31 protein-coding genes are annotated in these 44,492 nt (G+C 44.6%); 20 read left to right on the top strand and 11 right to left on the bottom strand.

The window, feature by feature from the left end; all coding sequences use genetic code 11:
- Nucleotides 1-148: 148 nt before the first annotated feature.
- The 7 genes from E5331_RS17995 to E5331_RS17965 all read right to left on the bottom strand — a co-directional run bounded on the left by E5331_RS17995 (nucleotide 149) and on the right by E5331_RS17965 (nucleotide 18,404).
- The gene (locus E5331_RS17995) at nucleotides 149-2,053 is read right to left on the bottom strand and encodes an arabinan endo-1,5-alpha-L-arabinosidase (protein ID WP_420813853.1); all 1,905 of its coding nucleotides are present in this window, start codon (nucleotides 2,051-2,053) and stop codon (nucleotides 149-151) included.
- 46 nt (nucleotides 2,054-2,099) lie between these two features.
- Entirely contained in the window at nucleotides 2,100-3,869 is a 1,770-nt protein-coding gene (locus E5331_RS17990) for a RagB/SusD family nutrient uptake outer membrane protein (protein ID WP_123484461.1), read from the bottom strand.
- Between the two features lie 18 nt (nucleotides 3,870-3,887).
- On the bottom strand, nucleotides 3,888-7,121 hold the full coding sequence (locus tag E5331_RS17985) for a SusC/RagA family TonB-linked outer membrane protein (RefSeq protein ID WP_123484460.1): 3,234 nt from the start codon (nucleotides 7,119-7,121) through the stop codon (nucleotides 3,888-3,890).
- A 37-nt stretch (nucleotides 7,122-7,158) separates the two neighbouring features.
- Nucleotides 7,159-8,928, bottom strand: coding sequence for a RagB/SusD family nutrient uptake outer membrane protein (locus tag E5331_RS17980; RefSeq protein ID WP_135986114.1), 1,770 nt, complete (start codon nucleotides 8,926-8,928; stop codon nucleotides 7,159-7,161).
- 15 nt (nucleotides 8,929-8,943) lie between these two features.
- Entirely contained in the window at nucleotides 8,944-11,997 is a 3,054-nt protein-coding gene (locus E5331_RS17975; RefSeq protein WP_168355292.1) for a SusC/RagA family TonB-linked outer membrane protein, read from the bottom strand.
- A gap of 101 nt (nucleotides 11,998-12,098) precedes the next feature.
- The gene (locus E5331_RS17970; protein ID WP_135986113.1) at nucleotides 12,099-13,934 is read right to left on the bottom strand and encodes a hypothetical protein; all 1,836 of its coding nucleotides are present in this window, start codon (nucleotides 13,932-13,934) and stop codon (nucleotides 12,099-12,101) included.
- Nucleotides 13,935-14,162: 228 nt separating this feature from the next.
- Complete coding sequence (locus E5331_RS17965) at nucleotides 14,163-18,404, bottom strand: two-component regulator propeller domain-containing protein (RefSeq protein WP_168355291.1); 4,242 nt, start codon at nucleotides 18,402-18,404, stop codon at nucleotides 14,163-14,165.
- Between the two features lie 435 nt (nucleotides 18,405-18,839).
- Here E5331_RS17965 and E5331_RS17960 point away from each other — a divergent pair, with 435 nt between their 5' ends.
- Complete coding sequence (locus tag E5331_RS17960) at nucleotides 18,840-20,279, top strand: arabinan endo-1,5-alpha-L-arabinosidase (protein ID WP_275441292.1); 1,440 nt, start codon at nucleotides 18,840-18,842, stop codon at nucleotides 20,277-20,279.
- 74 nt (nucleotides 20,280-20,353) lie between these two features.
- On the opposite strand, the gene gluQRS is transcribed toward E5331_RS17960, so the two are convergent.
- The 3 genes from gluQRS to E5331_RS17945 form a co-directional block, all read right to left on the bottom strand.
- Entirely contained in the window at nucleotides 20,354-21,283 is a 930-nt protein-coding gene (gene gluQRS / locus E5331_RS17955) for a tRNA glutamyl-Q(34) synthetase GluQRS (protein WP_135986108.1), read from the bottom strand.
- Nucleotides 21,280-22,653 (bottom strand): aminopeptidase P family protein, encoded by a 1,374-nt coding sequence (locus E5331_RS17950; RefSeq protein WP_135986106.1) that lies wholly within the window; start codon nucleotides 22,651-22,653, stop codon nucleotides 21,280-21,282. The genes gluQRS and E5331_RS17950 overlap by 4 nt, the downstream gene beginning before the upstream one ends.
- Nucleotides 22,654-22,881: 228 nt before the next feature.
- The gene (locus E5331_RS17945; RefSeq protein ID WP_123484452.1) at nucleotides 22,882-23,460 is read right to left on the bottom strand and encodes a four helix bundle suffix domain-containing protein; all 579 of its coding nucleotides are present in this window, start codon (nucleotides 23,458-23,460) and stop codon (nucleotides 22,882-22,884) included.
- A gap of 1,222 nt (nucleotides 23,461-24,682) precedes the next feature.
- Between E5331_RS17945 and E5331_RS17940 the strand changes: the two genes are divergently transcribed.
- The 19 genes from E5331_RS17940 to E5331_RS17855 all read left to right on the top strand — a co-directional run bounded on the left by E5331_RS17940 (nucleotide 24,683) and on the right by E5331_RS17855 (nucleotide 44,123).
- Nucleotides 24,683-26,074, top strand: coding sequence for a hypothetical protein (locus E5331_RS17940; RefSeq protein WP_135986104.1), 1,392 nt, complete (start codon nucleotides 24,683-24,685; stop codon nucleotides 26,072-26,074).
- Nucleotides 26,026-26,484 carry a hypothetical protein gene (locus tag E5331_RS17935; RefSeq protein ID WP_135986102.1) on the top strand — a complete coding sequence of 153 codons (459 nt, stop codon included), beginning with the start codon at nucleotides 26,026-26,028 and terminating at the stop codon, nucleotides 26,482-26,484. Before E5331_RS17940 ends, E5331_RS17935 begins: the two co-directional genes overlap by 49 nt.
- 229 nt (nucleotides 26,485-26,713) lie before the next feature.
- Complete coding sequence (locus tag E5331_RS17930; protein WP_123484448.1) at nucleotides 26,714-28,030, top strand: UDP binding domain-containing protein; 1,317 nt, start codon at nucleotides 26,714-26,716, stop codon at nucleotides 28,028-28,030.
- A 147-nt stretch (nucleotides 28,031-28,177) separates the two neighbouring features.
- On the top strand, nucleotides 28,178-29,998 hold the full coding sequence (locus E5331_RS17925; protein ID WP_135986100.1) for a C10 family peptidase: 1,821 nt from the start codon (nucleotides 28,178-28,180) through the stop codon (nucleotides 29,996-29,998).
- Nucleotides 29,999-30,370: 372 nt separating this feature from the next.
- Nucleotides 30,371-30,799, top strand: coding sequence for a hypothetical protein (locus E5331_RS17920; RefSeq protein ID WP_123481026.1), 429 nt, complete (start codon nucleotides 30,371-30,373; stop codon nucleotides 30,797-30,799).
- 8 nt (nucleotides 30,800-30,807) lie between these two features.
- A complete protein-coding gene (locus E5331_RS17915; RefSeq protein ID WP_123481025.1) occupies nucleotides 30,808-31,500 on the top strand; it encodes a hypothetical protein in 693 nt (230 codons plus the stop codon).
- 15 nt (nucleotides 31,501-31,515) lie between these two features.
- The gene (gene dgt / locus E5331_RS17910; protein WP_123481024.1) at nucleotides 31,516-32,973 is read left to right on the top strand and encodes a dGTP triphosphohydrolase; all 1,458 of its coding nucleotides are present in this window, start codon (nucleotides 31,516-31,518) and stop codon (nucleotides 32,971-32,973) included.
- Nucleotides 32,974-32,996: 23 nt separating this feature from the next.
- On the top strand, nucleotides 32,997-34,352 hold the full coding sequence (locus E5331_RS17905; protein ID WP_135986098.1) for a lipopolysaccharide biosynthesis protein: 1,356 nt from the start codon (nucleotides 32,997-32,999) through the stop codon (nucleotides 34,350-34,352).
- 109 nt (nucleotides 34,353-34,461) lie between these two features.
- A complete protein-coding gene (locus E5331_RS17900) occupies nucleotides 34,462-35,256 on the top strand; it encodes an acyltransferase (RefSeq protein ID WP_135986096.1) in 795 nt (264 codons plus the stop codon).
- 17 nt (nucleotides 35,257-35,273) lie between these two features.
- A complete protein-coding gene (locus tag E5331_RS17895; protein WP_123481019.1) occupies nucleotides 35,274-35,924 on the top strand; it encodes an acyltransferase in 651 nt (216 codons plus the stop codon).
- Nucleotides 35,921-37,030, top strand: coding sequence for a glycosyltransferase WbsX family protein (locus tag E5331_RS17890; RefSeq protein WP_123481018.1), 1,110 nt, complete (start codon nucleotides 35,921-35,923; stop codon nucleotides 37,028-37,030). Before E5331_RS17895 ends, E5331_RS17890 begins: the two co-directional genes overlap by 4 nt.
- A gap of 118 nt (nucleotides 37,031-37,148) precedes the next feature.
- Nucleotides 37,149-38,120 carry a hypothetical protein gene (locus E5331_RS17885; protein ID WP_135986094.1) on the top strand — a complete coding sequence of 324 codons (972 nt, stop codon included), beginning with the start codon at nucleotides 37,149-37,151 and terminating at the stop codon, nucleotides 38,118-38,120.
- A 174-nt stretch (nucleotides 38,121-38,294) separates the two neighbouring features.
- Nucleotides 38,295-39,467 (top strand): glycosyltransferase family 4 protein, encoded by a 1,173-nt coding sequence (locus E5331_RS17880; protein ID WP_123481016.1) that lies wholly within the window; start codon nucleotides 38,295-38,297, stop codon nucleotides 39,465-39,467.
- Nucleotides 39,468-39,561: 94 nt separating this feature from the next.
- Nucleotides 39,562-40,644, top strand: coding sequence for a glycosyltransferase WbsX family protein (locus tag E5331_RS17875; RefSeq protein WP_123481015.1), 1,083 nt, complete (start codon nucleotides 39,562-39,564; stop codon nucleotides 40,642-40,644).
- Nucleotides 40,645-40,679: 35 nt separating this feature from the next.
- A complete protein-coding gene (locus E5331_RS17870) occupies nucleotides 40,680-41,489 on the top strand; it encodes a glycosyltransferase family 2 protein (protein WP_123481014.1) in 810 nt (269 codons plus the stop codon).
- Nucleotides 41,482-42,744: a TolB-like translocation protein gene (locus E5331_RS17865; RefSeq protein ID WP_123481013.1), complete on the top strand. Its 1,263-nt coding sequence runs from the start codon at nucleotides 41,482-41,484 to the stop codon at nucleotides 42,742-42,744. The genes E5331_RS17870 and E5331_RS17865 overlap by 8 nt, the downstream gene beginning before the upstream one ends.
- 31 nt (nucleotides 42,745-42,775) lie before the next feature.
- Nucleotides 42,776-43,552: a glycosyltransferase family 2 protein gene (locus tag E5331_RS17860; RefSeq protein ID WP_123481012.1), complete on the top strand. Its 777-nt coding sequence runs from the start codon at nucleotides 42,776-42,778 to the stop codon at nucleotides 43,550-43,552.
- Nucleotides 43,553-43,637: 85 nt separating this feature from the next.
- Nucleotides 43,638-43,772, top strand: coding sequence for a hypothetical protein (locus E5331_RS20835; protein ID WP_275441291.1), 135 nt, complete (start codon nucleotides 43,638-43,640; stop codon nucleotides 43,770-43,772).
- 30 nt (nucleotides 43,773-43,802) lie between these two features.
- Entirely contained in the window at nucleotides 43,803-44,123 is a 321-nt protein-coding gene (locus tag E5331_RS17855) for a hypothetical protein (RefSeq protein WP_123481011.1), read from the top strand.
- A 97-nt stretch (nucleotides 44,124-44,220) separates the two neighbouring features.
- Here E5331_RS17855 and E5331_RS20830 read toward each other — a convergent pair.
- Nucleotides 44,221-44,492: hypothetical protein (locus E5331_RS20830; protein WP_275441290.1), on the bottom strand; the 272-nt coding region annotated here is incomplete at its 5' end.

Raw genomic sequence — 44,492 nt, 5'->3', positions numbered from 1 at the left:
TCTCTAATTATCAATGATATTTATTTTTAACCCTCAAAAAGTGACGAAGTCAGGAAAATAGCGACACAGTCCACACCTGACGGCATGAACTGTGTCGGAATTATAGGTCACGCTCTCGTTACGCGTGATCCGTTGCGGATTGGTTTCTTCAGATTGATTTCTTGCCCCAATAGGTGGTGCCTTTTATTCCGGCGAATACTATTGTAGCCCTTCGGTCTGCATTCTCCCAGTCGCACTCACGCTTCAGGTAAAGCTCCGTTTCGCCTACGGTCAGGATGCCGTTTGTGGCATCGAAATTCCAGTCGGCACCATCCCAGCTACCGCCGGATACTTTATGGTCGGCGGTAAGGGTCATATTTGCCGACTCTTTCATGACGGCGTAGGCATAGCTGAGGTCTATCAGTTCCCAGTTGCCGATCAGTTCCTCCTCGGCAATCGCGAGCTGCGGCACATTGCCGTAGCGTTCGGGCATCACGAGAGGCCATCCCTCCTTTGTCCAGACGATTGAACGGACGTGACCCATCATGAGAGCGTTGCTGAACTCGTTGCCGTTGTAGTTGGCGGGGAAACGTGCCTGAGATGCATAGAACCAGTTGCCTTCTCCGTCGTTAAACACGGTGCAGTGTGAGAATCCCACCCATCCGGGGGAATTATTGAAGCGGTAGGGATGAGTGACGATAGGATATGCGTCGCCACCTACTTCGGTTATGTTGGTGCCATTCATGTCGAGATACGGACCATCAATGTTGCGGGAGCGTGCCACACGTGTGTTGTAGGGTACGTCAAGACCGTCGTATGCGAGGAAGAGATAGTAGTAGCCGTCGCGGTAGATTACCTCCGGACCCTCGGAAGCCTGCCAGCGGTTCCCCATCTGACGGGTTGCAATCAGCTTGCCATAGTTGGCGATCTCGGCATCCGTGCCCCAGCAGTTGCCGAGCTCGGCAGCCACCTTACCCGTGGCGGGGTCGAGTTTCACAGCGGCAATACCACAGTTCCATGATCCATATATCATCCAATGCTCACCACTTTCAGTGATAATAACGGAGGGGTCGATTGCATTAAACTTATAGTAGCAGTTAGCCCAGTCGGTGGGGGAGACATGGAAATCAAGACCCTTGTCGGAAGAGTTGGTGATAACGTAGCCCTTGTCTTCCCATCCGTCGTTGTTAGCGGGATTGGTATTCTCCATCATTCCGATGAAGGCACGTTCACCCCAAGAGTTGTCGCCGTCAATAAGACCGGGCACGACAATGGAATAGTACATGCGGTAGAGATCATCCTTCACTTTCACCACAGATGGAGCCCAATATCCGAATGTGTTCACGTCGGGGTTGGCGGTGGGAAGCCCCATCCCTTCGCGAATCTCATTTAGCTTAGGCACCACCCATTCCGGGAGAGCCGGCATTGTGCCGCCGAGATATTCCCAGTTGATGAGGTCTTTCGAGCGACGACCGTGGAAGTGACCACCCTCGACATGAGCGTTGCCGTATGATGCGTCAGTCTGATACATGTAGAAATATCCATCATTAGCCATCATTACGGAAGGGTCGTGCACGTTGGCGAGGTTCCATTGGTCGCGGCTACTCCATCCGGATAGCTCCACGTAGTAGTCGGGATATTTTGGTCCGCGATAGTTTGCGAGCTGTTCTTCAAGAGTGCCCTCTCCGGTGGTGAATACGAAGTCTTGCGAATATATCACGTTCCCCTTGTATTCATTCATGAAAGCACGCACGTGGTAGTCAGTGCCGGGGGCAAGGTCGGTGATGGTCACCTTGATGGTGTCGCCGCTTACTGTGCCCTCATATACACTGCCGTAAATTGTGGGATTCGGAGTTTCCGATATCACATAGCCGGCTTTCGTATAGCGGCTGTCGCTCTTCTGATGGAAAAGAGCGGCAAATGAGGCGTAGGTGCCGCCTGATTCCAGAGTGGTCGGCATCTCAATCACTATCCCCTCACCCTCCGGATAGGAGATGGTGTCGTCATCGCTGCAGGCCCCTGTGAAGAGGAGACCTGCCGCGAAAGCGAAATATACGTATTTTGTCAGTTTCATTGTGAACTTATATTTTAGATTTGAGAAAGAGAATAGTAATTCCTCATTACATCTCCCAACCCGGAGTCTGCGGCAATTTTGCTTTCAGTGTCTCGCTGTGAGGGATAGGGATATAGTAGTTTTTCGGGCTGTTGAACACTCTGACGGGATACGTGTCGGCGGGACCGTAGGTGAACACATTGGCAGCCTCCGGATTCACGGTCACACCATAGAGGTTGTAGACCTGCTTATAATAAGGCTCGTTCTTCTCGGAAGCCTGAGTCTTACCCTCGAAGAGTTTCCAGCGACGTTCGTCGAAGAAACGGTGGTCTTCAAAGCAAAGTTCGATGCGGCGTTCGTTGCGGATACGCTCGCGGAGAGTAGCCTGATCCATACCGGAATAAGCGGGCATCCCTACGCGGGAACGCAACTCATTGATGTATTTGTAAGCCTCAGAAATGTTTCCAGCCTCATTGAAAGCCTCTGCTGCATTGAGAAGCATTTCACCATAGCGGAAGATCGGGCAGGCGTGGCGGGAGTTTGTCGGGCTGCTCCAAGAGATGTTGTTGACAAATTTCTTGGTGTAGTATCCGGTCATAGTTCCTCCGTGCAGAGCCTGATAGTCTATGCCTGTGCCGAAAGTCACGTCAATCATACGCTCCTCATTAGTGTATGCATCGCCCCAGATACTTCCGTGGTGGAAGATGGTCTGTTCAAGACGCGGGTCGCGGTTGGCATACGGGTTCTGCGGGTCGTATGTGGGGTCTTTGTCGATTGGAAGACCGTTGATGGTCTCGTAGGAATCAACGAGGTTCTGGGTCGGGTTGGTACGGGCGTATGAACTTGCATTACCCTGGAATCCCACAGGCGCGAGACATTCCTCGATCACACGAGTGGTCCATACGGAACGGCTGAGGATATACTCGTTGTTGAGCACCGGATTATCCACGAAGCACTGATAATAGTTCTCGTTGGGATCATCATCCGGAGTGCGGTAAAGACGATAGGGATTGCTCTGCTGGCTGTTCTTGGTGAAGAAATCCTGACAAGCCTTTGCAGCCTCAGCCCACCATTCCGTGTTGTTGTTGGGATTGTGGAGCGGAGAAGCGCGATACAAGAGGGCACGCGCTTTGAGAGCATAGGCGGCAGCACCGTTGATGCGTCCCCAGTTCTCCTCCTCGTTGCTATAGCGGAAGGGGAGATTGTCCTTATACTTGTCACACTCGTCAGCCACCCATTTCAGCACGTCGGCACATGGGGTGCGTCCGGGGATTGTGGATGCCGGATCGAGGATGATGGGGGTGCCGTTCTCATCATCGCCGACGATAGGCACATCACCAAACCATTGTGCCAAGTCGAAGTGGAGGATAGCGCGGAGCACCTGAGCCTCAGCCACCCAACGGTCATAGAGGCGGTTGTCGTCGCCCGGTTTCTCGCTGTTGCCTATCACGGAAGGCTTTGCATTCAGAATGAACTGGTTGCAGCCTCGTATGCCGGGATAGTCGCGTTTCCAGTAATAAGTGGAGTAGAAGTGGTTGTTGGCAGTGAATCCATCGTTGACAACAGAGTGGTAGTAATGACCACTCCAATAAGATATGGAGTTGTCGGTCATGTTGTCGCGTGAGCCGTTCTGAAGGTCACCCGAGTTGTAGGGGGCGAAAGCGTCAGGGAGGTAATCATAAAGGCGGGCGAGGAAGCCACGTGTCATGTCATAGTCGTTGAAGACATTCGTGGCCTGCTGCGTGAGGTCGACTTCCTTGTCGAGATAATCGCTGCAGGAGGCTGCCCCCAAAGAGAGGGCTGCCACTGCGGCTATTGATAATATTTTGTGTTTCATTTTATGCAAATTGATAGATTAGAAGGTTACGTTGACACCGAAGTTGAAGATACGGGTCTTAGGATACCACCAGCAGTAAGACATAGGCTTCTCGGGGTCCATTCCTTTGGGGAGGTGGCTCCAGTTGAAGAGGTTGTAACCGCTGAAGTAGAAACGGCATTTGCTCATGTGGATTTTCGAGATAAGTTTCTCTGGAAGGGAGTAACCGATTTCGATGTTGCGGAGGCTGAGATAGTCGCCGTTCATGATCCAGATGTCGTTCTGATATGTGCGTGTGTCGCGGTTTGAGTCGATGTTGTTGAACCCACCGTAGACGGGACGCGGATATTTCGCATTGATGTTGCGGGGATCAGTCGGGTCGTCAGTGTAGTAACCCCAAGCGTTGACCACCTCGTGTGTGCCCATGTTTGACCAGCCGGAGAAGGATGCCGCCGGAGATACGAATACCGAGCGGTTGAGGTAAGCAGTCAGCACGGCACGGACGTCAAAACCGGCATATCCTACGTTGACAGCGACAGAGGGTGTGAGTTCCGGCATGATAGTGTAGCCGATGGGAGCCATGTCGCGTTCGTCGATCATACGGTCGCCGTTGAGGTCCTTGAAGACTGCGGTGCCGAGTGGCTGGTTGCCTGCCGATGCGGAGTTGTAGGGATATTTGTGGGGGTTGGCGATTGCATCAGCCTGGCTGGTGGCGATCAGATCGGGATCTGATGCCCACTGCACGAACTGATACTGGTTCCAACCGCCGACAGTGCCGTTGAACGCACCCTCGTATAGCTGCTGTACTGAAGTCTGCTCGAAAATCGGGCGTCCGGTCTTACGCTGCCATTCCACGAGTGGTTCGGTCTCGTCCATCTCGGTGATCTTGTTGCGGTTCCAGGAGAGCTGACCCTCGATTGAATAGTTGACGCGTCCGATTCTGTTGGCATGACCGATCACGAGCTCAAGACCCTTGCTCTCAACCTTGCCGTAGGAGTCTTTCGCGTAGGTTATACCGATGATGTCGGGGATTGTGGATCTCTCGACGAGGATATTGCTACGCCATTCCTTGAAGATATCAAACGAACCGTAGAGTCTTCTGTGCCAGAAATCCCAGTCAAGACCGATGTTGACCATCTTTGAGATCTCCCATTTGCTATTGGGGTTTCCTGCGATGCTCTCTATGATACCCGGCACCCATGTTGCGTTATGACCGAAGCCGTAACCGTTGTTGGATGCAAAGATCGACTGATAGGGATAGCGTCCTGCGCCTGTATCGCTCATACCAGCCTTACCGTAGGATGCACGGAGTTTGAGAAGATCGATGTTGGGATTTCTCAGGAAGCTCTCCTGCGATGCCACCCATCCGAGAGAAGCACCCCAGAATGTGCCCCATCTGTCATCCGGAGCGAAGTTGTCGTTACCCATGCGTGAGATATTACCCGACACGATATAACGGTTGTCGAATACGTAGGTTGCCTGTCCGTTCCAAGAGAGGAAACGGTCGGAAGAATACTGAGAGTTGTCGGTGTTTGCCTCTCTCACATTCAGACGCTGCTGATACGTGCGGATGAAGGCGTTAGCATCGATATGATGCTTGCCGAAGTCGCGGTTGTACTTGAAACCAAACCGGAAATTGAGTGTCCATGAGTTGGCACGCTCGTTGGCAGTCGGGTTGGTAAGCTCTGAATATGTGGTGGTCTGAGTCAGGGTGAAATCTTCCGGCTTGGTCACGTCCATATTCATGTAGTCATACGAATATGTGTTGATTGAGTTGTACTGCGACGACTGGAACACGTCGAAGGCATCGAAGCTGACAACGAGGTTAGCCTCCAGACCCTTTGTGATTGGGTCGAGCAGACCGGTCACTTCAGCTGTAGAGTAGAGGTTGCGTCGGCGGTTCTTCTCCTGACCTGCGGAACCGAGCAGACGGGCAGGGTTCTGTGCGGTGGTTGAGGAGTAGATATGACCGTCGGGAGTGTAGACAGGCTCCATCGGGTTAGCCTCCACAGCACCGAATGTGGTGAGGTTGAACACGCCTGTGGTCGGCTGGTTGATGTTGTCGATACGTCCACCGAGATCGAGACCTACACGGAGGTATTTGTTGACATTGATGTCGAGGTTCGAGCGTAGATTCCAGCGGTTGAGCACGTGCTGCATGGTGTAGCGGTCCATCATGTTAGTCCAGTCGCTGTTCCACATACCCTCCTGACGGAGATAGGAGAACGACACGTAGTAGCGTGCGCGGTTGTTGCCACCTGAGATCTGAAGGTTGGTCTTCAATACTGGTGCCGTCTCACGATAGAGCTGGTCAAACCAGTTGGTGTTGAAGTAGCGGTACCTATCCATCCCTTCGAGAGTCTCGCCGTTGCATACGCGACGATATTTCTCAATTACGTCTGCCGAATACATCGGTTCCTGACCGGAGAGATAACGCACCTGATTGCGGGTGAGAGCCATGTTGTAGGAATCCTGCGACTCCATCTTGTTGGAGAGGGTCTGGAAACCTACCTCCTGAGTGAAGTCGATGCGTGTCTTTCCCGACTCACCACGTTTTGTGGTGACGAGAATCACACCGTTTGCACCACGCATACCATAGAGGGCAGTGGCAGCGGCATCCTTCAGCACGGTTATTGTCTCGATCGGGAATGCGTCGAGGAATGAGAGGTCGCGCTCCACGTTGTCGACAATCACGAGCGGATTACGGGCAGATGTGTTCATTGTACGGATACCGCGCACATACATCTGGGTCTCAGTCCAACCCGGTTCAGACGACCATTCGTAGGTTGAAACGCCCGGAAGAACCGAGTTGAATGCGTTCTGAAGCACGGTCACGGGGTAACGCTGCAGCTCCTCGCCTGTCACGACTGAACGGGAGTCAGTGAGGAATTTCTTCTTCTGCTCGTTGAACGCCACGGGAGCTTCATGGGAGTAGGGGTCGGAATCAGGCTGGAGCACAATTGTGATCGGTGAGCTGAAATCCTCCACCGGCATTACACTTGCCAGGTATCCCACGCATTTCGCATTTACTTCATCATCGTAGTTGGCGTCTTTGATTGAAAATTCGCCATTCTCGTCGGTGAAGACAATCTTGCTCTGTTCGGCGAGATTCACTACCGCGCCGGGGATGGGGTTCCCTTCCGGGTCAACCACCTTGCCTTTAAGGGTATTGCCGGTCACGGCAGCCAAGGCTGTCATTCCGCTGCCAGCGATGAAGGCGGAAGCCAGCACGAGCTTACCCTTGTTTGACATATATTCTATGATGTTATTCATTTCGTTCGAATTTTTCAGAATTTGAAGAAGTTAAGGTTCACCATCCCGGATTGTTCTCGAGTCCGGTTTTCCATACCTCGGTTTCGGGGATAGGATAGAGATACATCTTGGCGTCAAACACACGCTGTTGAGCCACCTTTCGGCTTACCGAGCCATCCATAGCCACGTTGATACCGTAGATAGGACGGGCAAGAGCCTCTACAGCCACGTTCCAGCGGCGCACGTCCCAAGAGCGGTGCTCCTCGAAAGCGAATTCCACGGTGCGCTCCTTATGGATGAAGTTGCGCATTGCATCTTTGCTTGCGAGATCGGCACGGTCTTTCACAGAGCCGGCTATTCCGGCGCGGGTACGCACGCGGTCAAGCATGTCGTAAACCTCCTGACAGGGACCGTTCAGCTCATTCATCGCCTCAGCATAGTTCATGAGAATCTCGGCATAGCGGATGATGGTCCAGGGACGGAGAGCGGAGCCGCCGTGGTTGCTTGAGAGGATTGTGGCGGGGATATACTTGCGCATATAATATCCGGTCGGGGTGGCGTTAGCATTACCTGTCGGGTTGTCAGCCATTCCGGGGCGCACATCGATTGTGCTGTTTTCGCGCATGGTTCCCCAGGGTGTGCCCTGATAGAGAATTGTGGCGGCGAGACGCGGGTCGCGGTTGCTCCACATATCGGCGTCGTTATATCCGCTTGCCGCATTTATGGTGGGGCAGGCTGCGCCGTTGCCATAGACGGGTGCACCGGTCGCGTCATATTGAGCGAAGGGGGAGCTTCCGTCTGCCATGTCATACATGTCGACAAGGTTCTGAGAGGGGCAGTTGCCACCGCGACCACCTTCACCTACAGGGGTGTCGGCTGCGATATTTCCCCAGCCGATTGCCGGATCATTGCGGAAGAGGATAGTCTCGTTGTTTGAGCCGGAATAGGTTGAGTATAGCACGGCGTTGCCGTAGTTGTCGGATGCAGAGATATTCTCCTGAGCGAAGAGACCGAACATGCTGCCGTAGTCATCCATGAAGCTCTTTGCTGCATCGGCAGCATCCTGCCATGTGATTCCGCTCTCTGCTGCATAGCGGGGTGATGCCATGTAGAGCTTGATGCGGGCGGCGAGGGCACGTGCAGCAGGCTGGGAGAGGCGTCCGGCACGCTGGGTGGTCCATGCATTATCCTTGTCGAGAAGATCAGCCTCACACTCGGCGAGTTCCTTAAGGATGAAGTCTACCACATATTCCTTTGTGGTCGGGCGTTTCGTGTAGGGAGTGATCATATCCTGATCAGGAGATAGCACGGTAGTGATGATAGGCAGCGGACCGTAGCGCAGGAACATCTCCCAATAGAAGAATGCCCTGAAGAAACGGGCTTCGGCAGTGAAATTCTTCACGTATCCGGCATGCACCTCATCGGAGTTCTTGGGGTTCTTCGGCACCTCGTTGATGTGAGCGAGCACCCAGTTAGCTTTTCTTATGCCACGGTAGCGTGATTCCCATGTGTCGATCAGTTCGGCATAACCGCCTCCGCCGTAGTAGTTGCCGATATTGAACGTTGTGCGAGTCCCGGCAGTTGCGTAAGAAGTCTGAGCGAGATCGGTGGCGGCATCAAGCCAAGAGTCGTTGACTCTCAGTGCGCCGTGGCGGAGGAAGTTGTAGGTGTCGTAGTGGAACTCCTCAAATAGGTTCCAGTCGGCGAGCACCTTCTCTTCGGTCAGTTCGTTGGATGGCTGCTTGTCGAGGAAGTCGCTGCACGAAGAGAGAGTCGCACCGCAACCTGCTAAAAGAGCCACCGCTATATATTTTAATGTCTTTTTCATTGATTCAGAGTTGGGTTAGAATTGGATATTGACACCGAAGTTCACGGTCTTGCAGATGGGATAACGGTTAGAACCGTTGCTCTCCGGGTCGGTCAGACCATCGAGGTGATCCCATGTCACGAGGTTGTTGGCGTTGACGAAGAAACGGCACTGGCTCATATAGACATGTTTGATCCATTTCTCCGGGAGTGAGTATGAAAGCTCGATATTCTTCAGACGCAGGAACGAGCCGTTCTTAAGGAAGAAGGAGTTCTGACGCTGGTTGTGGTCGCCGTAGCTGTCATAATGGAGGAGAGGATACTTTGCGTTGGCGAGGTTCTCAGCCTCAGAGCGTGCGGGATTCCAGCGGTCGAGATGATGCTCCTTTACCTTACCGCCTGCCACGAAGGCATACATTGACTCTGCATCATAGTAGCGGCTCACGTGGTCAACACCTTGGAACATTATGCTGAAACCGATACCTTTCCATTCAGCACCCAATGTGAGGGCGTAAGTGTTTTCCGGTATGTCGGAATAGCCGATGAAAGTCTCGTCGCGATCGTCGATGAAACCGTCGCCGTTCATGTCGCGGTATTTGAGGTCGCCCACTTTCACTGTGCCGAAAGTTGAGGTCGGGAGTTTACCTCCGTCGATGTCAGCCTGAGTCACAAACCCGTCGGCAACGAGACCGAAGTATTGGTTGATGACATGACCCTCACGCTTTCGGTAGTCAGTCTTGTTGGCAGGCTCATCCATCTCCGTAATCTTATTCTTGGCATGAGAGTAGGTTCCGCTGATGTTGTATTTGAAATCCGGACCGATCTTGTTGCTGTAGTGAAGCTCGATTTCGAAACCTTTGTTGGTTGTCTTGCCGAGGTTTCCTGCTGCGGATGTCACACCGAACCATAGCGGACGGGTGAGATATTCGGTGAGGATGTCGTTACGTTTCTCCCAGAAGAAATCGATGTTTCCGGAGAGAGAGCTGTTGAGGAATCCGAACTCAAGACCCACATTGTATTTGTGGGCACGTTCCCATGTCACTCCGTAGTTGGGATACTGTTGCTCGTAGATACCGGTTATACCGGTGTTGCCGAAGTAGTAGTCATTGCCGATCTGCGACCATTTCTGCTCGTAGAGGAATCGCTGACGCACTCCGTTCACCTGATATACGTCGTTACCTACCTGACCGTAGCTTGCACGGAGCTTAAGGTTGCTTAGCCAGTCGGCAGTGCTTTCCATGAATTTCTCCTGCGTGATACGCCAGCCTGCTGAGAATGAGGGGAAGAAGCCGAAACGTTTTTGCTTTGCGAAGTTCTCCGAACCGTTGTATCCGGCGTTGAACTCGAAGAGATAGCGTCCGTCATAAGCGTAAGTCACACGACCTACGACACCCTGATAGCGGCGGGCAAGATCGCTGTTGTAGCGGTAGTCGTTCTGCATGTATAGAGCCATTGCAGTCACCTCGTGGAGGTCGTTGAAGGTGCGGTTGTAGTTCACCTGTGCCTCCATGTAGAGTTTGTAGATGCTGTTGCTTGAGCGTGAGTTGCTGAGCTGCGTGTCGGTATTGAAGCGGTTATACGCCTCAATCTTATCGTAGTTCTCACGGTCGTTGAGCTCGTAGGTTGCGAAGTTCTTCGAGTATGTGGTGCGATGGTAGCTCTCGTAGTCGAAACTCATCATTGCGCGGGCGGAGAGACCCGGAGTGAGCCAGTCCATCTTGTAGTCGGCGATGAAGTTTGTCTCGTTGACGGTGTTGACAGCCTTGTAGTAGCCGCCCTCGGCGAGTGTGGCGTAGACGTTGCTCTGATACTGGGAGCTGCCGCCGTAGAGAGTCTTCATCTCGTCGCCGTTCTGCACCTGATATGCTATCGGGAATAGCCAGCCTGGAGTGTGGTTGAGCTGATAGAAGACGTTGCTGAAGTTGTCTCTCTCGTCGGAGTTGGGACCGCGACGCTCCTCGAAGCGTGTGCCGAAGTTGACGGAGAGCTGGAGGTCTTTTGTCAGGAAGAAGTCGGCGTTCGCACGGAAACCATAACGCTTGTAGTTGAGCGATGATGAGTTGCCGTAGGGGTCGTTTGAGAGGTTCTTGAAGAGAGATTCCTGGTCATAGTATTCAAGAGAAGCATAGTAGCGCATTCTCTTTGTGCCGCCGCGCACGCTTGCGTTGTAACGCTGCGAGGGTGCTGATGAACGGAGAATCTCGTCATACCAGTCTACATTAGGGTAGAGTAGTGCATCTACGCCGCTGAGCTGACCGTTGACAGATTTCTGATACATGTCGAGGTCGGAAGCGGAGAACTGGGAGGGGAGACCATCGTTGGCAAGAGCCTCCTCAAGAAGAGATACAGATTCGTAGGAGTTGAGGTATGTGTCTTTTCTTGTCGGGGTCTGGAACTGCCAGGAGGCGGTCAGGTTGACGATAGGTTTCTGCTCCTTACCACGTTTTGTGGTGATGAGCATGACGCCGTTTGCACCACGCACACCATATACGGCAGTTGCGGATGCGTCTTTCAATACAGAGATAGTCTCGATGTCGTCGGGAGCGATCTGCGAGAAGCTACGCTCGATACCGTCGACGAGGATAAGCGGCTGGGCATCGCCTGCGAATGTGGCACGACCACGGATGTAGATTGAGGCGTCGTCTGCACCCGGAGCACCGGAGGTCTGCGACGTGATCACGCCCGGAATCTTACCGGTGATAGCCTGTGAGAGGTTGGCGGAGGGAGTCTCGAGGAGGTCGCCGGAGTTCACCTGTGAGATGGCACCCACAACGGATTCCTTCTTCTGCTGACCGTAGCCTACAACGACTACCTCATTAAGAAGCGAGGATTCCTCCTGAAGAGTGACGTTCACTTCCTTCAGACCTTTTATGGGCACTTCCTGAGTGGCATAGCCCACGTATGAGATCACCAGCACAGCTTTCTTGGCATCATTCACATTGAGCTGGAAGAAGCCGTCAATATCAGTGGCGGTGCCGTTGGTGGTTCCTTTCTCTATTACTGTTGCGCCTATCAGCGGTTCTCCGGAGGCGTCAATGACGGTGCCCTTCACAATGTCGGCGGCTGCCGGGAAGACTGCCATAGCCAACATGAGAACCGGGAGGAGGAGGCGGAGCGAGATGCTCCGCCGTCCTTCGGCTTTAAAGTGTTGATTGTTCATTATGATGTCTTGTTAGATTTTAAAGTTAACGATTATTGAGCGTTAGCCCAAGGATAGTAGCCCACTTTTGAAAACTCCAGCCAAGCCAGTTCGCAAGTGAAGAACAGACCGATAGGAGATGTGAGTTCTTTGGCTGAGAATTTGTAGTCAGGCATCTGGCGCCCGTCGGCAGTGGTCTGGCGGCAGAGCATGTCAAGCTTACCATTGTTATAGTTGAAAAGAATTTTGACTTTTGCGTCCTTCATATCAGCCACGTAGTTGTCCCAGTCGAAAGTCTGCTCCATCGTGGTGTTTCCACCATCGAAGCTTGCACCCCATCCGAAGGCGTCGGAACGGAGCACAAAGTTTTCGGCATATCCGTCTTCACCAACCCAAGGACCATTAGAGCAGACGAGTAGCCAGTTGTTCCAGTTGCCACCATTTCCGAGAGTGTGATTCACAAATTCCACACCCCAGTTCTTGAAGTTACCTTCGAACTTATTGTTGGGAGAATGGGCAGACCACCAAGGCGTAGAGCAGTCAGTAAGACCTGTCACCATTTCGCCCGGTTTGTAGGTCTTGCCTACGAATACAGTCTCCGGATTGATGAGGAGGTGAGAGCCTTCGCAGGTGAGGAATGTGCCAAGCACGTCGCTCTCCACGCCCTCTACCTTTATTGAGTAGTTGCGCTGTACGCCCGATTCAGCTGTCACTAATGCTGTGACATTTACATCCGTACCGACACGTGTGATGTCAAGCGATACGAACGCACCATCCATTTCCGACATGAACGTGCCCCAGTCGAAGTCGTGCTTGATGTTCTCGCCGTTATAGTTGCTGCCCCATCCGAAGGCATCGGCACGCAAGTATAGGTATTCTGCATATCCGTCTCCGCCTCGTTCAGCACCTGTAGTGAGCACAAGAGCCCAGTTACACCAGTTGTCGGTCTTTCCGGTGTTGTAATTGTAGAAGTCGTAATGGATTGTGCCGTCTCCGGTAAGGTTCACATAGTCGGACCATGTGCTCCAGAACCCTGTTGAGTTGTCTTCTGCACCGAGGAGCACCCATGTGCTGAGATCCGGACCCTCGTCACCACCACCGTTGTTGACGTTGGGACGAGCTGTCTCTTTTGCGGTCACTATATTGCGATACACCTTCAGATCATCAATAAGCCAGCGTGAGGAATTGTCGGCACCTCCGACACTCATTGTCGGGACATTGTTGACAAACTTGACAATCTTGGAGCAATCGAAGTTATCAACAATCTTGCTGACCTTACGGTCGCCGTCTACATACCATTCATAGCCGTCGTTGCTTATCACGACAGCCACGTAGTGCCATTCGCCGGGCTTCAGATATCCGGTGGTGATTTGTGACGGATCATTCTCTATCCATTCGCCATCGGCAGCCTCATAGACGAAGCCTCCGTTTGCATTAAGAGAGAAAGAGCCGTTGCCGGTCTCGTTCTCAAATCGGAGAAGAGATCCGTCAAGATTCTGGGGCATGGCTATTTCGTTGCCCTCTTCATCGGCTTCCGTCACGATGGGCTGCATCATCCAGAACGTGAAAGATGCCCCCTTCTGCAAGGTCACTTTTGCAAGAGGATTGGAAATAGTCATGAATCCATTGTTCAGTTCGAGCACATTGCCTTTGAACTCATCCTCCACAATCGTCGGAGGAAGAGTCCCCGGTGTGTTGGTGAAAAGTTTGAAAGCCGAAAGGCCTTCCGCACCTTCGACAGGTTCAAAATCAAAAGACGCAACGTTCTCCAATGTCGGCACCACTTGGTTGCCGGCAGGGGGGTCTTGTTTACCCCAGTCGTCGCATGAAGTTGCTGCGACAAGCAGAACAGCAAGGGTTGCCGTTGGCATCCATTTTTCTGTCTTCATGATGATATTAGGTTGTTATAATAGGTTAATTATTTCTCTGTTTGAATAGGTTTTGTATACTTTCGGGTAGATTCCCGGCATTATCGGTCGCAAAATTAGGACTTTTCGCGTGCGTATTAGGTGGACAATCTGACAAAGGTGGTGGATAATCCGATTCATATACAATTTTTATGTTTTTAGATGTTTCTTTTATTGTTGTCTTTCAGTCATAATGAGGGTTGGATGGACTCATTTGTCATTCTCTCTCAACAGGGTGCTTGGATTGACCCCGAATTGCTTCGTGAAGCATCGGGTGAAGTATTTGGAGTCGTTAAATCCTACCTGGAATGCTATCTCCGAGACGTTCATGTTGCGGGTGACGCGGTTCTGGAGAATGAGTTCGTGGGCAAGTTTCAGACGGTATGTGCGGATCAACTGGTTCGCACTCTGTCCCATCAGGCTCTGTAGTTTCTTGTTGAGAAGGCTACGGCTGACGCCCAGGGCTTCGGCAAATTCGCCTACGTCGTAATAGGAGTTGGAGTAGTTGTTTCTCAATACCTCCATCACTTTGTCGACAAATTTCTTATCACGGCTCTCCTCGTTTATCTCAAGATGTTCCACCTCCATGTCCGACATGAAGCGACGTTGGTAGCGTTGCTTGTTGGCAAGGATATTGCTTATTCGTGCGAGGAGCATATCCTCGTCGAAGGGTTTCAGTATGTAGTCGTCCACGCCCCGTCGGTAGCCCTCCATGCGTGATTCCTGTGAGGTCTTTGCGGTCAGCATGACAAACGGGATATGGGAGATTGCGAAATTCTCCTTCACCTTAGATGCAAGCTCCAGACCATCCATCCCCGGCATCATGAGGTCGCTGATGATGAAATCCACGTCTTTAGTGAGAAGCAGATGCAGCGCCTCCTCTCCATCGGCAGCCTCCTCCACAAGATAATGGTCAGACAGCACCGAGCGCATGAATGCGCGCATGTCGTCGTTATCCTCTACGACAAGCACTGTCTTCTGACGACCGTCGGAGGTGTCTCCTGCAAATTCCGCGCTGTCATTGTTCAAGGCGATGGCAGATGTGGACACCGCAGACTCTACCTCGGCATTGTCTATGGGTATAAGCACGCGGAAGGAGCATCCGTCGCCGTGATTATTGCGTGCCGTGATTGTGCCGCCGTAAAGTTCCACAAGCCGACGGCAGAGATATAGACCTATGCCGCTGTCGGATGCGCCTATGAGCGGATATTTTATCTGGCTGCTCCCCTGGTAGAAATGGTCAAACACCTTGCTGATGTCTTCCTCCTTTATGCCGCATCCGTTGTCGCTGACGCAGAGGTAGAACATATCCTTCCCTCCGCTGCATTGCTGACTACGGAATGTGGAGATGTAGATTCTTACGCAACCGTTGTCGGGGGTAAACTTTATGGCATTGCCAAGAAGATTGGTGACCACCTTCCGCATGGCGTCCTCATTGAAGTCAAAGATAGGGTGGGGAAGATGATAGATGGTCTTCATCTGTATACCTCTCTCTTCGGCATACGCCTCGAATGGTTTGATGATGTCTTCCATCAGTTCGCGGATATTGCCACGCTTCGTGACAGCTTCCATTTTCCCGGATTCAATCTTCCGGAAATCCATCAGCTGGTTGATGAGCGACAGAAGGTAGCGTGAGTTCTTCTCCACGAAATTCAATTGCTCAATCACTTTCGGGTTTGTGCTCAGCTTCAAAGCCCTCTCTATCGGTCCGATTATAAGGGTGATAGGGGTGCGGAACTCATGTGTTATGTTGGTGAAGAAGGATATCCTGTCGGCGGTCAGCTTCTGCACTTTCCCTGCCATTTCTGCCAGCTGGGTCTTCTGCTTCACTATCTGCTCGTTGCGCAAGATAAGCTCCCTGTTCTGTGTGGCAAGCTCCATTGCATGAGTCTCGATGAGGGATTTCTGTTCGCTTATCTCCTTCACACCTTCGTTGACGGCGGTTTTCAGTTGGTTGCGTTGGCGGGTCAGGTCGCTCACCCTCCAGCGGTATATTGCCCACACGCATCCGGCTATCGCCACCGACACAAGGAGCAGGAACCACCATCTCCGGTAGAAATTCGGCGTCACGCATATATCAAAGCGGGATACCGGTACGCTATCTATCGATTGCCCATCGCTCACGTACTTCACCTCCAGGGAGTATTCTCCGGGCGCAAGGTTCATGTAGGTCACGCTGTGACGTCCGGGATGAAGGGTATTCCAATCATTATCATACCCTTTCATACGGTAATAATATCTTCCGTTCTTTCCTCCGGCATAATCGAATGCGGAGAATCCTATCTCAAACGAGCGGTCGTTCTCGGAAAGCTCCATTGCATCAGTATACCCATGCAGACGGTGATTGTCAACAGTGAAGAAGGTGAATCTCACCGGGAAGATCTTGCTTATTTTTGATAGCGACAGACCCTTTACTGCCACCAGCCCGTCAACGCTGCCAAAGAGAATGTCACCGTTGGCAAGACGTCGGTAGGCGTTCCAGTAGAATTGCTCGGTGTCGAGACCATTGTTGATCCCGAAGTTAATGAAGTGGTTTTCCGGCGTCATGCATGATAGCCCGTGATAAGTGGCAATCCAGAGATTACCTTGCTTATCGTCGGCGAGTCCATGCACCACATCGTTGGGCAAACCGTCGGTGGTGTTGTAGTTGATGAATTTATCCTCCCCATTATGGCTCTCATACCGATAGATTCCGTTGCCGTTGGTGCCTACCCAGATATTGCCGTTCTCAGTAAGGGTGATGCAATTCACTTTCTCCTTGATATTGGATTCCGGATTATCAAACTTATATTGGAAGTGCTTGTAGCTGAAACTTCCTTTGCCGCATCCTTCTTTTAGATTCACTATCAGTAATCCTTCGAGACTTCCCATAAGCAGGCGTCCGTCGGGTGCTATAGCTACGGCGACACTTCCCGGCATTTTATCGGCATCCTTGAACGGCACTTTCAGGCTTTCATCCTCCGGATTGTAGATGAAGATGCCGGAGTTCGCACCAATCCAGATGAGATTGTTATATGGGTCGTAGGCGATTGCACCTATGTGGTCAAGATGTCTGCCGTCAGGTCCGGTGTTAATGATTCTCAGCACTTTTGACGGATTGCTTCTGTCGAACATACAGAGACCGCCACCCCATGTGCCTACCCAGAGATGTCCGGCACGGTCAGACGTGATTGTGCTGACCGTGTTGTGTGGCAATCCCGCGTTTGCAGTGGTGAAATGGGAGAATCCCTCCGTATAGTCACCTGATGCGCGGTTAAGTCCGCCCTCCACCGTGCCTATCCATATAATGCCGCTCTCATCCTCGTATATCGCATTCACAGGATTGGGAGAGATCGACTTGGCATCGGAGGGGGAATGGCGGAATGTCTTAGAGATAAGGCGTCGTGGAGATAGCAGATTTATGCCGCACCCCTCAGTGCCTACCCAGAGATTGTCTCCCTCCGTGAGCAGGCAGTTGATGAAATTGTTGTTGAGTCCGGTGCCTCCTGTCAATTCGGATGCCTTTACCTTAATGAATCCATCTTCAGAGGGATTGTAGATATTTAGTCCGTTTAGGGAGCCGGCGACGAGATCTCCGGAGGAGGTAACAGCCAGGGCGGTGATAAAACTTCGCGACAACGAGCAGTTGCCGTCGGTTAGCTCATTGTAGACACGCACCTTCCCCGTAGAGTGGTCATAACGGTAGAGCCCGGAGTCGGTGGAGATCCAGATGTAGTTGCCTGTTTTTTCGAAATCAGAGATATAGGATGATGAGGGGAATTTCAGGTCCTTTGATGTGTTGCGGCGTGAGATCTTCCCGTTCTCTAATGAGAGATGGCAGACTTCACCCCCGATTGCTGTCCATACTCCGTCGCCGGTGCCGGATAGCGGTTTCAAGGCTCCGGTAGTTATTATAGAGGTGGAGAGATGCGGAATGGATTGCATATCCTTTATGTTGCCGTTGTCGTCAAAGATGATACATACGATCATCTTCTCATTCCTTATCCAGACGTTGCCTGCATGGTCGGCTGCCACATATCCGGATGGCAGAGATGCTATCTTACCGTATTCGGCATTATCTGATGCCATGTCGATTACGCTCATCTGGTTGAGGTCAATGATGTCGATGCCGCCGTCACTTGCCACCCACAGACGTCCGAACCGGTCTTCCGCCACTTTCCTTACAAACGTGCTCTTGATGCGGCGTTCCGGTGAGTTGGGGGTGAAGTTGACAAACTCATAGCCGTCATAGCGTGCCAGAGAGGCGGAGGTGGCGATCCATACGTAGCCTTCTGAATCCAGGAACAGGTCGTCGACGAGATTATGCGACAGACCGGAATTCATGGATATGAAACTGACCGAATGATTCTCGGCAAATGCGGAATCAGCTCCCTGTGATTCTACGGGGAGTATTGCCGCCAAAGCAGCCAATGCCACTAACGTGATTGGGAGATTCATCCTTCCGAATCTCATTTTGATTAGGCTTTTCAGTTTCATTCTGTTGATAGAAGGTTAGTCTTTCTTGACTTGTTTAGTCTTTCAGGTTATTTAAAAGGTTGAACGCTCTTTCTGTCCGGATAGTCATCTTCCGGTTGGTTGTGCAAATTTATAACATATTTGCAGTCTTTACAAGAGCTGAATTTTTATTTGTGCAAATTTATGACATTTATCGGATTATTAACATAATAGATGTCTATTGAATTGATTTTTTCACCATTTATATCCAAAAATCCACCTTCTGCCGTCATTTCCGTTCCCCGCTTTCCGATTACCCCTTTTAGCGCGAAATTTACACCTTCCCTTCCGGTAATCTATCTAATTTTGCAGCAGGAGAACTTTCTCCATATTTCATTATCTCATAATAAATAAAACCGAATAAAAATCATGAAACTCTTCCCTACATTATGTATGGCGATGCTGTTCTCGCTTCCGGCTCTTTCCGAGACATTTACACCGAAGCATGTGCCAAATCCTTGGAATGACGACTATTCCGCCATCTCCGGCATGGAGAATTGGAAATCATGGGGTACGTATAACGTGCACGACCCCTCATGCCGCAAGATAGGGGATTATTACTACATGTATTCCACCGATGCCATATTCCGCGAAGACCGTAAGGCGGCTGAGGCGCATGGCGTGCCTCTCGGTTTCATACAGATGCGCCGTTCGCGCGATCTTGTCAACTGGGAGTTTATCGGCTGGGTGTTTCCGGAGATACCGGCAGACGCTGTCAGCTGGGTGAAGGAGAAATCAGGCGGTCATGGTGCAACCAACGTGTGGGCTCCTTATATAGTGGATTGCGGCGACGGAAATTTCCGTCTCTATTATTGTGTGTCGGCATTTGGTAGGAATACGTCATACATAGGCGTGGCGGAGGCTAAATCTCCGGCAGGGCCATGGAAGCAGAAGGGGGCTGTGGTGAAGACGGAGACCTCTTCCGCGATGAATGCTATTGATCCCTCGGTGGTCACAGATGAGTCGGGTCGTCAATGGATGCACTATGGATCGTATTTCGGCGGACTCTATTGTGTGGAACTTGATCCGGCTACCGGACTTGCTCGCACTCCCGGCGACCAGGGGCATCTCGTGGCACGTCGTGCTAACTGGCGTAAGGATAATCTTGAGGCTCCCGAGATTGTACGCCATGAATCAAACGGTAAATACTATCTCTTCCAGAGCTATGAACCGTTGATGACCACTTACAATGTGCGCGTGGCGCGTGCCGATAGGGCTGAGGGACCATTTATTGATTTCCATGGTAAGGAGGTGAGCGACACCACCAATAATTTCCCGATACTTACCGCACCCTATAGCTTTGAGGGGCATCCCGGATGGCTTGGCACTGCCCATTGCGGAGTGTTTGATGATGGCGCCGGCAGATATTTCATGGCACATCAAGGGCGTTATGCGAAGGATTCAGGTATGATGGTGCTTCATCTTCGCCGTCTGTATATGACTCCCCAGGGTTGGCCTGTAGTGTCGCCCGAAAGATATGCCGGAGTGGAGGAGCGTGATTTCTCTGCCGCCGATCTCTGCGGAGAGTGGGAGGTGTTGCGCGTCATGGAGCCGCGAGTGGAGCGTAACCTTGAAGCCGGACAGATTCTATGGGGTGAAGGCGATCTCCGCGAAGGGGAGGGTAATCATTCCGTGATACTGCCGTTGAAATCCGGAGCCGATGATTGGAAGTTTGATGAGAAAAGTCAGACGCTCTCGCTCGTGGTGAATGGTGAGAGGATAACGGATCTCGTGATTCATGCCGGTCATGACTGGGAGCGTGAGACCGATACCATCTTATTCACCGGACTCGATTCCAACGGTCGTTCCGTCTGGGGTAAACGTGTCAAATAATCAAAATTCTCTGAGTATTCAGAGTTCTCTGAGTAGTCAGAGTCCTCTGAAATTTAATCTTCCCACAATAGCTGCTAACAAGTTATTGTGGGAAGATTGCTTATATTGTGCCAGCTGAAATGCTTTGCAAGCGATGAGGCGGTTATGGGGGTATATTCCGGTATTAGACCACCTAAAGCAGCCAATCTGCCGATGATCTCCTCCGGAGAATAGGCAGCCCGAAGCAGCTCCATGCTTAGCGAAGAATCACGTTTCGACAGCCTTCGTCCCTCCGCATTACATAGCAATGGCACGTGTGCAAATCGTGGCGGTTCCTTCCCCAACAGTTCATAGAGATATATCTGTTGTGCTGACGACAGCAGCAAGTCGCTTCCGCGTACCACCTCTGTCACCCCCATCATGGCATCATCTACCACCACTGCCAACTGATAAGCCCATGCCCCGTCGGCACGCCGCAGCACGAAATCACCACAATGGTTCGCAAGGTTAACGCTCTGCTCCCCATATACGACATCGGTGAAACGTATCTCCCGGTCAGGCACGTAAAGGCGCGTGGCACGTGCCGTCTTACTGCCATCCGGAGGCATCACACCACCTAACGATTCCGGACGGCACCGCCCGGAATACACCACCCGTCCGTCGCTCTCATGGGGAGCCTGCGTAGCCATGATGTCGGCACGTGTGCAGTAGCAGGGGTAGGTGAGTCCAGTCGATTCCACCCGCTGCAAGACCTCCTCATATATATCCCCACGCAAACTCTGGCAATACGGACCATGATCGCCCACTGAATCGACACCGCCCTCGTCCCATTCCAGTCCGAGCCATGCGAGATCATCTTCTATTTGACGGGCATACTCCATACGCGAACGCTGCGGGTCGAGATCCTCGACCCGCAGTATCCATTTTCCCCCCTGACTCCTGACCGATAGCCAGGAGACAAGGGCTGCAAAAATATTGCCGAGATGCATCCGTCCGGTTGGTGACGGTGCGAAACGGCCTGTCATCGTAGAGCTTCCACCTCCTCCGTGGTGAGCGGTATCTTCTTGCCGAGACGACGAGCACCGGTCTCCGTGATGAGGTAATCCTCTTCATTGCGCAAGCCTGTGAAGTCTTTCCATTTCTCCACCTCGTCATAGTTGATGAAATCCTCAAATTTATGCTGACCGCGCCAGAGATCGATAAGTTCCGGTATGAAATAGATGCCCGGTTCGATGGTGTGGACGAATCCCGGTTCAAGCGGACGTGCCAGACGCAGCGACTTGCGACCGAACTGAGTGCTCTTCGGCTGACCGTCGTAGCCTACCCATACTTCACCGAGGTTCTCCATATCGTGAACGTCAAGACCCATCATGTGTCCGAGTCCGCAGGGGTAGAACATGGCGTGTGCACCAGCCTCCACAGCCTCTGCCGGATCACCCTTCATGATGCCGAGTCCCTTCAGACCCTCGCATACCACGCGGCACGACAATTCGTAGACATCCTTGAACGGCACGCCCGGTTTCAATGCATCTACAGCGGCAAGATGAGATGCCACCTGAATATCATATATCGATTTCTGACGCGGGGTGAAAGTCTTGTCAACGCAGATAGTTGACGACATATCGCCAGCATAACCCATCTCAGTCTCAGCACCGGCATCCACGAGCAGCATCTGACCCGGTTTCGCCACATTGCCGTGGTAATGATTGTGGAGAGTCTGACCGTTGACAGTGGCGATTGTTGGGAATGACAGACGCATTCCGGCAGCCTGTGCCACCTCCTCAATAGCTGCGCTCACCTCACACTCCCTCATGCCGGGACGAAGCATCTTGATAGCAGTGATATGCATGTCGGCAGTCACGTCGCACGCACGTTCTATCTCTGCAATCTCCTCCTCGCTCTTATGATTACGCTGGTCAACCACCGCACGTATCATCGGGATTGAGGGCTGTTCCGCACCTGGGAGCAATCCGAGAAGATGCAGCAGCTGCACGTTATGTTCCGGACGATAGGGGGGCAGATAATGTATCCTCTGGTCGAGAATCTTCGCACCGCGCAGATACTTGGCAAGGTCGGCGGCAGGACGAGTGTCGGAGATACCCACCATCGAAGCCTTCTCATGAAGGGTAGGCTGGGTGCCCATCCACACGATATCGTCGATAGTCAGCTCATCACCGAAAATAATCTCGCGGTCATTATCGATATCAATGACAGCATTCAGACCGGCATACGGCAGACCGAAATAATAAAGGAACGTAGAATCCTGACGGAAGTCATAAGTATTATCGGCATAATTCACGCCACACTCATTATTACCAAGAAAAAGAAGCAGACCGCTACCCAATCTCTTCTTGAGAGCCTCACGACGCTTCACATAAGTATCTTTCGGAAACATAACAAAATGTTTTTAAGGTTAGATTGTTTCCGCAAAAATACACAAAAAAAACGACAGCACCAACAACTAAGACCACTAAGACCGCTAAGACAGCTTGGACCACTAAGACAGCATGGACCACTAAGACCACTAAGACCGCTTGGACTACTAAGACCACTAAGATGTCCAAGTAGTCCAAGAAGTCCTATTAGTCCAAAAAATCCAAGAAGTCTAATTAGTCCCAGCAGTCTAAGTAGTCTTCCTATTATTATAATCAGTCTGATTGCTGCGATACTCCCGTCTTGCCCTACTCATCTCCTCCCGGATACCCCCATCCTGCAAAAACTGCAACTTCTGTTTCTCAATAAGTTTATACAGCAATCTGTCGCAAGCATGAATCATCGTCACAACCACATTAGCAAACGTCTCACTATTCCACGCCTGAGCCTTATCAATGTAATACTCAGTCGGATTATCCTGACGAATCACACTCCTCGTCTGTTCCAGAGGCGGATCACCAATTTTCCATTTCCTCTGTCCCCTCGTCATTAGAAAATCCTCATAGTCAAGAAGAAGCTCCTGAAGACTCGCCTTTGCCACATTCGTCAACTTAATTTCAGTCTCCTTAGAAGTAGTACTTGCAGCACTACCCTCGGCAATATTCTGTTTACAACTCCTCGCAGCCTGAACCATCTGATCAATAGTGCGGTCACCCTTCTTTAAAAACTTATGAGCAAACAAATACGTCAGATTATAAATATTATCCGACAACTTATAAGCAATCAGATTACGGAACCCACCTTTCTGTGGCAAAAAATCAGCATTCATCAGGTAAAGATATTAGGGTAAGTAATCGTAAAAAAATAAGTTGTGAAAGTTTGGCGCATATTTCCGAGGGATTTCGGAGTAAGGAAGATGGAGCATAGCGGGCTATGCGACTGATTCCGCGCTCCGAAAGCACCGGAAAGATGCTGCCACAAGAGAAATTTACATTTATAACTTTAACAAGTTATTTTTTGAAGATTACTAAATACATTAGAGTAAAATCAAAAAAGCTGATACAATAACCCCAGCCACAACAAAAGTATAAAAAAAGATAATCCCCCACAAGCAACCAAAAGAAAATCAGCAAAAAAAATCCAAAAAATCACCAAAAAATCCCTAATCTCCATCAAATTCCCCCAAAATTACCTTCAAATCCCGAAAGACAAAGAATCCAATCAGCCAAAAAAAAGTCCAAGAAAGTCCAAAGAAAAGAAGCAGCTAAAGAAAAGAAGTCCAAGAAAAAAGAAGTCCAAGAAAAAAGAAGTCCAAGAAAAAAAGAAGTCCAATAAGTCCCAGAAGTCCCATTAGTCCAAAAAGTCTAATTAGTCCAAGCTGTCCCAGAAGTCCCATTAGTCCAAAAAGTCTAATTAGTCCAAGCTGTTCCAGAAGTCCCATTAGTCCAAAAAGTCTAAGTGGTCCAAGCTGTCCAAGCAAGTCTCATTAGTCCCAAAAGTCCAAGTAGTCCAAGCTGTCCAAGAAGTCCCATTAGTCCAAAAAATGTCTAATAAGTCCAAGCTGTCCAAGCAAGTCCTATTAGTCCAAAAAAGTCTAAGTAGTCCAAGCTGTCCAAGCAAGTCCAATCAGTCTAAGCCCCAAAAAATTGTTTAGCAAACATCCATATCTCTTATGAAGAGATACTTAATTCGATGCAAAGTTATAAAATTTTGCTCAAATTCCCAATTATAGCTCCCTAATTTTTGTAAAAATAGGCTTTTATATCGCTCATTAAAGGCTTTTTTAATATGATTGTTTAGCAAATTATGATTTTAGCTACTTTCAAAATTATGATTTGCAATTCTTTAGAGGCTGTGCGTATCTCTTCATAAGAGATGCATACCCTCCCGCCCTGGAGTGCCTATCAATATGAATAGGATCTTACAAATACTTCAAAAACTTGCCTTTCGTTTCTTTAAATTACTGAAAACGAGAGAAGAAAGAATATGTCCGGCAAATTATGCCGTTTCTATTCGTCTGTTTTGAATAGTATTGATTCACTGCTACTTAGATGACATCGTTTCTCCAATTTGTCGAAAATAAGAAAACGGTCAGTCCCGACGATAGGGTAGTTAGAAGCGCAGTGACCTCCTTCCGGGAATCATTCCCGTCAAAAGATTGCGACGACATCACCGTCCCGGCTCTCCAAAACTGGATAGCCCACATGATGATAGCCGGACTTAAACCCGCAAGCCGACGGAAATACCTCAGTATCCTCCGCGCACTCTACAAAGAATGGAAAGATGATACCGAATCAGCTGCCATCTTTGATGAGGTCAAGGAATTGGCGGCACAAGACATAGAGGAGGGCGTAGACCGGGCAAATGCCAACTGCGACATAATCCGCCGGCTGCTCAACATTACCCCCACATCCTCTGACTACGAAATCATCACCATCTTCCTCTACCTCCTCTTCGACCCCGGCATCGGATTGCCCGAATTGATACGTCTGAAATTCGGTGATGACACCCCCGCAATCCTCCAGCTTGACGAGATAATCGACAGCATGAGAGCCTCGAAGCGGAAAAGATACGTATTCGGACTCGAACAGGGTAAGAAACGCGAAGGAAGAATCATTGGCGACCTGCTTCATCAGATGTATGGCACAATATCGGCATACGGTCTTGAACTTGGTCAGGAGATCTCACGCGACACAATCACATCCATCTGGATAGCAGCCGCATTCCGCATCGGAATACAGCCCGAAGAGATACGTGCGATAGTCAGAAGTATCCCAAAAGAATACTCATTCCTCCAATATATCCTCCCTGCCGAGTTGGAGACTGCCGACCGGTTACGCCTGATGCAGAAAGTGGCAGACTCCATCCACGATGCAGCCTCCCGCTGGTTCGTCATGAAGATGCGACCCGGCAACACCCCCGACGATATAAAGACGGCAATAAGCGAGACCGACGGAAAGATGCTCGACGATATGACATTCTACTATCCCACCCAACAACTCGTCATAGCCGACAAGAAAGGTAAGCGGAAAAAGATAGAGAAACCATACCTCCCCTCCATACTCTTCTTCAAGATGCGTAAGGACAAGGTTGCGCCACTCTTCCGCAACATCGGAGAACTCGCATGGTGCTACCGTTGGAGCAACACCCCCGACAGTCCCTACTGTGCCATCTCCCTACGCGAGATGAAGGCATTCCAGAAACACATCGGATCCTTCACCCCCGACGTCAGGATGGAAATCGTCACCCTTGACACACCGCTTGCCGTCAACCAGCAGGTAAGGATAGACGGTTACGGAGCGTTAGACAATCAGTTAGGCGTAATCCGCAGTATACACAACTCCAACGGCACCCGCACCTACACACTCGCCCTCTCCGGCAAAGAATTCGCCACATGGACAGTAAAAGACATAGAAGAGATCTATCTCCAGCCCATCTCTTGACGCGAGCCCACACCCTCATAGAGCAGTGCCAACTCTCCGGCAACCTCTGCTTCGACGGTCACGCTCCCACACCCCAAGAGCTACAGGTAGCCGCCGATTGCCGCACCCTCTCCGACGACATCCGCGATGCCCTACCGCACACCGCACCCGGCGACCTCCCCTCCCTCCTCGAATGGTATGACCCCATCCACCGGCTCGGCTACGGCAACGCCCCCGACAACGACTTCGTCATCCGCCAACGCCGTCGCGCGATCGACGCCTGGACCGCGGGCGACCCCTCCATCAGCGAGACCGCCATCTACGAAATGATAGCCAGAGAGATGACCAACACCGCCGCCACCATCGACGCCGACGAACTCCGCCTCTACCTCACCCTAAAAAAGAAAAGAGCCGCCGTCCCCGCTCCCTAAAAAGAGCAAAAACGAATCCGGCAAGCGAATAATATATATATTACATATCCACGTATATGTTTGCGCAGCCGTTTTGTTTCAAGTGTGAGCGCGAAGCGCGAAAAATTTTCACACGAAGAAACAAAAGAACAAAAAGAAATTAATCTACAATAAAATACACCCAATCCCCTCTTCGTCATCCCAAATCCCTTTTAGGGGCAGGGTGCGATCCTGGGGTCTTCATTACATTATGAAAATAGCAGTAGCAGGCACAGGCTATGTAGGCCTCAGTATAGCGACTCTTCTCGCTCAGCACAACACGGTAACAGCCGTGGATGTGATTCCCGAAAAAGTGGAACTCATCAACAACCGCAAGTCTCCCATACAGGATGAATACATAGAGAAATATCTCGCGGAGAAGGATCTGGATCTTACCGCCACCCTCGATGGTGCGGCGGCTTATCGCGATGCCGACTTCGTCGTAATCGCGGCACCGACCAACTATGACCCGGTCAAGAACTACTTCGACACCCACTGCATTGAGGATGTTATAGACCTCGTCCTGAGCGTCAATCCCGATGCCATCATGGTCATCAAATCCACGATCCCCGTCGGCTACTGCCGTTCGCTCTACATAAAATACGCAGCCAAGGGTGTCAAGAGATTCAATCTCCTCTTCTCTCCGGAATTCCTCCGCGAGTCGAAGGCACTCTACGACAATCTTTATCCTTCCCGTATAATCGTCGGTTATCCCAAGATGATAAACCGGGAAGAGTTTAAGGAAGAGAATGAGGCTATTAGAAAAGTTGCGGACGTGGATTATCTTGAGGCTAAGGCACGTGAATTTGCCGGTCTGTTGAAGCAGGGAGCGATAAAGGAGGATATCCCGACTCTCTTCATGGGTATGAAGGAGGCGGAGGCAGTCAAGCTCTTCGCCAACACCTATCTTGCCCTCCGTGTCAGCTACTTCAACGAACTCGATACCTACGCAGAAGTAAAGGGACTTGACTCACAGGCAATAATCGAGGGCATCGGACTTGATCCCCGTATTGGCACACATTACAACAACCCCTCATTCGGGTATGGTGGTTACTGTCTACCCAAGGACACCAAACAGCTTCTCGCCAACTACGACAACGTGCCGCAGCAGATGATGACCGCCATAGTCGAGAGCAACCGCACGCGCAAAGACTTCATCGCCGACCAAGTCCTGAAAATGGCTGGTTGGTACGACTATACCGCAGCTCCCCAACCCCCTAAAGGGGGAGCGGATGAGACGCCATCACCAGTAGTAGGGGTTTACCGCTTAACGATGAAATCAAACTCTGACAACTTCCGTCAGAGCAGCATCCAAGGCGTTATGAAACGCATCAAGGCGAAAGGTGCGACTGTCATCATCTACGAACCCACACTTGAAGATGGATCCACCTTCTTCGGCAGCCGCGTGGTCAACGACCTCACCGAATTCAAACGCCTCTCCCAAGCCATCCTCGCCAACCGCACAAGCCCCGAACTCCAAGACGTCGCTTCCAAAGTCTATACCCGCGATCTCTTTTCCCGCGACTAACGGTCTGTAACACGAGCTTCCAGCTTGCATTACATAGAAGGGTTCGCAAGGTTCTTTCCCATGTCTCACACGTCAAGACAGAACTCCTATAATCCGTAATAAATTAACGTACAACCGGAATCGGTTATAAACTAACAACAATTCATCATGGATTACATGCAAGGAAAACGATCGGTACTTTCGTTTGTAGGAAGATTATTCCATAGTTGGAAATTTGGAACAGAGATCCCGGGATCAGGTTATCCCGAATCTGCCGTATTCCGTAGACATATCATTATTCCACTGGCAGTAGCCGCCATATCCGGCTTTGGGAGCATGGCACAGGGTATTCCTCCGATGCTCACATCAGAGTATGACCAGTCTTATCCGTATGACAAGAAGTGTCCGTACAATAGTGCAGCGGGATGCGGTGCGGTGGCCATAGCGCAGATCCTGCGTTATTACGGGATGCCCTCCCACGGCTATGGAGAGATGTCATACTACAGTACCTATTTGATGGACAGCGTGAAAGTCAATTTTGAGGAGATGAAATTCGACTGGGATCTGTTGTCGGATAGATATGAGGAGGGAGACTTTTCGGATGCCAGTGCAGACGCGGTTGCCTCCGTAGTGTTTGCGTCCGGGGCTGCGATGTATTCCAATTACGGCAGTTCCACCTCAGTTGGCAATTATGCTAAAATGATGTATGGGCTGCAGCATTACCTGCACATCTCCCCGGACAGCCGTTATCTGCAACGCAAATACTATACCACCGCTGAATGGCTTGAGATGTTGAATGGGAATCTTTCAGAAGGCCATCCGGTCTTTTACCGTGGAAGCTGGAAGTTCAAAGGAGGCAACGTGGGACACATGTTTGTCATCGACGGTAGGGATGACGATGGAAACTACCATGTGAATTTCGGTCATGGAGGCCGTCAGGATAAGTACGTTGACATAGAGACCATAAACCAAACAGGTCTGTATCCGGGAGGCAGGGGTATATGCTATAACTGCGAGCAGGCGATGGTGATTAACTGTTATCCAACACCGGACCATGCAGGTTACCCCCTTCAGGTCTGCATGTCGGACGAAAGCGTTATCTTGAATCGAGATAAGACATTACAAGACATAGAGGTGTCGTTGGGAGAGGATTTTAAGCTGAGTTGCAGATTGCGTAACGTAAGCCACGACAAGACTAGAATAAGCTTTGGGTGGTGGCTTATGAAAGACGGTGATCCCGTCACCCAGTTGTCAAACAATTCCTACACTCTGAGAGCCGGCTATACATTTACAGAGCCTGTGCACATCCGCATGCATCTCCCGTCGGAATTGGCGGACGGCTCTTATGAACTGAGACTCTATTCAAAATCCCCCCTTGCCCCGGATTGGCGAGAGGTGTGGGAGAATGCCCCGAGTGTTGTGTCGGTTCTCGTTGAAAATGGATTCTGCAGGATAACAGTGCCTGACCATCATTCGGGAGATCCAAACCTCATGCTTGCAGATAGTATCGAAGAATTGGAATCCGATTATAACAAACAAAACCGAGATCACATATACAGAGTTCATATTGTCAATGGCACCACCAATAATTTTGAGGATATCGTACGTATTGAGGTATCCACAGATCAGGGTGACATGAAATATGACACCGTCTTGCCCATATACAGTCAGACAGATACTGAATTTCATATAAATGTACCTGATCATATCTTTGACTTGGAAGGAAAGACAGTGCAGGCGTTGAGAGCCTATTACTATGATAAGGATTCTGATGCGTTTCATGAGATAACGAAGGACGGTCATTTGGCAGCTTCATTATTATTGACGGACGATACTGCGGCTGTTCGTGTGTATTCCATGAACGGTGTGCTTATGTATGAATCATCCGGTTCTTGCGTTTCGGAAGAATATGGACAGTTTCTTAGGACCCTTCCAAAAGGAATATATATAGTCAAAGAAGGTAAAAAAGTCCGTAAAATCGCAATCTAACAGTAAGCGTCCAATTTTAACGTATGGCATCGCTAAGTAATAAGATCTATCATTGCACTGACAAATTTCTAACTTGAAAATATTTACAGTGACTCGGATTTCGAAAGATTCTATGTCGGCTATATGGCAGATGCAACCATGCCATTGCAATGCAAAAACTTTTTTGTTCTTATAACCCCTCCTAAATTCCCTCTTTAGGGGGTGTGGGGAGCTTATCGCTTCCGATGACCATCGGACAGTGTTAGCAAAAATTAAAAATAATCTAAATTTTGACAAAAATTAAGAGAAGGGACGTTGAAGCCCTTTCTCCTGACCTACACGTCAAAATTGGACGCTTACTCTAAGTTTCTAAATCTTTAAATCTTCTACAAGATGACACGAACAATAACGATACTCCTCCTGCTATTATCATGTCTATCGGTAGTGGCTCAAAAAATAAAACTTGCTGATCCAATATACCTTGCGACCACATTAATTGATGATATTTCCATAGATCGAATGAAGGAAGCCTGCAAAAACTACGGTCTAATGGAGTCCGAGAAAGAAAATGAATTTATAGTATTTGCGGATGAGAAAGGCAATAAACTACGTTTCAAAGTAAAAGAAGTTTCCAATGATCGTACTCCAATAGTGGAAGTGGTATCAAAAACACCACATAAAGAAATTATCCGAATATTAACAGATACTGGCTTCTCCTCTTCATCGCATGGCAAGTACGTCAAAGGAGATAAATACGCCCACCGTATAACAATATGCTCATTCTCAAAAGGCATTTTGACGTTTACTAAAGAAAGAAGATAGAGGATTATATGTCTAACCAGAATCTCAAAGATACCCGACAAAATATTATTGATCGAGGAAATGCTTTCCAAAATTATATAGAAGTATTTGTACTGCATGAAAGTGCGAAAAGATTATTGGATGCATTGTCAAGACATTGTGATGTTTATATATTCAGCGGTGTCATAAGGGATTATTTCTTGGAAAGGAGTGGTGATTCAAGAGATTTAGATATAGTAGTTAATACTGATTTAAGTTTATCTCATTTTATAAAACTAATCAGTCGGTATGCTAAAGTAAGAGTTAATTCCTTTGGAGGATTGAAGATAAAATTTGATGATTTCAATTATGATATTTGGTATCTAAAAGATACCTGGGCAATACGAAGATTTAATCTAGAACCCACACCAGAGGTGCTTTTAGAGACTGCATTCTTTAATTCCTCAGCAATCATATATGATTATAAGGCAAATTCATTTATAATTTCAGATAAGTTTTGTGAATTCATAATGACGAATGAATTGGATATCGTATTAAAGGAGAATCCTAACATAGGGTTATGTATTTTAAATATTTATCATTATAAGAAGATATTAAATTGCTCAATATCTGAAAGGTTAAAGAATTGGATTGGAGAACAATCGGTAAGTATAGGAAATCTGAGAAAAGAACAAATTCGGCATTTTGGTAAAATATTGTATGATTCATTACAATTGGACTAATTGAAAAGAGATCTAATGTATAAAATAGATTGGGACAAATATCTTTCGAATGAAAGATTCCGAAAATCAACAAGAAAAACAGGAGATGGTTACGCTCAATCGGATTTCAGATCTGACTTTGAAAGTGACTTAGGCAGAGTAATATTTTCTTCAGCTGTCAGAAGAATGCATGATAAGACACAAGTCATACCCCTAACATCGGGAGATTATGTACATACGCGTCTCACACATTCCATGGAGGTGATGAGTATTGCATATTCATTAGGTGCAAATTATTGCAGGAGCGAGGAGTTTATAGAATTATATGGAGATGAATCGTATAAATTAGAGCAGAAAATAGAAGCTATTCTCAAAACCGCAGCATTTGTTCATGATATCGGTAATCCACCTTTTGGACATTTTGGAGAAACGATTATACAGAACTATTTTAAATCATTCTTTAAGGAAAAAGGGCATATTATTAGCTCAAAAGAAAAAATAGATTTTGAGGAATTTGATGGTAATGCACAAGGTTTAAGAATTTTAACAAGGCTTCAGTATCTTGAAGATTTGTATGGATTAAATCTTACGTATGCAACGTTGGCAGCATATTTAAAATATCCAAATATAGGAAAAAGCAATAAAAAGTATATCGGTAATAAGAAACATGGAATCTACAGTAGTGAGAAAGATATATTTGAAGAGATAGTGAATAAATGTAATCTTAGTAATGGTAATAAAATAAAGAGACATCCCTTATCATTCTTAGTTGAAGCAGCAGATTCAATCTGTTATCTTACAATGGATATGGAAGATGGGATGTCTATGGGTTGGTATGGATTTGAAGATATAAAATCCTTCTTATCAAAGGAGATAGTTTCATCAAAAGATATAAAAAGGTCCTCACTCGTAAAATATTATGAAAATGGGGAATTTTCATTATCAAAATTTTTAAGTCTATCTGATAAGAAAAAATCGGAAAAAGCAAAGATGGTAGATCTTAGAATTAAGACAATCTCGTATTTTGTTAAATTAGCCGGTAAAAATTTTATTAATAATTTAAAAGAAATAGATAATGGAAGTTATTCTAAAGAATTGATAGATGATGATCCATTTAGGTTATCAGAGGCTTTTAAGAAATTCGCACAAGATAAGATTTTCCCTCGAAAAGAGATTGAACAAGAGGAATTGATTGGTAATGCTGTTCTAACAGGATTATTGGATAAATTGATCGGGTACATGTTTAATGGAGATAAGAAATATCGGAAGAAATGCAAATGCGTACTTTCTAAAACCACATTAAATGTAGCATATCATCAGAATGTTAAAAGTGGAGAGGATTTATATTTTATGTCTGATGCTGAGTATCTGGATCTTGATCCCGAATCATTAAGTTCATATTATAAATTAAGGGCAGTAGTTGACACTGTTGCAGGAATGACAGATAAATATGCCCTTTCATTATATCGTCAATTAAGTGGCCAATCATTATAAGGGTTTTAGTAGTATAGATTATTATGAAATCTCTAAAGGAACAATATAAACAGTTTTTTTCAGGACATGCACGTTCGGTAGTTGTTAAGAAAAATGTAATTGCATCTTTAGTTATAAAGGGTATAAGTATTATTATATCCTTAATGTTGGTTCCTTTAACGTTAGGTTATCTTAGTTCTGAAATTTATGGAGTTTGGTTGGTATTATCTACAATGGTAATCTGGCTTAACCATTTTGATATTGGATTTACTCAAGGATTAAAAAATAAACTTACAGAATCTTTAGCGAAAAATGATTATGATAGAGGAAAATCATTGGTATCTACCACTTATGTAGTAATGGTGGCTATTTTTTGCCCATTATGTATTATTGTTGAACTAATTATTCCTTATATAGATTGGTGTTCTCTACTAAATATTGATAAAGTATATGAACAAGATATTGTTAAAACAATTCATATCTTGACGATATCTGTATGTTTGCAAATGATTGTTAATGTTTTTACGACAGTCGTTGCTGCATATCAGAAAGTTGCATTATCTTCAATGTTTGGTGTGATTGGACAATCGATTTCTCTGATTGTAATATTTATATTAATAAAAGTTGCTCCTCCATCTTTACCAATATTGGCAATTTCCATTTCATTCATCCCTGTAACTGTTACATTGATATTCTCAATTATATATTATAATAAGAAATTCAAAAAAGTAAAACCATCAATTTTATCTGTAAATTTTTCTTTAGTAAAAGACTTATTCGGTTTGGGATATAAATTTTTCATTATTAATATACAAGTTATTGTCTTTTATCAATCAACAAATATATTAATATCCAATGTGTCTGGTCCTGAGGACGTTACTTCATATAATATCGTTTATAAATATATAGGGGTTTCATCTATGATTTTCCAAATTATATTGGCACCTTTGTGGCCTGCCTTTACTGATGCATTCACACGAAAAGATTATCAATGGATGAAGAATATCTATAATAAAATGGTAAAATTTTATTATGTTGTATTATTTTCAATAGTGTCAATGGTATGTGTATCTGGTCCGGTATATTATTTATGGATTGGATCTGATGCAATTATACCGTTTTCAATGACATTGGCTATTGCCATATATATGATTATACATACTTGGGATAGTCTTCAGATAACACTGATAACAGGGGTCGGAGCAATTAAGGTGGAATTGTATCTTATAATTATTGGATTGGTTGGTTATTTACCATTAGCCCTATTTTTAGGGAAATGTATCGGTGCAATTGGTATTGTTTACTCGATGTCAATTGTAAATTTATTATATGCAATAGTATTTACTATTCAAATTAGAAAAATTGTTAATAATCAAGCTAAAGGAGTTTGGATAAAATAATATGTGGAAGTTATTGATATTTACATTATCATTACGGATAAAAAAATATTTTAATTGTATGTTGTATTTTTTTGTTAGTCTGGTATTGTATAAATATAGGAAAAAGGCATTGAATAAGATACAGCAGATACAATTAATTCAAATTCCTAATTTTAGGAAAACATTAATATTTAATTATAGTTGTTTGCCCAAAAGACAAGCAACAAAGATTCCAATTTTAATCTACGGAAATCCTAAATTTGCTGGATTAAATGGAAATATAGAAATTGTTGGAGAAGTTAAATTCGGAATGATTAAATGGGGTTGGGATATAGGTTATAGAACAACTGGAAATGGAATAATAAGGATTGATGGAATTTTGAAATTAAAAAATTGTAAAGAAGGGTTTATTCATAAAGGTGTTGATCTTAATTTAGATAAAAAGGCAATTCTTGAGTTAGGTAATAATTTTTGGTTTGGGGAGAATGTGATGATTTTTTGTATTCATAGAATTGTAATGGGCGATAATGTTCGTATTACATATCAGTCTCAGGTTTTAGATACAGATTTTCATTATACAATTAATTTAAAAAATAAAAGTATTAAACCACGTTTTGAGAAAATAGAAATTGGTAGCAATATTTGGATTGGAAATAGGTGTACTATTAAGAAAGGTTCAGTGATTCCAGATAATACAATTATAGCTGCTTCTTATTCTGTATTATGCAAGAATTATTCGGAAATTCCACCTTACAGTATTTTGGGAGGATGCCCTGCTAAAGTGATTGCAAGTGGCATTGCTCGCACGTATGGTAAGGATACTCTTTCTGAAATTGAAAAATTAGATTTACGTTTTTTAGATGGCAATGATAAGAAATATATTATTATTGAAAATGATGATGAGATAAGAAATTTTTTGAGATAGCTAATCTGATTATAATTATGATACGTAAAATAAAAAAAATTATATCATATATTTTACTTCCAGTCATTTTGATAGGGAAATTACATAATAATAGGATTTTGGATTTATGGAATTTTATAATTATAAAATTCCATACTTATAGGATTTTAAGTTTATTCTTAAACTTTGGGAAGAATTCCTTGATATGTACAGATTTTACAACAAATCACCCTGAGTCTATCTCAATAGGCGATAATTGTATCATAAATAAGCATGTCATTTTGACATGTTGGAACTCAAAAAGTCATATAGTTAATGAAAATAATGTAAAAATTATTATCGGAGATAATTGTAATATTGGAGAATATAATCATATAACAGCTGTTGGGAAAATAGAGATAGGTAATGGGGTATTGACCGGGAGATGGGTGACGATAACAGATAATTCCCATGGGAATAATACGTGTATAGAAATGGAAAATGTAGACCCTATTGATAGAGAAATTGAATTTAAGGGGGCTATTAAAATTGGAGATAGAGTTTGGATTGGTGATAAAGCTACAATATTACCAGGTGTAAGATTAGGTAGTGGTTGTGTGGTTGCTGCAAATTCAGTTGTTACTAAATCATTTCCTGAAAATTGTATAATAGGCGGAGTTCCTGCAAAATTAATAAAACAAGTGATATGAAACCAATAGTGATTGCATTTTATTTGCCACAATATCATCCAATTGAAGAGAATAATAATTGGTTCGGTGAGGGATTTACTGAGTGGACGAATGTTGGTAAGGCCAAACCATTGTTTAAGGGACATTATCAGCCCCGGGTGCCAGCAGATCTTGGATATTATGACTTAAGAATCCCTGAGGTGAGAGAAAAACAAGCTGAATTAGCAAAAGAAGCAGGTGTTACTGCTTTTTGCTATTATCATTATTGGTTTGGCAATGGTCATACAATAATGGAAAGACCATTGACAGAAGTAATAGAATATGGCAAACCAGATTTTCCATTTTGTCTATGTTGGGCAAATCATAATTGGGCAAAGAAAGAATGGAATCCGGATACAAAATCATTGAGACAAGAGCCATTGATAACAATGGCATATCCAGGAATTAATGATGCGATTAAGATGTTTAATCATCTTTTGCCTGCGTTTAAAGACAAGAGGTATTTAAGAATTGATGGTAGATTGGCTTATATGATTTTAGACGTAAAGAAAATATCTTATTTTGAAGAGATGAAGAATGTTTGGAATCAATTAGCAAAGGAAAACGGGTTGCCAGAGTTCTTCTTTATGTCATATACTACAAATATAGCTGATTTCGATGATGAAACAATAAGGAAGACAGATGTTGTTGGGTTAGATTTAATTAGAAATATTGAGCTAAAGCAAAATTACTCTAAAAGGTCACTTATTTTTAATTATTATCGAAATAAAATAGGAGGGATTCTTAGAATTCCGCAATTTGTATTCAAATATAAGGATGCAATGCGTTATTTATTAGATAAATCTTGCGAAGATGAGAATAAAGTGCCAGTAATCGTCCCTAATTGGGATTGGAGTCCTAGAAGAGGTGCAGGGGGATTGATATTCACAGATTCAACTCCTTCTCTTTTTAAACAGCATGTGAAACAGGCTCTTGAATTAATTAAAAGGAAGCCAAAGAATAAACAAATTCTAATATTAAAATCATGGAATGAATGGGGAGAAGGTAATTATATGGAACCAGATTTAAAATTCGGGAAAGGATATATACAAGCTTTAAAGGAAGCATTAGAAGAAGCTGACAAATGAATTTATAATTTCATTATAGAAAATAATTTAATATAAAGTGATTCAATTGAATTGAATATATAACATGCATCTGCAATTTGAGAATCGAATTAAAACAGCATATAAATTTGTTATATTTATGTTGTTTTTAAATAGCATGCATCCGTGGTATATATGGACAAATCAATTGTTTCTGATTACTATAGGAATAGGAGCATTATGTTCGATAGCTATTTTGTGTCTGCGTAATCCATTTCGATTATCTAAAGAGGATGTAGGATTATTTTTCATATTATTGATATATTCATTATTTGAATGTTTAAAAAGTAATATAAATGGAATTATTCAGAATATCGTCTTATTTGTGGTGTGGTGGGGACTATTGTCTCTTAATAATGAAGATAGAAAAGAATATATAAACTATATAACAAAATGGTTTTCAATTTTATTGCTAATATCATTATTTACATATTTATTGTGGCTATTTGATATCTGGAATATAGAACCTACGGAAATTGAATATAAAGATGTTGGATATAGTGCATTAAATTATATTACATTTATCATACAGAATGATGGTCGTTTGACAAATTTCTTTAGGTTTATGTCAATATTTGCAGAACCAGGTCACATGACAATGGGAATTGTGCCGTTAATAATTCTCAATAATTTCAATTTAAAGAATAAGTATGTATTAATATTATTTATTGCGGAAATTTGGTCATTTTCATTAGCGGGAATGATTACTCTTTTTATAGGATATGTTTTATTTAATTTTAATAAACATCTTATAAAAGGATTAGCATATTTAATTTTAGCATGTTCTGGATTAGTGATAATGTTTGAATCTCTTGGTTACGGGGATGTGATTGAAGTATTCTTATGGAGTCGTTTAGAGGTAAATGATGATGGAAATATTGCAGGTAATAATAGATTTACATCACAAGTTGATACTGAATATAATAAATTGTTCAATTCTATAGACTTTTTATGTGGAAAAGAAGTTGATCAAAATATCATAGATGGTAGCGCAGGTTATAAAGTGTTTATTATTCAAAATGGTTTGGTGGGTTTGATATTAGCTATAAGATATATTCATATTATTTCTTAAAATATAAAACTTATAGATTATTTATTGTTACGGTGATTTACTTATTACTTCTAACACAAAATTCCTATCCTACTTGGATGTGTATGTTGGCTCCATATTTACTTGGAGCGCCCCTGCCAAAACGACAACTTACACAAGTTTAATTAGAGTAATTAAAATTATAAATAGAATTTTATGAAGGTATTAATAATTGCACATAATCAAGGAATTCAAGGTGCTGGGATTGCTTTCGCAAATTTATGTAATGGTTTAGCCTCAATGGGAATTAAGGTTATTGCAGTTGTACCTTCTTCAAAAGGTGTTGCGCAACTCATAGATAAAAATGATAATATACGAATGTATGTTATTAAGTATATCAAAAATGAGGTGTTTCCTAATTTTAGAAGCATAAAGGATAAAATAAGATATTTGCCAAGATTGATTAGAGTCTGGGTATATCGTCCTTTTTTTAGGTCAAGGCTTGAAGAAATTGTAAAAATAGAGAAACCGGATATAATACATTCCAATACTGGAACAATACGTATAGGATCTGAAGTGGCAGAACGAAATAATATACCTCACGTTTGGCATGTTAGAGAATGTCAAAAATTGGGGTATAATTATAAGCCATTTGGAGGAGAAGGTAAGGTAAGAGATTTATTTGAAAGAAAAAATAATCATTGTATTGCAATAACTAAGAGTGTATACGATTATTATAGGTTAAATTCTACAAAGGATAAGATAATATATGATGGTGTTTTTTCTGATAAAATAATACAAACATTGCGGACTAACGTGATGAAAAATAAAGTATTGTTATATGTGGGTCTTCTTTCAGAAAAAAAAGGAGTTAGAATGTTGCTTGAAAGTTTTGAAAGAATCTCCCATAAGATTAAGGATTATGAACTTTGGCTTGTGGGAAATGATCAGATAGGAATAAAGGATATAATTTCAAAAATGCAAGCTAAGTCACAAATTAAATATTTGGGGTTTAGAAGTGATATATATAAATTGATGGCTGAGTCGAAAGTGGTTGTGGTGCCAAGTGAATATGAAGGCTTTGGCTTCATTACTGTAGAGGCAATGTTGAATGGAACTATGGTGGTAGGTAGAGATACGGCAGGCACCAAAGAACAATTTGACAATGGAAATAAATTAATAGGTTCGGAAATAGGTTTTAGATTTATAACTGAGAATGAATTAGATTCACAGTTGCTTAGAGCAATTAGTCTCCAAGAAAAGGACTATGTTTCCATAACAGAGAAGGCATTTAAAGTTGTTTCAAACATGTATTCTATTGAGAAGCATGTAAATAATGTAATAGAATACTATCATGAAATATTGGAAGAAAAATATAGCGAGTATTGAGCTAAGTATATCAAGCATTGGCTTTATAACATACATTTTTACAGTGGATAAGTATACAAAAGTATTACTACTCACTACATAAGTAATATTTACAATGACGAAAATAATACCATTTTATTTACCCCAATTTCATACTATTCCAGAGAATGATGAATGGTGGGGAAAGGGATTTACAGAGTGGACAAATGTACGTAAGGCTAAACCCTATAGGAAGGGTCAGTCACAGCCGCGAATCCCACTGAATGATAATTATTATGACTTAAGTAAAGTTGAAACTTTAAGATGGCAGGCTGAATTAGCGAATAAGTATGGAATTTATGGATTTTGCTTCTACCATTATTGGTTTAATGGGAAATTATTATTGGAGAAACCATCCCAGAATCTTTTAGCCAATAAGGATATACCTCTAAAATTTTGTTTCTCTTGGGCGAATGAACCATGGGCAAGAACTTGGGACGGAAAAAATACGGAAGTCTTAATGCCTCAAGAATATGGAACTGAAACTGAATGGGAAAAGCATTTTGAGTATCTGCTACCATTCTTTTTAGATGAAAGATATATAAAGGAAAATGGAAAGCCAATGTTCTTGATATATAAATCTGCATCCATTGAGAAATGTGAGGAAATGATGAATTATTGGAATGCTCTTGCAAAGAAAAATGGGCTACCAGGGATTCATTTTGTTGAAACTTTAAAAAAATGGTTGCCGGAAACGAGGAAGCTGCCTTTCGATGCAAAGGTGGAATTTGAGCCAACCGGAGCCAAGAATTTATCAACACTATATCTGCAAAGATTGAGGAGATATTCAATAAGATTATTAAATAAGCTCTTTAAGACATCTCTCCCCGAACATCCATCAATCTCTTTTGATGAAGAGGTAAATAAGTCGTTAAGTAATCTTTCTCCTGAGGGTACATATCCTGGAGTGTTTATGGGTTGGGACAATTCTCCAAGAACAAAAGAAAAGGGAATTTTTATTTCTCGGCCATCTAAATCTCAATTTAAGGAATATCTAAAAAAGAAGATAGACATTGGCAAGAATGTCTATAAGACGGATTACTTGTTTATAAATGCTTGGAATGAATGGGCAGAAGGTACATATCTTGAACCTGATACGGAGATGGGATATGCTTATCTTGAAGCTATATCTGAGACATTAAATGAGAATATGAAATGATTTTTTTGAATAATTATACTAAAAATATATAAGGTATGAAAGTACTTTTTTTATGTGTAAATTATAATTCCTATTCTCATTTGGTTACTTTTCTTAATACCATAGATCAATCTTTAGATGCAATTGGTAATCAAAATGTAAATGTGTCTATTTGCATAGGAGATGCTTCTGATATGAAAAGAAGTATTGAATATATTCCCGAAAATTTTGAATTATTCTCTTTCCCTATTGATAATTTGGGATATTTCGGAGGTGTGAATTGGTTAGTGAATAAAATTGGAAAGAAATATATCAATGAACAAGATTTAGTAATAATTAGCAATGTAGACTTAACCATTTCTTCAGATTTCTTTAGCCAGTTATCTTCCATATACTTAAAGTATAATAAATACGCATGGATTGCTCCACAGATTTATAGTAATGCCGAAAATCGTGATAAAAATCCAAAAATATTAATCCGACCTTCATTAAATAAAATGAAGGCTCTAAAATTGATGTACCGATTCCCAGTTATCCATCGCCTGTATGAGAAAACACTATATAAGAGAAAAAAACTTCGACCTAAATTTTCAGCAATTGAAATATACGCAGGTCATGGAGCTTTCATAATTCTAACAAAGGAATTTTTTGAAAAAGGAGGGAAAATAGAATATCCAATATTCCTGTTTGGAGAAGAACAATATCTTGCGGAAGAAATTCAGCGAATTGGGATGAAGGTCATATATGAACCATCTTTGAAAATAATGGATGAAGAACATGCTTCTACCGGTAAAATGAAAAGAGGCTCATACTATGAATATAATTATCAAGCAATAAAATACATATTAGATACATACTATGAATAAAATAGAAGAATTAGTATATCATGCGGTAAAGAAAAATCCTGCGCTTAAACAATTTATAAGAAATATATACCAATCGGCATTTGATTGTCTTCCAAAACAAAAAAATCAGTTTAAAAATAAATTGGTTTTCAGAGAAGGTTATTTTTTTGGATTCCATGATATAAGTCCATTTTCAATAGATGATACAAAACTTCTCGCGCAACGTGCTGATTTTGATTTGCGTATGCCAAATCCTGGGGAAAAATTAGATGTTGGCTATTTTGATTTTAAAGATGGAGTGATCGGTTCTTTTCATAAAATAGGGGAATCAATAGCTTGGAACTGGCATAAGGGTTGTAGACTTCAATGGTATGATGATGATAAAGTTATTTTTAATACCAGTAATGGAATTCATCCAATAGCCGTAATTGAAACAATAGATGGAAGACTGTATAAGGAACTTCCTCATGCTATTGATGCAATTTTTAATAATGATAAAGAGAGGATAGCCACTTCTTTTAGCTATACTCGATTGGAACGTTGTATGCCAGGATATGGATATCCTTATAATGATGACGGACTTATTCAAGAATATTATCCTAAACAAACAGGACTATTCTTAATGAATACAGAAACAGGAGATAGGGAACTATTGGTTAGTTTGGATGAGTTGGCAAATTCTATTCCTAAAGAAATGAAGGAGAAATATCTACATTTTGTCACTCATTCTGAATTTTCTCCGGATGGTCGATATATTTCTTTCTTATATCGTCGAATACCATTTGAAGGAAATTATATGAAAAGATGGACTCAGATCAGAGTGTATGATCGTAAAAATAAATGCTTGTATACGTTGCCAACACAAGATTCTGGTTCGCATTATGTATGGAATAATTGTAATCAGCTGATTGCTTCTTGTATTATTAATGGTAAGAGTTGTCATGTGCTTTATGACATGAATGCTATTGATAATTATAAGATAATAGCGCCACATGTCTTGAATTCAGATGGTCATCAGTCATTTGTAGGCAATTCAAAGTTCGTGACAGATACTTATCCGGATAAAAGGAGAATGGCACATATATATGAAGTTGATATTGATAATAATAATTGTAAAGAAATTGTAAGCGTATACAGCCCCAAACAGTTTCAAACAAAAGATTTTAAGTGCCATATTGCATGTGATTTGCATCCTCGTGTTTCAAAATCTGGAAAATATCTTTGTTTTGATTCTCCCTCATCGGGGAAACGAGGAATATACGTAATGAATCTTTAATTTGTGTATTTCTCTAATATATTCCAAACGTATGAAAGACTACGGACTAGTTTCAATCATAACCCCATCGTATAATTGCGCTGAATTTATAAAAGAGACCATTGAATCAATAATATCGCAATCTTATACTAATTGGGAATTGTTGATTACTGATGATTGCTCCACGGATAATTCTTGCGATGTAATAGGGAATTATGTAAGGAAAGATCCAAGAATAAAGTTAATTCGTCTTCAAAGTAATTCCGGAGCCGGTGTCGCAAGGAATACTTCGATAGAGGAGGCAAAAGGTAGGTTTATTGCTTTTTGTGACAGTGATGACCGGTGGTTCCCGGATAAGTTGGAGAAACAGTTGGCTTTTATGGAGGCTAAGAATTGTAAAATGAGTCATACATCGTATTTGACGTGTGATGAAGCTGATAAAATCACAGGAATTGTGGTATGCCGAAAGCGTGAGACGTTGGAATCGATGTGTAAGGACGATAAGATGGGTTTCCTGACAGTAATGTATGATACCAATGGAATAGGGAAAGTATATATGCCTAAATTGAGGAAACGACAGGATTGGGCATTGAAACTAAAGGTTCTTGAAAAGTGTGGTCATGCGTGTGGAATGAAAGAGCCGTTGGCATATTATAGAAAGAGGGTAGGGTCAATATCAAATAATAAGCGGTCATTGGTTAAATATAATATTGCAGTGTATCAAGAGGTATTAGGCTGGTCTAAATGGAAATCAAATCTATATTTTTATTTTAGATTCATGCCTACTCATATTACAAAATTGATTTTCCTAAGATATTTGAATAAATAGCATCAGTAAGCGTCCAATTTTGACGTATGGTATTGCTAAGGAATAAGCCCTATCTTTGCACTGACAAATTTTTAAATCGAAAAATATGTACAGTGACTCAGATTTTGAAAGATTCTATGTTGGCTATATGGTCGAAGCAATGCCTCGTGGAGTCTCGATACAGGCATACTGTAAAAAGAACAACGTGCCGTATAATCTGTTTCAATACCATGAGCTTTAACTCCCCCTTTAGGGGGTAGGGGGGCTTAATATGAGTCCAGACGAGAAATCAAAACTGATCATATTCCTGCAACAGATGCTCGAAGACTCAAGGGAGCAGGCTCAGGCTTTGGAACATCGAGCTGTTAAGGCGGAGACTGTTGCCAGGGAAGATCGAGCCAGGACAGAGGAGATGAGCCGTAAAATGGATGAACTTCTGAGTGGCATGAATGAGTTGCTGGCCTCGAACCGTATCAAGGACAACAGACTCGCGGAGCAGGACCGGCTTATTGCCGAGCTGAGGAAGGCCCTGTCAGACGCTTCTGTAGAGGAACAACCACAGAGATCTCAGAGATCACGGAGAAAAAAGTAAAAAACTCTGCGCTCCCCGTGCCCTTTGTGTTAAATAACGGCAACCGGAATTACGGACAGTTGCTGCCGATGACCATCGGAATTAGTGTTAACAAAAATTAAAAACAATCTAAATTTTTGACAGAAATTAAGAGAAGGGGCGTTGAAGCCCTTTCTCCTGACCTACACGTCAAAATTGGATGCTTACGTACGGTCGGGTTACGGCACGGCTGAGTATGGGTGTGTTGCAGTGTGGATGGGATTTTTGATTTTCTGAATGCTTTATTTTGAGCGTCTGCTCTTAACTTTTCCTGCGGATTTGCGCGGTTTGTATGGTTGCGTAAATTTGTGGGACTTAATCCGTATTTCTTATGAAAGGTATCGTTCTTGC

Origin of the sequence: Lepagella muris (genome assembly GCF_004793975.1) — a bacterium.
Taxonomy (GTDB): domain Bacteria; phylum Bacteroidota; class Bacteroidia; order Bacteroidales; family Muribaculaceae; genus Lepagella; species Lepagella muris.
The sequence above is the reverse complement of the archived record's forward strand: the minus strand, read 5'-3'. Positions and strand labels throughout refer to the sequence as shown.

What these genes read in the sequence shown, in the direction of transcription:
- E5331_RS17970 (WP_135986113.1), bottom strand. Translation starts at nt 13,934, where the DNA reads ATGAAGACAGAAAAATGGATGCCAACGGCAACCCTTGCTGTTCTGCTT.
- E5331_RS17860 (WP_123481012.1), top strand. Translation starts at nt 42,776, where the DNA reads ATGAAAGACTACGGACTAGTTTCAATCATAACCCCATCGTATAATTGC.
- E5331_RS17935 (WP_135986102.1), top strand. Translation starts at nt 26,026, where the DNA reads ATGGACAGTAAAAGACATAGAAGAGATCTATCTCCAGCCCATCTCTTG.
- E5331_RS17885 (WP_135986094.1), top strand. Translation starts at nt 37,149, where the DNA reads ATGTTGTTTTTAAATAGCATGCATCCGTGGTATATATGGACAAATCAA.
- E5331_RS17950 (WP_135986106.1), bottom strand. Translation starts at nt 22,653, where the DNA reads ATGTTTCCGAAAGATACTTATGTGAAGCGTCGTGAGGCTCTCAAGAAG.
- E5331_RS17895 (WP_123481019.1), top strand. Translation starts at nt 35,274, where the DNA reads ATGATACGTAAAATAAAAAAAATTATATCATATATTTTACTTCCAGTC.
- E5331_RS17930 (WP_123484448.1), top strand. Translation starts at nt 26,714, where the DNA reads ATGAAAATAGCAGTAGCAGGCACAGGCTATGTAGGCCTCAGTATAGCG.
- gluQRS (WP_135986108.1), bottom strand. Translation starts at nt 21,283, where the DNA reads ATGACAGGCCGTTTCGCACCGTCACCAACCGGACGGATGCATCTCGGC.
- E5331_RS17875 (WP_123481015.1), top strand. Translation starts at nt 39,562, where the DNA reads ATGACGAAAATAATACCATTTTATTTACCCCAATTTCATACTATTCCA.
- E5331_RS17905 (WP_135986098.1), top strand. Translation starts at nt 32,997, where the DNA reads ATGAAATCTCTAAAGGAACAATATAAACAGTTTTTTTCAGGACATGCA.
- E5331_RS17990 (WP_123484461.1), bottom strand. Translation starts at nt 3,869, where the DNA reads ATGAAACACAAAATATTATCAATAGCCGCAGTGGCAGCCCTCTCTTTG.
- E5331_RS17985 (WP_123484460.1), bottom strand. Translation starts at nt 7,121, where the DNA reads ATGAATAACATCATAGAATATATGTCAAACAAGGGTAAGCTCGTGCTG.
- E5331_RS17870 (WP_123481014.1), top strand. Translation starts at nt 40,680, where the DNA reads ATGAAAGTACTTTTTTTATGTGTAAATTATAATTCCTATTCTCATTTG.
- E5331_RS17945 (WP_123484452.1), bottom strand. Translation starts at nt 23,460, where the DNA reads ATGAATGCTGATTTTTTGCCACAGAAAGGTGGGTTCCGTAATCTGATT.
- E5331_RS17975 (WP_168355292.1), bottom strand. Translation starts at nt 11,997, where the DNA reads ATGTTGGCTATGGCAGTCTTCCCGGCAGCCGCCGACATTGTGAAGGGC.
- E5331_RS17920 (WP_123481026.1), top strand. Translation starts at nt 30,371, where the DNA reads ATGACACGAACAATAACGATACTCCTCCTGCTATTATCATGTCTATCG.
- E5331_RS17915 (WP_123481025.1), top strand. Translation starts at nt 30,808, where the DNA reads ATGTCTAACCAGAATCTCAAAGATACCCGACAAAATATTATTGATCGA.
- E5331_RS17940 (WP_135986104.1), top strand. Translation starts at nt 24,683, where the DNA reads ATGACATCGTTTCTCCAATTTGTCGAAAATAAGAAAACGGTCAGTCCC.
- E5331_RS17855 (WP_123481011.1), top strand. Translation starts at nt 43,803, where the DNA reads ATGAGTCCAGACGAGAAATCAAAACTGATCATATTCCTGCAACAGATG.
- E5331_RS17980 (WP_135986114.1), bottom strand. Translation starts at nt 8,928, where the DNA reads ATGAAAAAGACATTAAAATATATAGCGGTGGCTCTTTTAGCAGGTTGC.
- E5331_RS17965 (WP_168355291.1), bottom strand. Translation starts at nt 18,404, where the DNA reads ATGAGATTCGGAAGGATGAATCTCCCAATCACGTTAGTGGCATTGGCT.
- E5331_RS17960 (WP_275441292.1), top strand. Translation starts at nt 18,840, where the DNA reads ATGGCGATGCTGTTCTCGCTTCCGGCTCTTTCCGAGACATTTACACCG.
- E5331_RS17880 (WP_123481016.1), top strand. Translation starts at nt 38,295, where the DNA reads ATGAAGGTATTAATAATTGCACATAATCAAGGAATTCAAGGTGCTGGG.
- E5331_RS17995 (WP_420813853.1), bottom strand. Translation starts at nt 2,053, where the DNA reads ATGAAACTGACAAAATACGTATATTTCGCTTTCGCGGCAGGTCTCCTC.
- dgt (WP_123481024.1), top strand. Translation starts at nt 31,516, where the DNA reads ATGTATAAAATAGATTGGGACAAATATCTTTCGAATGAAAGATTCCGA.
- E5331_RS20835 (WP_275441291.1), top strand. Translation starts at nt 43,638, where the DNA reads ATGTACAGTGACTCAGATTTTGAAAGATTCTATGTTGGCTATATGGTC.
- E5331_RS17890 (WP_123481018.1), top strand. Translation starts at nt 35,921, where the DNA reads ATGAAACCAATAGTGATTGCATTTTATTTGCCACAATATCATCCAATT.
- E5331_RS17865 (WP_123481013.1), top strand. Translation starts at nt 41,482, where the DNA reads ATGAATAAAATAGAAGAATTAGTATATCATGCGGTAAAGAAAAATCCT.
- E5331_RS17925 (WP_135986100.1), top strand. Translation starts at nt 28,178, where the DNA reads ATGGATTACATGCAAGGAAAACGATCGGTACTTTCGTTTGTAGGAAGA.